The organism is Nostoc sp. 'Peltigera membranacea cyanobiont' 210A, from assembly GCF_002246015.1.
Classification (GTDB): domain Bacteria; phylum Cyanobacteriota; class Cyanobacteriia; order Cyanobacteriales; family Nostocaceae; genus Nostoc.
The window spans coordinates 966,327-1,023,997 of the sequence record NZ_NOLJ01000001.1 but is presented as its reverse complement, the minus strand read 5'-3'; the positions used below and the strand labels follow the sequence as shown (position 1 = coordinate 1,023,997).

The 57,671-nt window shown below is 42.6% G+C and carries 46 protein-coding genes and 1 pseudogene (1 of these 47 only partly in view); 20 read left to right on the top strand and 27 right to left on the bottom strand.

Annotated elements, in window-relative coordinates; all coding sequences use genetic code 11:
* Window positions 1–155, top strand: partial view of a putative PEP-binding protein gene (locus tag CDG76_RS04215; RefSeq protein ID WP_094347777.1) — the 3' portion only. Its footprint begins 2,194 nt before the window's first position; only the last 155 of its 2,349 coding nucleotides appear in the window; its start codon lies off the left edge, out of view; its stop codon occupies window positions 153–155.
* Here CDG76_RS04215 and CDG76_RS04210 read toward each other — a convergent pair whose 3' ends face one another.
* The 9 genes from CDG76_RS04210 to CDG76_RS04170 form a co-directional block, all read right to left on the bottom strand.
* Entirely contained in the window at window positions 156–842 is a 687-nt protein-coding gene (locus tag CDG76_RS04210) for a DUF4276 family protein (protein ID WP_094347776.1), read from the bottom strand.
* Window positions 842–1,027: a hypothetical protein gene (locus tag CDG76_RS04205; RefSeq protein WP_223265126.1), complete on the bottom strand. Its 186-nt coding sequence runs from the start codon at window positions 1,025–1,027 to the stop codon at window positions 842–844. Before CDG76_RS04205 ends, CDG76_RS04210 begins: the two co-directional genes overlap by 1 nt.
* A gap of 27 nt (window positions 1,028–1,054) precedes the next feature.
* Window positions 1,055–1,714: a DUF1361 domain-containing protein gene (locus CDG76_RS04200; protein WP_094347775.1), complete on the bottom strand. Its 660-nt coding sequence runs from the start codon at window positions 1,712–1,714 to the stop codon at window positions 1,055–1,057.
* A gap of 706 nt (window positions 1,715–2,420) precedes the next feature.
* Window positions 2,421–3,620 carry a hypothetical protein gene (locus CDG76_RS04195; protein ID WP_094347774.1) on the bottom strand — a complete coding sequence of 400 codons (1,200 nt, stop codon included), beginning with the start codon at window positions 3,618–3,620 and terminating at the stop codon, window positions 2,421–2,423.
* A 150-nt stretch (window positions 3,621–3,770) separates the two neighbouring features.
* Window positions 3,771–5,654 (bottom strand): iron uptake porin, encoded by a 1,884-nt coding sequence (locus CDG76_RS04190; protein ID WP_094347773.1) that lies wholly within the window; start codon window positions 5,652–5,654, stop codon window positions 3,771–3,773.
* A 327-nt stretch (window positions 5,655–5,981) separates the two neighbouring features.
* The gene (locus CDG76_RS04185) at window positions 5,982–6,458 is read right to left on the bottom strand and encodes a hypothetical protein (RefSeq protein WP_094347953.1); all 477 of its coding nucleotides are present in this window, start codon (window positions 6,456–6,458) and stop codon (window positions 5,982–5,984) included.
* Between the two features lie 278 nt (window positions 6,459–6,736).
* Complete coding sequence (locus tag CDG76_RS04180) at window positions 6,737–7,501, bottom strand: energy-coupling factor ABC transporter ATP-binding protein (protein ID WP_094347952.1); 765 nt, start codon at window positions 7,499–7,501, stop codon at window positions 6,737–6,739.
* Between the two features lie 65 nt (window positions 7,502–7,566).
* Window positions 7,567–8,220: an energy-coupling factor transporter transmembrane component T family protein gene (locus CDG76_RS04175; RefSeq protein WP_094347772.1), complete on the bottom strand. Its 654-nt coding sequence runs from the start codon at window positions 8,218–8,220 to the stop codon at window positions 7,567–7,569.
* Complete coding sequence (locus tag CDG76_RS04170; RefSeq protein ID WP_094347771.1) at window positions 8,213–9,136, bottom strand: energy-coupling factor ABC transporter permease; 924 nt, start codon at window positions 9,134–9,136, stop codon at window positions 8,213–8,215. The genes CDG76_RS04175 and CDG76_RS04170 overlap by 8 nt, the downstream gene beginning before the upstream one ends.
* 925 nt (window positions 9,137–10,061) lie before the next feature.
* Here CDG76_RS04170 and CDG76_RS04165 point away from each other — a divergent pair.
* The 3 genes from CDG76_RS04165 (at window position 10,062) to CDG76_RS04155 (ending at window position 16,074) form a co-directional block, all read left to right on the top strand.
* Complete coding sequence (locus CDG76_RS04165; RefSeq protein WP_094347770.1) at window positions 10,062–11,300, top strand: glycosyltransferase; 1,239 nt, start codon at window positions 10,062–10,064, stop codon at window positions 11,298–11,300.
* Window positions 11,301–11,402: 102 nt separating this feature from the next.
* On the top strand, window positions 11,403–13,262 hold the full coding sequence (locus tag CDG76_RS04160) for a glycosyltransferase family 39 protein (protein ID WP_094347769.1): 1,860 nt from the start codon (window positions 11,403–11,405) through the stop codon (window positions 13,260–13,262).
* A 283-nt stretch (window positions 13,263–13,545) separates the two neighbouring features.
* The gene (locus CDG76_RS04155) at window positions 13,546–16,074 is read left to right on the top strand and encodes a mannose-1-phosphate guanyltransferase (protein WP_094347768.1); all 2,529 of its coding nucleotides are present in this window, start codon (window positions 13,546–13,548) and stop codon (window positions 16,072–16,074) included.
* Between the two features lie 288 nt (window positions 16,075–16,362).
* Here CDG76_RS04155 and CDG76_RS04150 read toward each other — a convergent pair whose 3' ends face one another.
* Together CDG76_RS04150 and ileS are read right to left on the bottom strand one after the other, a co-directional pair.
* Window positions 16,363–16,662: a hypothetical protein gene (locus CDG76_RS04150; protein WP_094347767.1), complete on the bottom strand. Its 300-nt coding sequence runs from the start codon at window positions 16,660–16,662 to the stop codon at window positions 16,363–16,365.
* 460 nt (window positions 16,663–17,122) lie between these two features.
* Window positions 17,123–20,098 (bottom strand): isoleucine--tRNA ligase, encoded by a 2,976-nt coding sequence (ileS, locus tag CDG76_RS04145; protein WP_190240752.1) that lies wholly within the window; start codon window positions 20,096–20,098, stop codon window positions 17,123–17,125.
* Window positions 20,099–20,332: 234 nt separating this feature from the next.
* On the opposite strand from ileS, the gene CDG76_RS04140 reads away from it, so the two are divergent.
* From CDG76_RS04140 to CDG76_RS04130, 3 genes are all read left to right on the top strand, one after another.
* Window positions 20,333–22,042, top strand: a complete 1,710-nt coding sequence (locus tag CDG76_RS04140; RefSeq protein WP_190240751.1) for a multicopper oxidase family protein — start codon at window positions 20,333–20,335, stop codon at window positions 22,040–22,042.
* 213 nt (window positions 22,043–22,255) lie between these two features.
* Complete coding sequence (locus tag CDG76_RS04135) at window positions 22,256–22,624, top strand: Crp/Fnr family transcriptional regulator (protein WP_094347951.1); 369 nt, start codon at window positions 22,256–22,258, stop codon at window positions 22,622–22,624.
* Window positions 22,625–22,818: 194 nt separating this feature from the next.
* The gene (locus CDG76_RS04130) at window positions 22,819–23,184 is read left to right on the top strand and encodes a Lin0512 family protein (protein ID WP_094347764.1); all 366 of its coding nucleotides are present in this window, start codon (window positions 22,819–22,821) and stop codon (window positions 23,182–23,184) included.
* 168 nt (window positions 23,185–23,352) lie between these two features.
* Here CDG76_RS04130 and CDG76_RS04125 read toward each other — a convergent pair whose 3' ends face one another.
* A complete protein-coding gene (locus tag CDG76_RS04125; protein WP_094347763.1) occupies window positions 23,353–23,553 on the bottom strand; it encodes a hypothetical protein in 201 nt (66 codons plus the stop codon).
* A gap of 222 nt (window positions 23,554–23,775) precedes the next feature.
* On the opposite strand from CDG76_RS04125, the gene CDG76_RS04120 reads away from it, so the two are divergent.
* The 3 genes from CDG76_RS04120 (at window position 23,776) to CDG76_RS04110 (ending at window position 27,236) form a co-directional block, all read left to right on the top strand.
* On the top strand, window positions 23,776–25,134 hold the full coding sequence (locus tag CDG76_RS04120) for an aromatic ring-hydroxylating dioxygenase subunit alpha (protein ID WP_094347762.1): 1,359 nt from the start codon (window positions 23,776–23,778) through the stop codon (window positions 25,132–25,134).
* 389 nt (window positions 25,135–25,523) lie between these two features.
* Entirely contained in the window at window positions 25,524–25,862 is a 339-nt protein-coding gene (locus CDG76_RS04115) for a hypothetical protein (RefSeq protein ID WP_094347761.1), read from the top strand.
* Window positions 25,863–26,303: 441 nt separating this feature from the next.
* Window positions 26,304–27,236, top strand: coding sequence for a polysaccharide deacetylase family protein (locus CDG76_RS04110; RefSeq protein ID WP_094347760.1), 933 nt, complete (start codon window positions 26,304–26,306; stop codon window positions 27,234–27,236).
* Between the two features lie 197 nt (window positions 27,237–27,433).
* On the opposite strand, the gene CDG76_RS04105 is transcribed toward CDG76_RS04110, so the two are convergent.
* Both CDG76_RS04105 and CDG76_RS04100 read right to left on the bottom strand, forming a co-directional pair.
* On the bottom strand, window positions 27,434–32,833 hold the full coding sequence (locus CDG76_RS04105) for a translocation/assembly module TamB domain-containing protein (protein ID WP_094347759.1): 5,400 nt from the start codon (window positions 32,831–32,833) through the stop codon (window positions 27,434–27,436).
* An 816-nt stretch (window positions 32,834–33,649) separates the two neighbouring features.
* The gene (locus CDG76_RS04100) at window positions 33,650–33,847 is read right to left on the bottom strand and encodes a hypothetical protein (RefSeq protein ID WP_094347758.1); all 198 of its coding nucleotides are present in this window, start codon (window positions 33,845–33,847) and stop codon (window positions 33,650–33,652) included.
* Window positions 33,848–34,492: 645 nt separating this feature from the next.
* On the opposite strand from CDG76_RS04100, the gene CDG76_RS04095 reads away from it, so the two are divergent.
* Window positions 34,493–35,752: a DUF4912 domain-containing protein gene (locus CDG76_RS04095; protein ID WP_094347757.1), complete on the top strand. Its 1,260-nt coding sequence runs from the start codon at window positions 34,493–34,495 to the stop codon at window positions 35,750–35,752.
* Window positions 35,753–35,837: 85 nt separating this feature from the next.
* Window positions 35,838–36,764 carry a phosphodiester glycosidase family protein gene (locus CDG76_RS04090; RefSeq protein ID WP_094347756.1) on the top strand — a complete coding sequence of 309 codons (927 nt, stop codon included), beginning with the start codon at window positions 35,838–35,840 and terminating at the stop codon, window positions 36,762–36,764.
* A gap of 222 nt (window positions 36,765–36,986) precedes the next feature.
* Here the strand turns inward: CDG76_RS04090 and crtR are convergent, their stop codons facing one another.
* Window positions 36,987–38,048, bottom strand: coding sequence for a beta-carotene hydroxylase (gene crtR / locus CDG76_RS04085; RefSeq protein WP_094347950.1), 1,062 nt, complete (start codon window positions 38,046–38,048; stop codon window positions 36,987–36,989).
* A 743-nt stretch (window positions 38,049–38,791) separates the two neighbouring features.
* Between crtR and CDG76_RS04080 the strand changes: the two genes are divergently transcribed.
* Complete coding sequence (locus tag CDG76_RS04080; protein ID WP_094347755.1) at window positions 38,792–39,214, top strand: lysozyme inhibitor LprI family protein; 423 nt, start codon at window positions 38,792–38,794, stop codon at window positions 39,212–39,214.
* A gap of 220 nt (window positions 39,215–39,434) precedes the next feature.
* Here CDG76_RS04080 and CDG76_RS04075 read toward each other — a convergent pair whose 3' ends face one another.
* Genes CDG76_RS04075 through CDG76_RS04065 form a run of 3 tightly spaced genes read right to left on the bottom strand, consistent with a single transcriptional unit; the run spans window position 39,435 to window position 42,460 of the window.
* A complete protein-coding gene (locus CDG76_RS04075; protein ID WP_094347754.1) occupies window positions 39,435–40,142 on the bottom strand; it encodes an actin-binding WH2 domain-containing protein in 708 nt (235 codons plus the stop codon).
* A gap of 42 nt (window positions 40,143–40,184) precedes the next feature.
* Complete coding sequence (locus CDG76_RS04070; RefSeq protein ID WP_094347753.1) at window positions 40,185–40,889, bottom strand: actin-binding WH2 domain-containing protein; 705 nt, start codon at window positions 40,887–40,889, stop codon at window positions 40,185–40,187.
* 23 nt (window positions 40,890–40,912) lie between these two features.
* Window positions 40,913–42,460, bottom strand: coding sequence for an FAD-dependent oxidoreductase (locus CDG76_RS04065; RefSeq protein ID WP_094347752.1), 1,548 nt, complete (start codon window positions 42,458–42,460; stop codon window positions 40,913–40,915).
* Between the two features lie 161 nt (window positions 42,461–42,621).
* Here CDG76_RS04065 and CDG76_RS04060 point away from each other — a divergent pair, with 161 nt between their 5' ends.
* Entirely contained in the window at window positions 42,622–43,191 is a 570-nt protein-coding gene (locus tag CDG76_RS04060; RefSeq protein WP_094347751.1) for a Uma2 family endonuclease, read from the top strand.
* A 120-nt stretch (window positions 43,192–43,311) separates the two neighbouring features.
* On the opposite strand, the gene CDG76_RS04055 is transcribed toward CDG76_RS04060, so the two are convergent.
* On the bottom strand, window positions 43,312–45,204 hold the full coding sequence (locus CDG76_RS04055) for a pentapeptide repeat-containing protein (RefSeq protein ID WP_094347750.1): 1,893 nt from the start codon (window positions 45,202–45,204) through the stop codon (window positions 43,312–43,314).
* A gap of 113 nt (window positions 45,205–45,317) precedes the next feature.
* Between CDG76_RS04055 and CDG76_RS04050 the strand changes: the two genes are divergently transcribed.
* Window positions 45,318–45,548: a hypothetical protein gene (locus CDG76_RS04050; RefSeq protein WP_143854020.1), complete on the top strand. Its 231-nt coding sequence runs from the start codon at window positions 45,318–45,320 to the stop codon at window positions 45,546–45,548.
* Between the two features lie 355 nt (window positions 45,549–45,903).
* Here CDG76_RS04050 and CDG76_RS04045 read toward each other — a convergent pair whose 3' ends face one another.
* The 3 genes from CDG76_RS04045 to CDG76_RS04040 are packed head-to-tail and all read right to left on the bottom strand — an operon-like array spanning window position 45,904 to window position 46,503.
* On the bottom strand, window positions 45,904–46,104 hold the full coding sequence (locus tag CDG76_RS04045; protein ID WP_143854019.1) for a hypothetical protein: 201 nt from the start codon (window positions 46,102–46,104) through the stop codon (window positions 45,904–45,906).
* A gap of 4 nt (window positions 46,105–46,108) precedes the next feature.
* Window positions 46,109–46,267 carry a hypothetical protein gene (locus CDG76_RS37025; RefSeq protein ID WP_190240750.1) on the bottom strand — a complete coding sequence of 53 codons (159 nt, stop codon included), beginning with the start codon at window positions 46,265–46,267 and terminating at the stop codon, window positions 46,109–46,111.
* The gene (locus tag CDG76_RS04040) at window positions 46,264–46,503 is read right to left on the bottom strand and encodes a hypothetical protein (protein WP_094347747.1); all 240 of its coding nucleotides are present in this window, start codon (window positions 46,501–46,503) and stop codon (window positions 46,264–46,266) included. Before CDG76_RS04040 ends, CDG76_RS37025 begins: the two co-directional genes overlap by 4 nt.
* Before the next feature lie 385 nt (window positions 46,504–46,888).
* Here CDG76_RS04040 and CDG76_RS04035 point away from each other — a divergent pair, with 385 nt between their 5' ends.
* The 5 genes from CDG76_RS04035 to CDG76_RS04015 all read left to right on the top strand — a co-directional run bounded on the left by CDG76_RS04035 (window position 46,889) and on the right by CDG76_RS04015 (window position 53,215).
* Window positions 46,889–47,074 carry a hypothetical protein gene (locus CDG76_RS04035; protein WP_094347746.1) on the top strand — a complete coding sequence of 62 codons (186 nt, stop codon included), beginning with the start codon at window positions 46,889–46,891 and terminating at the stop codon, window positions 47,072–47,074.
* A gap of 368 nt (window positions 47,075–47,442) precedes the next feature.
* On the top strand, window positions 47,443–49,320 hold the full coding sequence (locus CDG76_RS04030; protein ID WP_094347745.1) for an NAD(P)H-quinone oxidoreductase subunit F: 1,878 nt from the start codon (window positions 47,443–47,445) through the stop codon (window positions 49,318–49,320).
* A 51-nt stretch (window positions 49,321–49,371) separates the two neighbouring features.
* Entirely contained in the window at window positions 49,372–50,085 is a 714-nt protein-coding gene (locus CDG76_RS04025) for a carbonic anhydrase (RefSeq protein WP_094347744.1), read from the top strand.
* Window positions 50,086–50,276: 191 nt separating this feature from the next.
* Entirely contained in the window at window positions 50,277–51,773 is a 1,497-nt protein-coding gene (locus CDG76_RS04020) for an NADH-quinone oxidoreductase subunit M (protein WP_094347743.1), read from the top strand.
* A 134-nt stretch (window positions 51,774–51,907) separates the two neighbouring features.
* Window positions 51,908–53,215 (top strand): CO2 hydration protein, encoded by a 1,308-nt coding sequence (locus tag CDG76_RS04015; protein ID WP_094347742.1) that lies wholly within the window; start codon window positions 51,908–51,910, stop codon window positions 53,213–53,215.
* Between the two features lie 383 nt (window positions 53,216–53,598).
* Here the strand turns inward: CDG76_RS04015 and CDG76_RS39330 are convergent.
* From CDG76_RS39330 to CDG76_RS03995, 5 genes and pseudogenes are all read right to left on the bottom strand, one after another.
* A pseudogene (locus CDG76_RS39330) lies at window positions 53,599–54,033 on the bottom strand (glutathione S-transferase family protein); the annotation flags it as partial.
* A gap of 59 nt (window positions 54,034–54,092) precedes the next feature.
* On the bottom strand, window positions 54,093–55,313 hold the full coding sequence (gene chrA / locus CDG76_RS04005) for a chromate efflux transporter (protein ID WP_094347741.1): 1,221 nt from the start codon (window positions 55,311–55,313) through the stop codon (window positions 54,093–54,095).
* The gene (locus tag CDG76_RS04000; protein ID WP_094347740.1) at window positions 55,310–55,750 is read right to left on the bottom strand and encodes a beta-lactamase hydrolase domain-containing protein; all 441 of its coding nucleotides are present in this window, start codon (window positions 55,748–55,750) and stop codon (window positions 55,310–55,312) included. The genes chrA and CDG76_RS04000 overlap by 4 nt, the downstream gene beginning before the upstream one ends.
* Before the next feature lie 146 nt (window positions 55,751–55,896).
* On the bottom strand, window positions 55,897–56,061 hold the full coding sequence (locus CDG76_RS37020; RefSeq protein ID WP_190240749.1) for a hypothetical protein: 165 nt from the start codon (window positions 56,059–56,061) through the stop codon (window positions 55,897–55,899).
* Between the two features lie 101 nt (window positions 56,062–56,162).
* Window positions 56,163–57,380 (bottom strand): RNA polymerase sigma factor, encoded by a 1,218-nt coding sequence (locus CDG76_RS03995; RefSeq protein WP_223265131.1) that lies wholly within the window; start codon window positions 57,378–57,380, stop codon window positions 56,163–56,165.
* Window positions 57,381–57,671 lie beyond the last annotated feature (291 nt).

The window sequence follows — 57,671 nt, the reverse complement described above, 5'->3', positions numbered from 1 at the left end:
CACCAGCCCTCTATCCAGAAATTATTGATAAATTAGTGGAATGGGGTATTACTTCCATTTCTGTTGAACCGGAAGCAGTCGAACGAACATATCAAGCGATCGCTCGTGCTGAACAACGCATAATTTTGGCAGCAGCACGACGAAAACTGCATTAGTTAGGAGTGATTCAATGATTCTAGGCGTGACAGCCATGTGTTGAAGTGGGGACATCTGCTCCGAATTACTTCTAGTCCAATTCGTTCAGCCAACTGCGATCCAAAAGCAGACTTTGCTCTTCCATAATCAGGAAACTGAGCGATGATGCGTTTACTGGGAGCTGTATCCTGTCCGTCGTTGATCAACTCAGGTGTTTCATATTGATTAGCGATCGCCTGGAGAGCCTCAATCTCCTTTGTACGACTAGCATCAAGGTATTCAAAGCACGTTGGATCAGCAAAAAGGTATGCCTCATATTCATGTAACTGAATGTACGGGATGAATCGGTAATCGTTAATATCTTCTGCAAAGCGTTGCTCTAGAAATTCGACCCGTTGTACAGGATTTTGGCGCAGACTCTCAGCTTCAGCCAATCCCGGAAAATCAGGAGCAATAGCATACAAATCAATCATAGTAGTAAAGAACACCTTAGAGCCTTTCTCCTGCTTGAGAAGGCGCAGAATGTCATCCTTCATAGGCTCGTACTTTTGACCGTCACCGCGATGCACATAACCTTTTTTTCTGGCATGGGCAATCAGCATAATCTTGTCCATAAAAACACTATATTGAGCAAGATATAGTTTTAGGATGTTATCGGCGAATGTCTGCTCGGTCTGTCCTTCAGCAAATAGGTAGAGGCGTATCATTAATGTGGTCCTCCACCGGCGATATTTTTCTCCCAGACTTCTCCCAGACTGTACTCGTCGAGCCAAGGTTCTAATTCTAAGGAATTTAGCCGCTTAAATTGCGATTCCTTACCCTCTCGGTTTACCGCAATCACATCTTCAGGATCAAAATTATCCAAAAAAGAACTAGATTGGGTGCTAACCAAATTTAAAAGCCCAAATCGCCACCTTGATCAAATGTTCGGCGTGTTAGAGTTTGTGCGTTCTGAGTTTATCCCTATTCTGCTATTTGGTTGCCTAACAAAACCCAAAGTTACTCGTTTCATAATCCAGTACAAACCTGCAAGTACCACAAAGGTGATAGCAATAATCACCAAGGGCTGTTTTCCCAGAATTTCTTCTACCCCTTTGGTTATTACGGCATCGGGTTGAGTAATAAAATCCCAACTGTTGAAACGCAAAAATCGCCCCCAATAAACACCAACAGCACAGAGAAAATGTGTAATCGTCTCAACGCGCCAAATCCATTGGCTCTTACCGATGCGATGTAAATAGTGACCCCAATTAATTAACGATATTACATAAGCTTCAAATCCACCGAGAATTACTAGCAAATACACAGGAATAAGTACTAAAGTAATCATCCACACCGATTGAATCGTGCGGATATCATCTATCAAGTGAATTACATCGGTTAACAAATATGGTGCATTTGGTAAGAAAGCATAGAAAACTAAGAATCCTAGCCACCAAAGCCAAGTGCCACCACGCTTAAAGCGAAATAGCCACACACTCAAAGCTAAAGGTATAAAAGCCAGAAATAAATTCCAAGTCATCCAACTCATATTAATTCGCAAGACTTGCACGACTCTGGCTATCAATTCTTCTTTCATAGGTGCTTACTCGGAAGATATTTGATTTATCTAGATTCACTCTGTAGTGTTAGTGTTAACCTTAGCGATTGATCGAGTTTTTGTAGCCTCCAAGAAAATTAATTTACTCCAACATCAGACAATATTTTTGTGTCAGTGAGAAGTAAATACATACTGATATATATCCTACTATGTCCAAAATTTAGAGTTTTTGTGTATTTTATGCTGGAGGATGAAATTTATCAATCAATCGGCTTAAGTCACTAGTATAGCCAGAAAATCATCAGGGTAAAAGATACTACCGAAAGGTAGTCTGAGCAAGAAAAACGCTACGAATAAGTGATGGTGGACTTTTTTAATTGCAATGTATGCCTCTGTGCTAACTATTATATTGATTTCATTTTGCCCTGCTAGAGTTCCAGAAGTACCTAAAGTTTTTGTCAAGTCAGCCTTTGCTTAAGGGCGGGCGAGACGCCATAGGCGTCAATTTAACGCGAAACCCGCTTGGTGACAACGTTTTGCCCTCACCCCCAGCCCCTCTCCCATCCGTGAGAGGGGAGCTAGACATTCAATACCCCTTCTCCCTTGGGAGAAGGGGTTAGGGGATGAGGGCGTGAGGGATTTGCAAAACGCCTGTCCGACATAGTTTTCGGCTTAAGTTTACACCAATGGCGAGACGCCCACCCGACAAGAAGTAGTTGGATATTTTTTATTGGAAAGTCCCTAACTAACGCAGTAGCACTCGACTACGAGGGCCGATCGCCTGTTTGGGTGAAGTTATTGTACAACTCTTGGCAGAATCCTGTGAACAAGCAGCTTGAGCAAGGGTTGCAGGGTTGACAACTACTTGATTTACCTCTAGGAAATTACCGTTACTCAATTCCATATTAGGTGTAGTAGAAATTGATGGAGAATTAGACCCAGATGTGTACGTTGTAGGTGTCGAGGAAGCGCCACTATCAACTATTGGTGTAACAGTGAATGTGTTACCGCCATCAACTATTGGCGTAACAGTGAATGTGTTTCCACCATCAACTATCGTTGCAAGAGTGGGTGTGCTATCACCACTAACTACGGGTGCAGGAGCGATCGCACTACCATCAATTACTGATGGAGGAATGGATGTACTACCACCACTAATTACTGGCGGGGGAGTAGGTGTACTACCACCGCTACTTACTGGTGGGGGAGTGGTTGTACTACCATTACCAGTAGTTGGTGTAGGAGTTATGAGAGTTGCAGTTGCAGGTACTTTGATTTGTATTTTTGCTAGGGGTGCGTTAGTCATTTCCAAAGATGTCACCTTTGGTGAACCTGGGAGATCGGATTTGAAATCAAAGACTGTGGGGGTGGCGCTACCATTGCGATCGCTATATCGGACTCCATATCCACTCACTTCAAAAGTGCCCTGATACTGGTTTCCAGTGTTTGGATCGGTGACAATACCAGTGTATAAGGCTTTTGTGAGATTAAATTCATCCTGAACTACTCCTTGAAATGTGGTTCCTGCCAATTGCCCCTGGTATTTATAGGGTGTCAACTCACCGCCAGAAAGAATCGGCGAAGTGAGAACGCCATTAAAGGAGACAATCGGAATGCCTTTAAAGTCAACAAAATAATGCAGACTACCATCAGAGCGTGTTTGTACCTGCACATAGTCTGACTTGTATATAGGAACGTAATTAGGATTATTATTAGTACCTAAGTTCCGCGAGTAAGTCCCCGTATCGTCTGTATCAACACGAGTAATCCTTTGATTGAAATTGGGATTATTTCTGGGAAGTTGGATAGTACCCGATAATGTACCAGTGCTTTGAATTGTGATTTGAGCAGAAGCACTCGTTCCACTTAAACCGATGAAGACTGCGGCTAAACTGCTGCTGCTAACAAGAACACAACCCAACTGAACTGATGAATTTAATTTCATGAAAAATTTGCTCCTTTAATCACATACAAAAAAAATACGCGTATGTTTACGCATGACTTTTCCTTGCTCCTAATGGATCGTGAAAGCATCTAATACTGAACTAGTCAGTATTAAAATAGCGTATTTTATTACCTTTACATCAGTACAAAATTAAAACCGGAAACTTGCTCTTAATGTCCCAACGATTAATGCATCGTTAGCCGCATTGTGATCGGGATTGAAAATAACGAATAAGCCTGGAGTCAAGGCGATATTGTCGCTCAGTTGGGCGCGGTAAAAAACTTCTACGTGAATTGATGTGTCACTACGTCCACCTGCTGTCCCCCCATCAGAAAAGTTGGGAAAATTGAAGCCGTCGGGTAAAGTACTGGAAGTAATTTTGGGCGGTTGTCCAACGAGAACGCCCCCTAAATTCCCAGAACGCAACAAATTAGGAAAAGCTGCGAACACCATCCAGTTAGTAGTTTCTACACTTCCCGAAAGGTTAGATGGCTTGGAGGAAGTAAAGCCACCCCAACCACCCAAATGCAAGTTAGGGTTAATTCGCCAAGCAACGGTAGCGCCAATGGCTTGGGTATCGAAAGCTGTAGGATCTGCAAAAGGTGAAATCAGTTGAGAATCGCCAATACCACCTCCCAGTAAGCCATCTGGGGAGTGGGAATAGAGATAATGTACGCCGATATCGATGTTATTTGTGGGTGCTAAACTTAACTGAGCGCCAGCAGTATATCTACCGCCAAATAGTCCGCCCTGCTTGGTGTCGCCAGGAAAATTGGGTATTTCTGCACTATAAACGCCTTGCAAGCTAATGCGATCGCTAATCTGCCAGTCAAAGCCTATACCACCACTGCCGTTACCAATACTTAAAATCGGGTTCCGCTGACCAAATAGAGAAATTGCGCCATCGCTAGAACCTTCTAAAGGGCTAATACCGCGAAAGGTGTTAATCGGATTGACTCCCGCCGTACCGACGACAATTCCCAAGTTATTCGAGGCCAGAAATCGATAAGATAAGTCACTAATAACTAGATTGTTGTCTGTATTTGACTCGAAACCCAACCGCCCCATATTGGTAGATAACAACGATGCATTAGAACCCAAATTACCCGCAGACAGCCCTGTTAACAGCAAATCTCCCCCTGTAAATGAAGTTGCTAAGGTTAGTTGGGCGCTACTTGTAAAAGTTAGATTGGTTTTTCCCTGGCGTTCAGGGACTCCATCTCTCGGAAACAAATCGACATCGGGGCTATTGGTTCCCTGCACGCTAAAAATGGCTTGACCAAATAATCTAGTAGTTGTGGAAAACCGATTTCCTTGTAATTCACTAGTCTGCTTTTCCACAGCTTCGACACGCTGCTGTAATTGCTGCAACTCTGCTTTGAATTCACCTTGCAACCTTTGCAGCGAGATTAAATCTTCATTATTAACAGTATTAATTTTATTGTTAGCGTAGGCGTAGCCCGCCGCAGGCATCGCATCGTTAATCTTCTCTAAGCAAGCATTTAAACCAGTCGCAAATTCATAACGGCTGATGCTACGATTCCCCAGATAAGTCCCATCAGGGTATCCCGCAATGCAGCCATAGCGTTCTACTAAAGACTGCAAAGCACCAAAAGCCCAGTCGGAGGGTTGCACGTCCTGGAGTTGCGATACTGAGGTGACTTGAGACATTGGGTTGTCTGAGTCTGGAGGATGAGGAGATTGGGAAAATTCTTCTGTACTTTCCTGGTTCTGTACAACTTCTGTTACAGGTTGAGTATTTTTTAATTTAGGTAAGTTAGGTGAACTGATAAATTGAATTTTGTCTCTACTTTTTCTCAGTATATTCTCGTACTTATTTTTTATAGCTGACGAGGTAGTTATATCTGGTTGCACGAATTCAGGTGGTGTAATTTCAGCAGGTGAGACAACTTGAGATAAATCATCCTGTGTTGACTGCTGCACCGGATTGTCTAGCAGAATTACGGACTTTTCTGGTAAATTGACCGCAGATATTGGCACTGTTGCCAGCACACTCGCCATCAGTAGACTCATATCACTCCTGGTATTTCATTTGACTTGCACCAATACTTCTTTTGACAGATAAAGTTGGTGTATATCAGGAAAATTTTTGAAAAAGAAGTGATAAAAGTTACTGTCTATCCGAGAGGCATCACCGTGTCAGTGAAGAAGGGAATAGGTTACAGGTTACAGGGTACAGATTATTCCCTATCACCTGTCACCTCTGACCCTCGGTAACAGAGCGTAGCCGTACCACTTGCCTACGGCACGCTGCGCGAACGTGGAAGCAAGCTACGCGCAGCGTCTGTCTGCGACACGCTGCGCGAACGTAGAGAAGTGCTGCCCAATGCCCCAGATCAATTATTCTGGCTCGCTACAATACTTATTCATCTGATTCACTAATGTATCTGACTGTTTGCCAAGAGTTGTAGCTGTTGTCAGTGCTGAATCAATTTCGGCTCTAGCCTTTTGGATTTTTGCTCTCCCAGATTCTGAGGCTTGTGCTGTCTTGGTTGCACCAAGCGCTTTACCTGCCTTAGCGATCGCTTGACTAAGATTTTGAAAAATCTTCACAAAACCGCTTTGAAATTCTTTCAGCTTCGGATCTTTTAACTTCAGTTCTCCAATGGATTTAGTCACAAAGTCTAAATCTTTAGATAACTGGATGCTAGTTATCACTTGCGTTCCTTTATTTTTATCAATTAGAGAAGTTCCAGCATTCACAACTCGAATCAGTCGCTGGCACTGGGAAACTTTATTGTCACTGCAACTAGCAACTAACAAAGCAATACTTAGGCTCACAGGAGCAAGAACAGTATATTTACGTAAAACAGACATTAACACCCCAACAGCAATCAAACCCACAATATAGTATCCAATATTACGGGGAAATGGGAGGATTGGGCAGAAGAGGCAGGGGGCAGGGAGGAAAAACTTACTGCAAGTTCCCGGATTTCTCACGCATAGTGTAGGCTTCAGGGGAAGAGGAGTGTGGGGAGTGTGGGGAGTGTGGGGGGTAAGACTTCTTCCCCATCCTCCCACACCTCCCACACCCCTTGGATTTCTCACAAGTGAGAAATCCAGGAAGTTCTCCCCTGCTCCCCCCTGATCTGAAATCACCAATCTATCGGCAAACCCAACTGGTCTAAAGTAGCACCATCTTGCAACAGTGGTTGAATATCGCTGTCTATTTGAATACGACCACCAGACAACACCAAAGCGCGTTGAGTAACTCTGCCTAACCAATGTAGATCGTGGGAGGCAATTAAGATCGCTTGCACGGGTAACTTTAATAATACTTGCGCCAAATGACGCCGCCATGCTGGATCGAGACCGTTAGTTGGCTCATCCAAAATTAGAATTGTTGGTTCTAGAGCTAAAATCGAGGCTAGGGCGGCTAGGCGTCTTTGTCCACCAGAAAGTTCGTGGGCGGAACGATTGGCGTAGGCTTCTAGACCAAAATCAGCTAATAACTGTCGGGCGCGATCGCTAGCCTCTGCTGGAGACATCCCATAGTTACGTGGCCCAAAGGTAATATCTTCCAAGATGGTGGGCATAAATAGTTGATCGTTGGCATCTTGGAAGCTAAAGCCAATTTGACGACGCACTTGGGGTAAAGTTTGCAGTTCTACGGGAATACTATTAATTGTAATTTTCCCAGATTGCGGTTGTTTTAAGCCGATCAGGTTCTCCAACAAGGTGCTTTTTCCAGAACCAGTTGCTCCCATCAATGCGACGCGATCGCCTTTGTTTAAGGTAAAAGATATTTCCTGTAATACTGGCTCCTGGCGGGAATATGCATACACCAGGTTCTCAACCTCGACTACAGCTGCATGGGGATTATCGGTTGATAATTGGGGATTAGAAGTTAATGATTTCAAAATTGACAAACTCAATATGTAAGGGAATTGAGACGCGATTAATCGCGTCTCTACTGGGGAGTGGGTTAAATTTTGTAAGAAGTTAGGGTTACGCTAGCAGCGATCGCCCAAGCTATTAATAGGGCAAAACGTTCTTTTGGTCTGAGGGTAGAATCTATGGGTAATTGTCCGTTGTAACCACGAGCTACCATTGCCGCATAGACTCGCTCTGCTCTATCTAAACTACGGAGATACAAAGCTCCAATCATCGAAGCACTAGCATAGCGCAACCATCCCGTAGTTCCATTCAGACCGCGTAGTTGGGCGCTGCGCCGCATCCGTGTTACTTCTGAGAGCAAAATTTCCATATATTGCCCAGCTAACAACAAGTTTTCCTTTAAAGGTGCTGGTACTGGTAATGTTTTCAGGGCAATCCCGAAACTGTGGGGCGGTAAAGTTAACAAAAAACTATTCATCGTCACCAGACAAACCAGCGAACGAACTAGCAAAAAACTGGCTCGTTCCCATCCCAAAGGCAATGCTAGCAATGACAAAAAAATCAATTCTGTGCCGAGTAATCCTCCCAATTGGCGAATTGGTACGCGCAAGAAGCAAGCCCAGAAAAGTGCGATCGCGCCATATACACTTAGTCCATACCAAGCATGATGCTTTAATAAAGCTGCTCCCACCACAATCACTAGAGACAGTTGCAAGCGTAGCGGTAAGGAAAGTTTAAGCATTCTTCGGTTTCACTACCTTGGCAATTCCAAAGGCAACAGCAAAGCAAACCGCAGCTCCCACCAGTCCAGCGATACTAGTACCAATTGGCCCCAAACCCTCAATTCCATAGTCAGCTAAGGGAGTTGGCACAATTATCCGTACTTTCTGGGCTAAGTCTAGGAAGCCTGTGTTTTCGGCAACTTTCTCCAGACCATCGGGCCATGCTGAGGCAAAGAGTGACAGCACTCCCGCAATCAGAAAAATGGTGACAATAGGCACTGACCAGCCGCGAAACTCGTGCTGTTCGCCTGGTAACAAATCTGGTCTGGCTTTGGCCAGATAAGTCAGCACACCCCCGGTAATCATTCCTTCGCCAATGCCAATCAAAATATGCACACCAGTCATGGCTGGTAAAACTATCGCTACCGGTGCAGTTCCAGAAAGAGCTAATTCAATGGCACAAGCGATCGCAGCTACCGCTACACTCACACCAGCTGCGATCCCAGCAGCCAAGGGTAAGCGCCCTTTAGACCCACCAAACAACCGTTGTAAGGTTTCGGTTAAAACCCAGCCAACCCAAACCCCAACTACTGCCATGTTAAAAATATTTGCTCCCAAGGCTGTAATGCCACCATCAGCAAATAGCACGGCTTGAATAATTAAAACTGTGGCGAGACACAATGTTCCTGCCCAAGGACTACCTAAAACGATCGCAGCTAAGGTTCCCCCTAACAAGTGACCACTAGTACCTCCTGCTACTGGAAAATTGATCATCTGGGCAGCAAAAATGAAGGCGGTGGTTAGTCCCAATATTGGGGCACGACGAATACCAAAAGCTTCTTGCGATCGCCCGAAGGCAACAAACAGCGCTGCCGCACTTGCTAAACCAGTAGCCCCTGCCACCGGAATAGAAACAAATCCATCAGGAATATGCATGATCTACCCTGTATTTTTAGAGGTTCATTTACTCAAAACAAGCAATAAAACTAAGTCATCTAATTTAATAACAAACAAAATTTTTCTCTTTTTGGCAATGCCCTATCGGGGGATTTTACAGTGTTACTTTTGACATATTTTCAATCCAGTGTCTACTAAATAGTATACTTATTTAGTAGCATATTAATTTTTGTTAAGCTTATTTTTGATATTGCTAAACGTTGACAAATCTTCCAAAACGAGACTGTACATATCTACTCTCATTTGGTTCATCAAATTACTCCTAAAAACTGGTAAGAACGAAACATTAATTGCCTCTTACCTTATGGAGTAGTTCGTTTTTTCAAAAATAAAATAGGAATTTATAACTGCTTTTATGGTTAAGAAATAGCTATAACTATTTATCAAAGAAATATTTTGATTTTTCTTTGTTTTGTAGGGTTTAATTAATTCAATACTTATCGCATCAACAAATAAGTTTTGACGGGTGTAACAAGCTTATGTAGTCAGCATTTGCACTTTCTTCTTACCTTGCTGTAAAAACAGTAATGTATAAGCATATTACCAAAATTTCCGATACTCCATATTAAAATAATATTCGCCGTGTATCATTAAAAAATTATAAAGATATGCTGAATAAACTGTATATTTGCTGACTTAGTTTACTTAAAAGTACAGGATATTTTGCTAAAAAATACGTAATTTTTCGTATAATATCATAAAAACAAGGGGTAAGATGTAAAATTTAGATGAATTTAGGAAAATAGTGGGAATCGAAGTACGGGAATTACTAAACTTTCAGGGCAACTAACTGTAACAAAAGGATTCCTCAACTTTTGAGTAACTAGGTTTAGTCAATAAAGTCAGCAGATGTTTGATTCTATTTTCCACGGACTTTACACACCCTCGTTTTGCAATTTGGAATATGAAAACCAACTCATCCAACTCACTGTTAACAGTATCAACTGGCCCACTAAAGATTTCAGAGTTGCCCCCCAACTCCGTGGGTACAGATGATAATTATATTCATCTTTCTCTAGTGATTCCTACTTATAAAGAGCGTGACAACATCAAAAATGTAGTCAGCATATTGAGTCAATTACTGGATGAATCTATTGCAGGAAACTATGAACTAATAGTAGTAGATGATGATAGTCCAGACCGAACCTGGGAGATAGCGCAATCTTTGACGACAGAATACCCGCAGTTGCGAGTGATGCGACGCCAACAAGAACGGGGGCTATCCTCAGCGGTGATTCGTGGGTGGCAAGCAGCTACCGGGAGTGTGCTGGGGGTGATTGATGGAGATTTGCAGCATCCACCAGAAGTACTAATACAACTATTGCATAATATTGAGCAGGGAGCAGATTTGGCAGTAGCTAGCCGTCATGTAGAAGGAGGCGGTGTTAGTAGCTGGAGTGTTGTTAGGCGTTTCTTGTCTCGTGGCGCTCAGTTGTTAGGCTTGGTGATCTTACCGGGGGTATTGGGCAGAGTTTCTGACCCGATGAGTGGTTATTTTATGGTGCGCCGGAGTGCGATCGCAGGTGCAACACTCAATCCAGTTGGATATAAAATTCTCCTAGAAGTAATTGGCCGGGGAAAAGTAGACCAAGTTGCCGAGGTTGGGTATGTATTTTGCGAACGCAAAGAGGGCGAGAGTAAGGTGACATGGAAGCAATATATAGATTACATCCACCACTTAGTGCGATTGCGGCTCTCCACAGGGAAAGTAGGACGATTGAGTAGAAAAGTCAATTTCCCCGTCGGTCGATTTGTCCGTTTTGGGTTTGTTGGCTTTAGTGGTGTGTTTGTGGATTTAACGGTGTTTCACTTGCTGCGTACTGTAATTCATTTAGGTTTAACTCGCAGTACGATTCTTTCGGCTGGAGTGGCAATCGTAAATAATTTTCTATGGAATGATGTATGGACTTTTAGTGATATTTCTCAAGGTCAACGTGCTTTGCATCAACGTTTCAAGCGATTCTTGAAGTTCAGTGCAGTCTGTTTGGCAGGAGTTATATTACAAGCTCTAATAATTAACTTTCTCTATAATGTCTTGGAAATAAATCAGTATTTAGCTAAGTTGATCGCGATCGCAGTTGCTACCATCTGGAATTTCTGGGTTAATTTGAAACTTAGCTGGCGCGTCACAGACGTGAAATAATCACAACGAGGGATTTGAGCTTTAGATTTTTGTTTTTAGATTTTAGAACGAACTTAAATCTCAAACGTCAAATCTACAAATCCATGAATGTGAGGCCCAGCAATGAGAGTTTTTTTTCAAGGTGCATTTTATTTTTACAAACAAATTATCTCGTTGCTACCTGCATCTGCTAACCATTTTTTGCCTCTGGCAGATAAAAACTCTGGCTCACAACGCAAGCATTGGCATAATTGGCATCGCCTTCCTCCTTCCTGGGTTAATCTCTTGCTGATCTTAATCTGGTTGATCGTTGGCATCAGCTTGCGCCTAGTCAACTTGACTGCAAAGCCTCCTTGGACTGATGAGTTTGCCACCTTGGTGTTTAGCTTGGGGAATACTTTTTTATCAGTTCCCCTCGATCGAGCGATCGCACCTGATATCCTATTACAACCACTGCAACCAAACCCAGTGGCTAGTATTGGTGATGTTATTCATAACTTAGCTACACAAGATAGTCATCCACCACTGTATTTTGTGCTGGCTTATCTGTGGATGAAATTATTTCCCAGTGATGGAGGATTGGTATCGCTGTTTGCGGCGCGATTGCTACCAGCGATAATTGGCGCTGCCTCCATCCCATGTGTTTATGTATTAGGTAGAGTAGCGTTTCGTTCGTCATTAGTGGGACACTTGACTGCTGCCATGATGGCAGTATCACCTTATGGCGTATTTTTAGCACAAGAAGCGCGTCATTACACTTTGGCAATCTTATGGGTAATTGGTTCTCTCACCTGCTTAGTAATTGCCACACGTCATATTCAAAACCGCACACCTTTACCTATATGGATAGCACTTTTCTGGATAGGAATTAATGCTTTAGGTATTGCTACTCATTATTTTTTCACCCTTACCCTTTGCACAGAAGTCGTAGTTTTGATTTTTCTGGCTTGGCATCAATTGCAAACTAGCAGCAAATTTTCTCTCCTCTTTTCTCCTCCCTGGCGGCGCATCTATGCCGTTGCTATAGGTACTGGTGTAGCGGGTTTAATTTGGATACCAACCTTGTTAGAGAATGAAAATCGTGGTGCTTTGACCGAATGGATTCGGGGTTCGCGCGTTGGACTAGATTGGTTAAGCCCAATTTTTCAAGCTTTAGGAACATTGATTGCAATGATTTCCCTATTACCAGTTGAATCTTCACAGCTATTGGTTGTGATTCCTTCTGGAGTGGTGATGCTGACTTTCTTTATTTGGGCAGTACCAATTTTGCTGCGTGGGATTAAAATTCAACTACAGCACCCAGAAAACCGGATGATGATTCAGGTACTTGCTGGAGTAGTTATCAGTGCGATCGCTTTATTCTTTATTTTTACGTACTTTTTGGGTATTGATCTTACCAGGGGTGCTAGATATAACTTTGTTTACTTTCCCGCGATCGTGGTTTTACTAGGCGCAAGTCTCGCAGTTTGTTGGCATCCTCCCCAGATGGAAACAGAGCAAGGCAAAAATGGGATAACAAGCATAGGTAAATGGGGAATAAGCGGGAAAAAAGCCGTAATGTTAATTTGGTTAATGGGATTTTTCAGTGCAGTTACAGTAATCTGCAATCTCGGCTATCAAAAATATTATCGCCCTGACCTATTTGTGCAACTAATTCAACAAACATCCCCAACACCAGTATTGATTGCCACCACCCACAAAACTTATGTACACACTGGGGAAATGATGGGAGTTGCGAGGGAGATTAAACGTGCAAATTCACTCCAAAATCCCCTGTTTCTCCTGGCTCATCAAGATCGAGATCCGAATGCTTCCACTATTGCTTTGGAAAATACTTTAAAAAAATTACCACGACCTTTTGACTTGTGGCTGGTAAACTTTCACGCACCGGTAGCAGAAACCGTTAAAACATGCGCTATATCTGATACTCAATCTTTGCCAACCGTAGACGGCTACGAATATGAACTTTATCATTGCCAATAAGCTGGGAACTGGGGACTGGGGATTGGGGACTGGGGACTGGAGTGGGAGTTAGAACTTGTATTCACCTCAAAAAAAAACTCGTTCATCCATCTCAAAGACTCGTTAATCTCTTTCAAAACCTCAAACCTGCCAATCCCCAGTCCCTAGTACCCAATCCCCAATCTATATGCATCTTGTGGAAGTTCCTCAAATATGAATATCCATAGGAGACTAGAGAAAGAATAACAAAATCTATCTGATAGGTTTTCAAGCAGCAAAGGCTGTAACTAGTTAAGGAGGATTTATGCGTGCAGTACTGATGGCAGGGGGTTCGGGAACGCGGCTTCGCCCGTTAACTTGCGATCTGCCGAAACCGATGGTGCCGATTCTAAATCGACCAATTGCCGAACATATTATCAATCTCCTCAAACGACATCAAATTACAGAAGTTATTGCAACATTGCATTATTTACCCGATGTCTTGCGAGACTATTTTCAAGATGGCAGCGATTTTGGCGTTCAGATGACTTATGCCGTCGAAGAAGATCAGCCTTTGGGTACAGCTGGCTGTGTAAAAAACATTGCCGAACTTCTTGATGAAACTTTTTTAGTCATTAGCGGTGATAGCATAACAGATTTTGACCTGACGGCTGCGATCGCATTTCACAAACAAAATAAGTCAAAAGCTACTTTGATTTTAACCAGGGTTCCCAACCCGATTGAATTTGGAGTGGTGATTACTGATGAGGAAGCCCGGATTCGGCGATTTTTAGAAAAACCCTCTAGTAGTGAAATTTTTTCTGATACCGTTAACACTGGTACTTACATTCTCGAACCAGAAGTTTTGGAATATCTGCCAGCAAACGTTGAATGTGACTTTTCCAAAGACTTATTCCCTTTACTACTAGCAAAAGATGAGCCAATGTATGGTTACATTGCTCAAGGTTACTGGTGTGATGTCGGTCACTTAGATGCTTATCGTGAGGCTCAATATGATGCCTTAGACCGGAAAGTGCAATTAGATTTTGCCTACAAAGAAGTTTCCCATGAGTTATGGGTAGGGCAAAATACTTACATTGACCAGACGGCTGTGATTGAAACCCCAGCAGTGATTGGTGACAATTGCCGGATTGGGGCAAGAGTCCAAATTGAGGCAGGAACCGTAATTGGGGATAATGTAACTATTGGTGCTGATGCTAATCTCAAACGTCCCATCGTGTGGAATGGGGCATTTATTGGCGAGGAAGCACATCTTTCTGCCTGTGTGATTTCCCGTGGCACTCGTGTAGACCGCCGCGCCCATGTATTAGAAGCTGCTGTTGTGGGTTCGCTTTCCACGGTGGGAGAAGAAGCCCAAATTAGCCCTGGTGTACGTGTTTGGCCCAGTAAAAAGATTGAGTCAGGGGCAGTTTTAAACATTAACTTGATTTGGGGAAACACCGCCCAACGGAATTTATTTGGGCAACGTGGTGTCCAAGGATTAGCGAATATCGACATCACTCCAGAATTCGCTGTGAAATTGGGATCTGCTTACGGTTCTACTTTGAAACCTGGTTCTAAAGTAACGGTTTCCCGCGACCAGCGTAATGTTTCTCGGATGGTGACGCGATCGCTGATTGCTGGTTTAATGTCTGTAGGTATTGATATTCAAAATCTCGATGCCACAGCTATCCCCATTGCCCGCACAGTTATACCCACAATGTCGGTAGTTGGTGGTATCCACGTTCGGGTACATCCCGACCGCCCTGACTACATTTTGATTGAATTCATGGATGCAAAGGGCATTAATATCTCCAAAGCCCTGGAAAAGAAAATTGAAGGGGCTTACTTTAAGGAGGATATGCGGCGGGCGCTAATTCATGAAATTGGCGATGTGTCTTATCCCAGCCAAGTTATGGAGCGCTACTGTACTGCTTTTGAGAAACTGTTGCATGTGCATACACTCCGCAACAGTCGCGCCAAAGTGGTGATTGATTATGTTTATGCAGTATCGGGGGCAGTTTTACCCCAAATGTTAGATAAATTTGGCGCTGATGCAGTGGTATTGAATGCCAGTGTCAATAAAACGGCGATGTCAATCACCGATCGCGAAGGATTGCTGACTCAGTTAGGTCATGTAGTGGAGGCATTAAAAGCTAACTTTGGGGTGCAAGTATCCGCTAATGGAGAACAGCTAATTTTAGTTGATGAATCAGGCTACCCAATTCGTGGCGAAACTTTAACAGCACTGATGGTAGACATGATATTAACTGCTAACCCCAGAGGAACAGTAGTTGTACCAGTTCATGCTTCCAGTGCTATTGAACAAGTCGCCCGTCGCCATGATGGTAGAGTGATTCGCACTAAAGCTAACCCTACAGCTTTAATGGAAGCTTGTCAGAAAAACCCGAATGTGGTCTTAGGAGGTAGTGGAGAGACTGGTTTTATTTTCCCGCAACTGCATCCGGGATTTGATTCCATGTTCTGCATTGCGAAGATAATTGAAATGTTGACTATACAAGAGCGATCGCTTGCTGCTGCGCGGTCAGAATTGCCCCGTGTAATTCACAAAAGTTATACAGTCCGTTGCCCGTGGACAGCTAAGGGTGCTTTGATGCGTTACTTGGTAGAAACTCACCCAGCCCAAAATCTAGAATTAATTGATGGAGTAAAAATTTGTCAACCCTACGATGACAGTTGGCTGTTAGTTTTACCAGATGCCAGCGAACCACTGGTGCATTTGTATGCAAATAGCAACGATCGCGAATGGGTAGATGAGACTGTGAGAAACTACCGCACTCGTGTTCAGTCGTTTGTAGAAAGACAACAAGAATATCAACCAGCCGAAGTGTAATTCGTAATACTTCTCTACGAGAGGCTGCGCCAACGCCTACGCTCAGTACAAGTTCGTAATTCGTAATTCGTAATTGAATTTTTTAATTACGAACTACGAATTAACAATTACGAATTATGTTGAGGGGGTTTGATATCATGTCCGCGTAATTAGTTATGCTAACCACAGTCATTACACCCCACCCCTTAATCCCCTCCCCGCAAGCGGGGAGGGGAGACAAAGCGTAGCTTTGGCGGGGTGGGGTTCTTCGGGTTTAATAAGCAATCAAGCGGACATGATATGAAATTCTCATTGAGAACATTCTGGTAAATTTTTCTCATCGTAATTGCAATCAAAATAAATTAAAGCTTCCCTAGTAGAAGCAAATCCTTGAGTTGTTGTATATGGGTCACTTTCTGGATTTGCTTCATATCGCCAAATTTTCAAATAGTAATGATTATCATCTGTAGACCATAATTCGTAACGGTAATTACCTCCTGAACCCTGACTATTTAAATAGTCAGCTAGTGCTGTATTTGATGTAGACACAAAGCTAAATACAGTCAAAACCGGAATTACGGCTAGTTTTAGTATTTGGATTAATTTCATAAATGCACAAAAAACTTACTCCCTCTAGCCTCCTTTACCGAAGTGATTTTTGAAACCAGTAATTATGGGGATGTTTTGTGAGGATATCGTAAGATGCGATAAATCGCGTCTCTACAAACGGTCTATTTGTCGCATTCTTTTTTCAAATTGGTATCATTGGTGTCAACTTAAGCCGAAAACTATATCGGACAGGCGTTTTGCAAATCCCTCACGCCCTCATCCCCTAACCCCTTCTCCCTTGGGAGAAGGGGAATTGAATCTCTAGCTCCCCTCTCCCTTAGGGAGAGGGGCTGGGGGTGAGGGCAAAACGTTGTCACCAAGCGGGTTTCACGTTAAATTGACACCTATGGCAAGATGCCCGCCCCACAAGATTGGATAATTTATTTATTGGAAGTCCCTAAGTGCATTTAGCCATTAGGTTAGTGATTTCTAGTCTGCTAGCGCCGTGGGATTTTTGCTTTTAGAACTCTCCAGCTAAGGCTGCAACACACCGTTCGCAAATTAGGGGATGTTCTGCTGATTCTCCCACATGAGTAGAGTAGTTCCAACAGCGATCGCACTTTTGCCCTTCAGCATTCAGAACATCAATAGTTGTTATTTTCTCAGTACCCAACAATTTAGCTACTTTTATCTCTTCTTCTGCTTCTTTAGCAGGGGATTCTGCCAGTTCAACTTCAGATACTAGAAATAGATAACGTAACTCATCTACACCGTTACTTTGTTCAATTGAATTAGGGTTAAGTGCTTGTAACTGTTTACGCAGTTCCAAATCAGAGATATATAATAACACCTTAGCTTCTAGAGAAGACCCAATTTCCTTGGCTACTCTCCTTCCTTCTAAAACCTTGTTGACCTCAGTACGGATTTGCCGGACTTGTTGCCAAAATTCCGCTAACTCTGGATTACGCCATTTTTCCTCAACCTGCACCCAACCGGCTTCAAAGACTGATTTGTAAGGTGTTTTGTAAGGGAGATATTGCCAGATATCTTCAGCAGTGTGAGATAATACTGGAGCGATCGCTCGTGCTAAATTATCTAAAGCTATTTTCAGCACCGTTTGACAACTGCGACGGCGGAAAGCATCTTTTGCACTGATGTACAGCCTATCTTTGGCCACATCTAAATAAAAGTTGGATAAATCCACCACGCAGAAATTCTGCACTGTTTGGAAAAAGCGGAAGAATTGGAAACTTTCAAAGGCTGCGGTGACTTCTTCAAATACTTCGGTGATGCGGTGCAGCATATAACGGTCAAGTTCTGGCAATTCCTCGAAGGGAACTGCATCTTTTTCTGGGTCAAAATCATCCAAGCTACCCAACAAAAACCGCGCCGTATTGCGAATCTTACCCCTAACATCATTCATTTGCTTAATGATGTTTTTGCCAATACGAACATCGCCGGAGTAGTCAACCGATGATACCCACAATCTCAACACATCTGCACCGTAAGGCGGTTCTACTTTTTGATTTTTTCCGCCTTCAATGATTGTATTTGGATCGACCACATTTCCTTCTGACTTACTCATCTTTCGCCCTTGTTCGTCCAAAGCGAAGCCGTGAGTTAGCACAGTTTTGTAAGGTGCAATGTCATTTACTGCTACGCTGGTGAGCAAACTTGATTGAAACCAACCGCGATGTTGGTCAGAACCTTCCAAATATATGTCAGCAGGGTAGCGTAACTCTGGACGCTGTTGAACGACAGCTGCCCAAGATGAGCCAGAATCAAACCATACATCCATTGTGTCTGTACCCCGGCGGTAAGACTTGCCATTATTACGATAAGATTCTGGTAATAATTCTTCAATTGATAATTCCCACCAAGCATCAGAACCTTTTTCTGCGATGATTCCTTGGACGTGGTTGATAATTTCTTCGTTCAACAGTGGTTCCCCTGTGGCTTCATCGTAGAAAACGGGAATGGGTACACCCCAAGCGCGTTGACGAGAAATACACCAATCGGAACGTTCCGCTACCATTGGCGTGATGCGATTTTCACCTTGGGCTGGAATCCATTTTACAGTTGCGATCGCCTTCAATGCTTCTTCCCTAAATCCTTCCACGGAAGCAAACCATTGTTCCGTGGCGCGGAAAATTGTTGGCTTCTTCGTCCGCCAATCATAAGGATACTTGTGGGGGTATGGTTCTTCCTTCAACAAAGAACCAGCCGCAGCCAGTGCATCAATTACCGCTTGATTCCCATCACCCAGCACATTCAACCCCGCAAATTGTCCCGCTTCTTCGGTAAAATTGCCATTGTCATCCACTGGTGCAAGGATGGGTAAACCGTAGCGTTGACCAACAATGTAGTCTTCTTGACCATGACCGGGAGCAGTATGTACCAACCCAGTACCTGATTCAGTAGTAATGTAATCACCGCCGACGACAATCGGACTTTCGCGCTCATATAGAGGATGACGATAAGTAGTATGTTCTAAATCATTCCCTTTGAATGTGGCTTTTACGGTTAACTCAACTCCCAAGGTTGAAGATAAACGTTCCACTAAATCAGCAGCAACAATGAGATAGCGGAACCTCACCCCCTCAGTCCCCCTCTCCGTTAACGGAGAGGGAGAAGAAACTTCCTCACTCCCCCTCCCTGCTTGCGGGGAGGGGGTTGGGGGGTGGGGTTCCACTTCCACCACTGCATAATTCAAATCTGCATTTACCGCCACAGCCAAATTCCCCGGAATTGTCCAAGGTGTAGTCGTCCAGATAGCCACACCCAAATCTGACAGATATTCCGCCAACAGTGGTTTTACAGTTTCAGCCAAACTTGTAACTGCAAAAGCTGCATAGATACTGCGGGAAACGTGACCTTCAGGATATTCCAACTCAGCTTCAGCCAAAGCGGTTTTAGAACTGGGACTCCAGTGAACCGGCTTTAAACCGCGATAGATGTAGCCTTTTAAGAACATCTGACCAAACACGCCAATTTGAACCGCTTCATATTCCGGCTTTAGAGTTAGATAAGGATTTTCCCAATCACCCCAAATACCGTAGCGTTTAAAATTATTGCGCTGGTCGTTTACCGTCGCTAGTCCAAATTCTTTCGCTTTCTGCCGCAGTTGTAAAGACGTTAAATTTTGCCGTTCTGCTGGCTTCATGTTCTGCAAAACTTTTAACTCAATTGGCAATCCGTGACAATCCCAACCAGGAACGTAGCGAACTTTACGCCCTTGTAACATTTGGTAGCGGTTAATAATATCTTTGAGAATTTTATTTAAGGCATGACCAATATGGAGTGAGCCATTAGCGTAGGGAGGCCCATCGTGCAGTATAAATAATTCGCCGGGGTTATTTTCAAAGAGGCGATCGTAAATTTTATTTTCTTCCCAAAATTTTTGGATTTCAGGCTCACGCTTGATGGCGTTTGCCCGCATATCAAAATTAGTCTTGGGTAGGTTTACTGTATCTTTGTAACTTCCTGATTCGGTCACAGTCTCATGCCTAGAATTAGGTGTGCAGGTTTTATTAATTATAGAAGATGGCATCAAAACCAAATTTTTCTATTTTACCATTAGCTTACTATCAATAAGAATTTTTGAAGAGATACATTAATTATGACTAAGTTCTTGCTAAGTAAGTGGAGACGATACTTCAAACTGTATCTCCCCTTTGTATTTATTGTGGCAGTACTGGCTGGAATAATCTTTTCCAGATTGAGTGTAACTATGGCTGCTGATTCCTTGCTAGATCCGAGAACCCAACCGAAGTTCATCAATTCATTGCCGTCTCTAGCAAGGATAGATGCGAGAAACGGTGGTCACTTCAATGTAGAGATAGGAGAAACCAAGCAATGGCTTGGATTATATAGTCCTGGTGCAGATGGCATATATGGTACAGACGATGATTCACGCTTGAATACAACAGTTTGGGGGTATGGCTTACAAGGGCAAAAGAGTGTTACTTACCCAGGTTCCACATTCGTGGCGCAAAAAAACGTACCGATTAAAGTGCTGTGGAACAACAAACTACCAAAATCTGGATATAAGTTTTTGCCAGTAGACAAGAGCATTATTCCAAAATCGATTGAAAACGCTCTCCAAAAAGGGCTTGTACCTACAGTGACGCATCTGCATGGCGGTCATACTGAGTGGACTAGCGACGGATTTTCTGAAGCTTGGTTTACACAAGATTTTTCACAAACCGGAACCAGTTGGGTTAAAAAGAACTATAGTTATGCAAATGACAGCCGGGCAGCAACACTCTGGTATCACGACCACATCCTCGGTAATAGTCGTTTAAGTTTATACGCTGGTCTTGCAGGCTTCTATTTGCTGAGGGATAATAACGAAATTAATCTAATCAATCACAACATTTTGCCTAGTGGCGACCACGAGAAAGAAATCATCATCCAGGATCGGGATTTCACTGCGGATGGTCAGCTTTACTACCCACCAAGTTCAAATTATCCTAATGCTCCATATCCAAGTGTAAAGCCGAATTTCTACGGTGATTTCATCCTAGTAAATGGTATGGCCTGGCCAAAGCTGGCGGTCGAACCTAGAAAGTACCGTTTACGCTTGGCAAACGGTTCAAATTCACGCTTCTACAACCTGAATTTCAACGACTCAAAGGAAAAGTTTTACGAAATCGGCACTGAGCAAGGCTTATTAGAAAAACCAGTCGCGCTTGAAAATTTAGTTCTTGCTCCAGGTGAACGCGCTGATGTGATTGTTGACTTCACTGGCGATTCGGGAAAAGAGTTGATCATCAGGAACTTCGATGATAAAGCTGATCCCAATCTTACAGGTCAGATCATGAAAATTACGGTCGATAAACCACTTTCAAATGTTCCCAATGCGACAGTCGATACCAATGAAAGTGATGGACTGACAACACAGCTGCGACCTGACAAGATTATACCTCCTGCTCAAACCGGACTGACTCGGAAACTGGTTCTTTTTGAAAATTCGGATGAATACGGTCGGAAGTTGCTAGAGCTAGGTACATTGGCAGACGGCTCATTGCGCTATGACGATCCAATTACTGAGAAACCAAAACTCGGCACAACTGAAGTTTGGGAATTATACAACGCTACACAGGAGCCACACCCAATTCACTTGCACTTGGTTTCCTTTTTGATTCTAAATCGACAGAATTTTGCTAGCAGTCCAGTCCCAGCGATGCCTACGGCGGTAAACTACGCAGCTTCTGGTAAGTCTAAGCTATTTCTACAAAATGTTGGACTAATCGGCAATCCTGAGCCTCCACGACTTTCTGAGAAAGGTTGGAAAGACACCGTAGTTGTTAACCCAGGTGAAGTTGTTCGTATTATTGCCACCTTCGACAAACCAGGGTATTACATCTGGCACTGTCACATCCTGGAACACGAAGACTTTGATATGATGCGACCCTTTGAAGTTGTTACAACTCCCTAGAACACCAATTCAGTAATCCTTAAAGAACCTCTCACGAATATCCCTCCCCTAAATTTTCCGCTTTGCCTCATCGGATTGGCTGTCAACCAGGGGAGTAATCAGAAATTTTGCGGAGGTTGAGAGTTAATCGACATAAAGTAGTATACTCTTTTGGGTTCGCCTAAATCTATCAACAAGTTTCGTCTAAAAACCAAAAATTTTGGGGTTGCTCTAATGCTAAGTCCTGTAGTCACAGTCAGTATCTTTCAAAAACAACCCGATCCTAAAGTATTCTCAGCAGGTGAAGTCATCTTTGAAGAAGGACAGTCTGGTGATAATATGTACGGCATTCTTGAAGGAGAGGTAGATATAGTAGTCAATGGCAGCGTTGTAGAAACCATTGAAACAGGCGAAGTTTTTGGTGCTGGGATACTTGTAGGGGTAAAAAATAGAAATTACACAGCTATTGCCAAGGTGGATACTAAACTAGGTTTCCTTGATGAAGAGGGGTTTCTCTTTGCTGTTCAGGAAACACCTATGTTTGCGATACAGGTGATGAAAAGCTACTCAGAGCGTTTGAGTCGCTTGCAGCGTATGGTCTAAATCACCTCAGTCGGCATAAGTTCCAAAACTAATCAGAATATGCCACTAATTTTGCCTCCTTTTTTAGAAGGCCATAGATATATATATTCTCTCGCTTCGGGAGTTAGAAGTCAGTATTCAGAGAATTCTAGATGCTGGCTTTTTACTCCTGATTTATATAAAGTGAAAGCTGCAAAATTTACCGGAGTTAGCTAATGGCGCGTAAACGATTGATTATTGAGATGGGAATGGGAATCGATCAGCATGGACAAGAACCAACTGTAGCAGCATCTAGGGCAGTACGAAATGCGATCGCTCACAATGCCTTACCTGGTGTTTGGGAGGTTGCAGGTTTGAATCACCCCAATGAAATGATTATAGAAGTTCAGGTGGCAGTGCCATATCCAGAACAAGTTAGGGAAGAAGAAGTACTCGCTGTATTACCATTTGGGCGAAAAACCCTCACCGTAGAAGCTGGGGGGATGGTCGTTCAAGGGCGGGCGATTCCCGAACTCAATGATAAAAATGACGAAATGTTGATTGCGATCGCTGCTGTTACAGTTCTCATCGAAGATGAGTAGCTGAGGTAATTAATCCTTTATTCTTGCTTCAGGTTCAGAAATTTTACTGAAAAGCTATTAAGTTATATTTGAACGCCGACTTCATTTGTCCCGGCGCGATTTTAAATCGTCAAGTATATTTGCTGTTTACTTTTTCAAAAAGCCTCATTGCTTTATAAAAATACCTGTTTACTTTCTCAAAATACTTAAATGCTTTCTCAAAATGGCATTTGACTTACTCAAAAGCTGTGTTTGCTTTCTCATTTTGGTGTTTTCCGCAAGCAAAATGACCTTTGACTTACTCAAAAGCTGTGTTTGCTTTCTCATTTCGGTGTTTTCCGCAAGTAAAATGACCTTTGACTTACTCAAAAGCTGTGTTTGCTTTCTCATTTTGGTGTTTTCCGCAAGCAAAATGACCTTTGACTTACTCAAACCCCAGTTTGCTTACTAATTTTGGTGTTTTCCGCAAGCAAAACGATCTTTGACTTACTCAAGATGCTTGAACGCTTTCTCATTGTTAACTTTTGAAGTTTCACTCTATAAATGTTCTATCTATAGGACTAAAGATTTGCTAATCCAAAAGTATAAAATAATATAAACCTGGAGATAAATATGTCATTAGAAACAGAAACACTACAGGCGACACCACCAACTTCTACTTTTGAGAAACTAGAGGAAAAGCAAGAATTTAACTGGAGGCAATGCTGGTATCCCGTCACCTTTGTACAAGACTTACCTGCCAACCGCCCTCATAGCTTTTCCTTGTACGATGAACCTTTGGTTTTGTTCAAAAACAAAGATGGACAATTTATCTGTTTAGCAGATCGTTGTCCTCACCGTACAGCGAAACTTTCTGAAGGACAAATTATTGACGGCAAAATAGAGTGCTTATATCACGGTTGGCAGTTTGGCAGTGATGGCCAATGTCTGCACATTCCCCAATTAGCAACAGATGCAAAAATTCCAGTTAATGCTTGCGTGCCATCTTTTAAAGTTGTGGAACGCCAAGGTATGATTTGGGTATGGGCTGGCGAAAAAGAAACTGCTGTTGATGAAATTATTCCAATTTTGCCAGATTTAGATAAGTCAGGATTTGTGTGTGCAGACTTTACATTGGATCTGCCTTACGACCAAACATATCTAGTCGAAAATGTTATCGATCCTGCTCATGTTGCTATTAGCCATCATGGCACTAGAGGGGGTAGTAATCGGAAAAATGCCCAACCGCTAGAAATGGAAGTGCTAAAGAATTCGGTTCAGGGGGTTAAAGGCAGATGGCGGGGAACTAACAAATCAAATGAAGCCTGGAAATATGTTGATTTTGTTGCTCCCAGTCTTGTGCTAAACACTGCTTATATTGAAAAAAAAGATTGGACATTTGGACTAGCTTTGTATTCAATTCCTTTAGGTAAAGGGCGATGCCGTCTTTTAGCTAGAGGTTATCGTAATTTCATGACTTGGGGAGTCAAGCTGAGGCCGCGCTGGCTCGATCACTTGAATACAAACAAAATATTGGAGCAGGATTTGCCTCTGATTGCGGGACAACAAGCAGAAATTGAGCGCTTGGGAAGAAGTCTCAAAGAATTATATTTGCCGCTGAAAACATCTGACACATTAGTGATTGAGTACCGCAAGTGGCTAGATAAATTTGGGTCATCTTTGCCTTTTTATCACGGCTATTCTACATTTAAAAATGTTGAGAATGGCGAGTTGGATTCAAAGCCGATTTTGCTAGACAGATTTTCACGACACACACTTATTTGTAGTTCTTGCAATCGAGCTTATCAAGTTACAAATCGGGTTAAACAAAGTTGTATCGGAGTAGCGATCGCTCTAGCTGCTGTAGCAATACTTGCAGATGATTCTACAATCAAAATAGCAGCAATATCGGTTTCCATAGCAGCAATTATCATCTCTGTTATGGCTCATACACTCAAAACTCGCTTTGAGCATTCCTACACTCGTCACTAAAATAGTTACTGGGAACAGTTCGTAGTAAGCACTTTAGTCTTTATTTTCTCAGCACTAAAGTGCTTACTACAAACTTTTCATTACTAGCTTAGACATTAGACCTCTTGCAAAAGTCTTTAACACCCCACCCCCAGCCCCTCCCCGCCTGCGGGGAGGGGAGAATTTGACGTAAGTCAAAGGCGGGGTGGGGTTCTTTTTTTGATTTATGCAAGAAGTCTATTGTACTGATAGATGTGTGGTAAATTTGCTCACCTTAAACGATTTGCTCAAACCCCAAGTATTGTTAAGTCACGATCGAGTTAGTGGGTCTGCGCTAAAGTAAAAATATTGGGATAAAAATCTCTGGCAGTAAGTTCAATAGACCATTAATCTTTACCACTGCGGCGATCATGTCTCAAGAGCATAACGAATCACTCCAAATTCAGGAGATCACCAAACTCAAACCGAAACACTTTGCTGATTTAGTCAGATCGGCACAACTGGTTTTCGACCCTACAGCCGGAGTTTCGGGAAGACATATAACAGTTGACTGGGAACAATTTGGAATTCCCCGTGATGTGGCGGACAATCTCAAATCACTTGGTCAGCACTACCAGTATGCATCTCCTCACATCCCTGTTGAAGACATTTGGAGTAAATTAACTCCAGAAACTCGTATTTGGTTCGTTGAAAATAAAGATCGGTTGTGGCAGCTTGAAGAAGCTTTCCCAGCCCTTGACGAAGATTGAAGAGGATATAAGGTAGGAGGTTGTCACCTTCTGCCTCTCTACAAGGATAAGCAAAAACTGCGATGGCGTAACCGCCCGCTGGAAGCGATCGCAAGCAAATAACGAATATTGACATCGACTCTATTGGTCAACGACTACCTAGCATTTCTCCAGGTTACGGTTATACTGCTATCATTGCTGGCTCTACTGGTCAGCTAAATTTACTGAGTATTATTTTATTCGGTTTAATAATGGTAGCAAATTAGTACAGAATAAATTGAGACATCCTTTAGCTGGAATGTTTCAAGGTATTTTATTGTTTTCTTTTTTCTTTCAGTAGTAAATATATTAATTACAACAGGCTACGAGTAATATCAAGTCCGGGTAAAGGTATGGGAACATCAAAGAAAAACCAATCCACAATAACTAATAACTAATAACTAATATTTGAGGAGATTTAATGTGTCTAGTCGTAAATTATCTTGGTTACTGAAACTAACAATTATTACATTAGTTACTGGTGCTAGTAGTTTAGGTATCAGCTTGCTTTTAACCACAAGCGGATTTGAGCATTTGTTGGGAATTATCAAGCCAAAAAGCGAGAGTGCTAAAGCGAGTCATAACAAGCTCATGAGTGCAGATGCACAGAATATAAGTCCAGTCACAGACCAGATGAATGAAGTGCCAAAGGCATTTCAGGGAACAATCGTTTATCAAGGGAAAGTAAAAGCGAATGAAAAAGTTATCGCCCTAACTTTTGATGATGGCCCTGCCCCCAAAAATACGGCACAGATTTTAGAAATTTTGAAGAAAAATGATGTCAAGGCCACATTCTTCATGGTCGGGCAAATGGTGAAATATTTTCCCCAAGTTGCCAAGCAAGTGGCTGCTGATGGTCACGTAATTGGTAATCACACATGGCATCATTGGTATCGTCACATGGACGTAGCTACTGCTGCTAGTGAAATTGATCGCACAGCAGAAATCATCTACGAGACTACTGGAGTAAAAACTACTCTATTTCGTCCTCCTGGAGGCTTTCTGAATAATGGACTAGCTGAATATGCCAAAAACGAGAAATACGCTGTCATGATGTGGTCAGAACAATCGGGAGATGCTGAACGTCGTTCGCCTCAAGTTCCAGGGCTGGTCAAAAATGTGCTGAAATATGCAAAACCCGGTGCAATTGTACTGCTGCACGATGGGGGCGGCAATCGTTCCAAGTCTGTCAAGGCTTTACCAGAAATGATCGCAGGTTTAAAAGCTGAAGGCTATAGATTTGTGACGATTCCCCAACTACTGGAAATACAAGCCCAAGAAGAAAGTGTGGAGACAGCAGTATCACCTGTAGTAAAAAATCAAGAACATCCAAACCAACAGCTTAATCATCAATGATATCCCAATACGGTTCAGTTAAGGTTTTTTGATGAAAATTATTGCTCGTCAAAGACGCGATAAATCGCCGTCTCTTGCCTGCGATTCATCGCGTCTCTTGCCTTAACCAAACAGTATTGAGTGATATCCCGTTCAGGTAATTAGTTAGTTTATTGCAGCAATGCAATTGTGTCGATTAACAATGCTAATACAGCAATCTAAAATCGGGTTTCATACTCAACTTGGAGTAGATTTTCATCCCCCAAATCAGTTGAGCCTCGCATCAGAATTTCGTCATTGACTCGATAGAGGACATTGTAACGGAAAGAGTCATCGCTAGAAAGAGCGCGTGATAAAGAGGCAGAGAAATTTCTATTGATGTCAAATACACCTTCTGCTGATAAATTCAGAATTGAAGCTCTTGATACTTCATTGTTAGTCGCAGGGGTAGGAAATATCCGAAATTCACTGAAACCAACAGCCTGTCCGATCGCAGTGATAGTTCCTTGTAAACTACCTAAAATGGTAGAACTAGCGAAATTAGTTAGCCCTTGCCCTGCATCTGCTTGACCGAAAGAACCCAGAATTGAGCCACCCAGCAAAGCTACTATTTCTCCCTTGCTACGGCTAGGTTCGCTCGTCAGTTCTAGATTGTCGCCCAATTTACTAGCTGGCCCGCTCACTCTAGCTTGAACGTTAACGCTACGTAAAGTCCCAAAGTTATTGATAGAAACATCGCTGACTTCAGAAGACAAAGGTGATTCCAAAGTTTGAGTGTTCCTTGCTGATGCTTCCGGTACAATTGCGGTCAGTCGGACATCCAAAGTCGGGTCAAGTCCTTGACTTGGAGTAAACCGCGCAGTTTGTTCATAGCCCCGCGCCAAGGTAAACTCAGTGGAAAATAAGCTCAGTCGTCCTCCTGTCAAACGAATGACTCCTTCAGGAAGCGGTTTGGCTAATGTACCATTGATAGTCAAGTCGCCTTTAGCGTCAAAGCTCAATAGGGGCTGACTTAATGCTGCTCCTCCTGGTACAAAGCTTAGTAGGGACTGAGTTGTAACCCGAATATCTTTATCTAAAATCAACTTTAAATCTGCAAACTCTACAGGTAAATTGGGTGGAGTTGCGGCGCTAGTGCTTGCGTCTGCTGTCGCTACTGGCTTAGTACTTCCATCTACTGTAGCCACTGGGTTAGTGCTATTCTCTGCTGTCGGCGTAACGTTAGGGTTAACCTCTTCTCTATCTAGATTTATGACCTTAGTATTAGCCTCTGCTGTAGCTGCTGATTTTTTAGCAGTAGTAGTCGAGTTGCCAATAATTACCTGACCATCACTCAGTTTAATCTCTCCACCAATTACAGGTTTTAACGCTGTGCCGCGAATCACTACATCACCACCGACACCGCCTTCATACAGTCCTGCAAGCTTAAAATTGAGTTTGTCTGCTATTGATACTGTCAGGGGATTCGCTGCGGCTTGTTGAGCATCAAAAATTGGCAAGATACCTGATGCAGTTACTTGCCCTTGATTGTAATTACCTTGGATATTTTCAACGCTTACCGTACTACCATTGAATAGCGCTGTTCCTGTGACATTCGTTAGAGGTTCAGATAAGGCTTCAGCGCGAAAGGTTGCATTATTAAGTGTGGCGTTGCCGTTGATAATTGGTTCGTTTAAAGTACCTTGAACATTTAAATCTACTTTTCCTTGACCGTCTACCCAAGCGACTTGATTGTTGGTCAACAGATTTAACAGTGCCAATCCTTCATTTTGCACATTGGCGTTGATGTTGATTTGATTGCTATCTGGTTGCACTTTGGCAAAAGGTAACGGTGCAGGTACGCTACCTGTAATGGCAACTGGCTGCGTTCCTGTCACGAGTAAGGTACTATCAAAATTTAAGCGAGCTTTGTTGTAGTCAAAGTTCACCTCTCCTGTTTGCACGGGTTGTTTGTTAAGAGTTGCATTCGCCAGTGTCACTTTGCCTTTCGCACTAGGGTCTTGCAAACTACCTGCTAAGGTGGCATCAGCATTCACTTTCCCAGTGATATCTACGGGATATTTTTCGATAAAAGGCTCTAAAAGTGATAGAGGTAGACTGGCTACATTCAATTTTCCAGATAGTTGCTCAGTTCCTAACTGTCCTGAAAACGCCACTAGTCCTTGATTTATGCCAACACTCAAGGGCGAAAGTGTGACGATTCCATCGGCAAAATTGCCTTGAGCAACGACTTGATTGATGGAGTAATTACCCCATTGCCAGTTCGCACCTTGGAAATTAAAGCCAACATTCAACCCAGATTTTAACGAGCCATTAGCTGTAATTGCTCCGCTTAAAGCACCTGATAATTCTGCAAGGGTGGGTAAAGATGGGATTTTTTTTGTTTCTGCTTGCTGTTCTTTGGCGATCGCTGTTGTAATATTCGAGAAATATGCTAACTGTGTTTTCAAGTCTGCATTGGGCAAACTGATAGATTCAGTTGGAAGTGCTTCTGCACCAGCTAACGTTGGAGGCTGCAACCCGGTACTAAGGTCTTGAAAGTCGAAGATATTAAATGCTTGTAAAAGTCTCTGGATTTTGGCTTCGGCAAAATTAGCTTGGAATTGAAATTGCGGATCATTCCCTGCTTGCACATTACCACTGAGAGCGATGTTGGTATCGCCAATCCGCAATTGACCATTAGCCAAGCTAGCCGTACCATCAGCATAATTGATGCTGCCGCGAAATTCATCTGCTGCAACTCTGGCAACGCGAGGACCTGCGATCGCCACATCTCCCGCAATGGCATAATTATTCAGATTGACAACTAAATTACCCGATAATTGCCCTCCCAAAGGTTTCAATTGATTGTTAGGTAAAAAGCCGCCAACAAGAGCGATGGGAAACTGTTGGGCGTTGATTATCAAGTTATCTCCCTCAGTTCTACCTGTAGTAATTGCCTCATCGCGTTTAACTAAAAATGAAGTGGGACGATAATCTGCACCTAAATTAAGGGCAATCCGATCTTGTTTACCAGCTAATCGCAGAGTTGCCCCTTGTCCCCCTTGAAAATTCACATTTCCGGTTAAAAGTGGGTCAAATGCCAAGTTACTTACATTGAAATTCCGCAGTCGGATATTGCCATTAGCTTGGGGTACATCTGGAGTTCCTGTAACTTTCCCATTAAAATCAAGTCGTCCTGCTATTGCTACGTCCCCAGGAACTTTAAAACCAGTATTTTGTAAGTTGAAATTTCGCGCCAGTACATTTAAATCAAATCCGGCAATTTGGGGTGCGCCAGTTGGGGGAGACTGAATAGCGATCGCACCATTAGCACTAAATCCTGCGGTACTTGCGTTTTCAACGATAATCTGCTGTCCATTCCATTGAAATCTTGCAGTCAGCGGTTTTGCCAGCTGCGCTACTCCTTGGGGAAGGCTGATTTGTCCCGCAGCGCGAATATCCGCAAGCTGGAAAGATTGGGTTGTGCCAGCTAACTGAATATTGCTATTCAGCCGTCCTCGCAGTTGTGGTGAGAAACGGCTGAGTTGAATTTGAGAAGTTTTGACAGATCCTTGCCAGCGTTGTTGTGCAAGTTGACCTTGAGCGGTGATTGTCCCCCCTGCGACGTTCACAACCGCATCGGGAAAGACGATATTCTCTCCTTGTTTGGTAACAACAACTCGCCCGGTAGTGGGATAGGTGGCACTAGGCGCTTGCACCCGCGCTACTGTTTGCAGATTGCTCAGAGTCCCGGAAATATCGGCATTTGCTGAGACATTCCCAATGGTGATGGAGGGTGAAGAATTGTAGGCTTTGGCGATCGCATCTCCTGGTATATTTTTTGCTTGGACATTCAACGCCACCCTACCTTGGGGTGCAAGCTGAACTCGTCCGCTAGCTGTGACTTGCCCTCCCACATCTGGATTTGCTTGAACGCGAGAAATATTGACGTTTAACGGTGTACCCAGAGAGCCAGAAATTTTAGCGTTCGCAGATATACCACCAACATTAATGGGAGTTGAAATACCATAACCTTGAGCGATCGCATTTCCTGGGATACCTTCAGCTTGAATATCTACGCCTACCTCACCTTGGGGAGCGAGTTGAATTTGACCATTCGCTGTGATTTGTCCCCCGGCTGGCGGCGTTACCCGAACATTAGAAACATCAAGTTTTAAAGGCTGTTTGCGAAGTGAGCCAGAAATTTGAGCTTTTGCTGAAACATTCCCCACTGCGATCGGTAGAGTAATGCCATAGCTGCGTGCTAGTATATCTCCTGATATCCCATCAGCTTGAGCATTAAATATTACCCCATCTTTGGTTCCCAGATTAGCTTGACCACCGCCTATAATTTGACCGCCAGCTGCGGGGACTATTTTTAGATTAGAGACAGTAAGTTGAGATGCAGTTTGAGATGCATTCAAGCGGAAATCAGTGTTGATGGTTTTAAATTGAACGCGATCGACTTGAATCGGTTTTGTATTACTTACTGTACCGCTGACGACTGGTTGTTGAAGTGCGCCTAGTATTTTAATATTTGCTTGAATTTCGCCACTAGCTGGGACTGACGAATTTACTTTCAGGGTATCTAAGATATTTTTCGCAGTAACAGGTTTTATCTGAGCAGAGACATTAAAACCTGTTTGAGTATTAATTGTTCCATTCGCCAGAATGGGAACTTTGCCAAAGTTCGTACTCAGATTATCTAAAGTAACTGTCTGACCTTGAAATAGAAATTTCCCATTAAAATTAGAAATCGGCTGAGGAATATTTTGAATTTTAGCGGTGACTTGATTAGCTGTAGCTGTTCCCGTAATTGCGATGTCTGATAGTTTGGCTGGAATCTGAACTCCTAAGTCAGCATTTAAATATCCTGCTTGCAGAGCGATCGGTAACTGAATTAATCTAGCGATCTCAGATACTTGTAAATTTTGTGTTGAAAGCTGGAGGTTAGTTTGTTGAGCTTTTAGTTGGGTTTCGCCAACAATTTTAACAGCGCCTCCCCTAGTGAGTTGAGTATTGAAGTCATAACCGACCCTTTGATTTTGATCGGAAAATCGGGCAATACCACCAACTCGATCTAATATTACTGAGCCTTTGGGTTTAGTCGGTGCAGCGAATGGCATCAACTCTATATTGCCATCTTGAATTTGAAGTGACTGCAACTCAGTTTGAATAAAGCCTTGTCCTTCCCCAGTCTTAACTTGGGCTGTCACCCAACGCCCATCTTTATCCTGTTGAACGTAGACGTTGGGTTGAACTAAGGTGACATTTAATGCCAGTTTTCGGCTAAGAAAGAGTTGCAACGGCGAGAACTGCACCTCCAAAGCTTTTGCTACCACCCGATCTGCATCGCTGGAAGTTGCTGGTATCGATAGAGAGTTAAATCTCAGACTAGAAAGCGAAAAACGTTCAACGTTCCCAACTTTGACTGGACGCCCCAGTAATTGCTCAAGATTTTGCTGCACTAACGGAGCTAAATCTTTGTATACATAGTTTCTAGCCCACCAAGCACCAACTATAATTCCAACTAGTAAAACCCCACCCAGAGCCAAACTGGTACGTCCTAAAAGCAGGAGCCACAGACGACGATTAGATGGTTCCTGATTGTTTTCTGAATTTGGCGATCGCTTCATGATTGTTACCAGTACCAGTACTTTTTTCTGGAGTGAGGCGAGAGACAGGTTAGTTGTAGTTGTATCCGCAAGTTACAAAATATGGTTTCACAATATCAGGAATTACGCAAGAACTTTGCAGCAAGTTGCTTCTATTCATTAGACGAGACTGCACCAATAAGACGCATTTGCGGTGCGTCTATGTTATTTCATAATTTCGCCTAATTCCTGAATTTATTTCGATTAATAATTTCTCACCAGACATTAGTTTTATTATTTTTTAAATTTGGAAACTTTGCTGGTATTAGGAAGATTATTTAGAATTTTCTGTGCGTCTTACAAAAGAAGTGGTATGGCGTTTCCTAATCACATTAGGTACATCATAGTCCCCTCTTCGCTTGCGGGGAGGGGGTTGGGGGTGGGGTTCTTACACCTCACTTAACCGAGAACCGCTATATAGATATTATCTTTCAGAAATTAGCTAATATTTTATGATTAAATTACTTTGCGATCGCACCTGTATATACGACTCTGGTTATAAAATTTAATCTTTGTAAAATCTAACTTAGTATAGATGACGATGGTAAGTAATCTTAGATTTGCAAGTAATGTAGAGTGGAAAGTCACTTCTTGAAGCTGGATTTAGATCCCCCCTGACCCCCCTAAAAAAGGGGGGAACTGGAATCAAAGTCCCCCTTTTTAAAGGGGATTTAGGGGGATCTAAAACGTTTTGCTACTAAGAAAAGGACTTTTCAAACATCCTCTAAATACCAAAATTCCCGACTTCTCTAAAAAATCGGGAATCTGAGCTTTTCGATTCCTATTTTGCAAACCCAATTAATCATCAGTTGGATCGTCAATCATTTCTGGTACTAAAGCTGGGTTACTTTTACGTTCTGCTGGTGATTGCTCTCGAATAACATCGTCTATTCTCGCAGGGTGTTTGATTTTGTCGAGTACCTCTGGACTTAATTGTGATGGATCACCTTCTGGAGTAGACTTTTCAGCCTGACTAGGAACTGTTTCCTTATTCATAATTATTTCCCTAAACCCTAAACTTATAGGCCAAGCTTAAGTTCTTCGATGGTCGGGTACACACTATCTTGGGACTTAATTTCACATAACGGTGGGAAGAAAGGCGATCGCTAAAGTAACGATTAACTAAGTTTGCCCCACGTTTTGGTTTGCGATCGGTATTGTCCAACTAGGAATTTAGCGGTGGGTTCAATGCCCAATCCCTTTGAATCCTACTCCTTTCTTTGTGGATTGTGATTTTTGGCTAACCAAAAGTGCAATGTCATGAAAGCTTGATATTATTGCTATTGCTTAACGTGTAAACCACTATTAATGTTATGAAATCATGACAATAAGATCCCAGAAGGGCTGATAAATTCGTGAAACAGTTAAAAAACGTACCTCTGACCCCTTGATCCCTAGATATGCTTAGTGGTTAATATAGACTTAAGAAATAGAAATCCTCCGATCCCAAAGAAATGCTGATTTTGGCATTATAAGGAATTGAAAGGGTGTTGGCTCAATTTAAAAACAGATTAAAAAACTTAAAAACTGGGCAAAACCAGGAGTCAGGATAAGAAATTCATCTGGAATGGATGAGATTTTACATAGCATTCTTTAACCAGGGGAAATCATTTACCGCTTAAACTACTGGAGGCCAAATTAATGGCAAAAGAACGCCCGCCACTAGAGGAGATGACCTTACGCCAACTACGCAAAGTTGCTAGCGAATATAGCATCTCTCGCTATAGCCGAATGCGTAAATCACAACTACTGGCATCAATACAAGAAGTCCAGCGTAGCAAAAACTTACTCAGCCCATCTCGTTCATTGGAGGCACAAGAAACCGTGGAAGCTGCAAAGTTTGAATTAGGTCAGGAAGATCGTACTGGTGGATCTTTGGCTGATGTTGATGAAGGACTGGCAGATTTGCCCTCTGGCTATGGTGAAAGCCGGATTGTACTCTTACCGCGCGATCCTCAATGGGCTTACACTTACTGGGATATTCCCAATGAACACAAACAGGAACTGCGTCGGCAAGGCGGACAACAACTAGCACTACGGATTTATGATGTCACCGACATCAATATCGAATACCAAAGCCCACATAGCATTCAAGAATATCCTGCTGATGAACTAGCTAGAGAATGGTATCTACCAGTTCCAGTTAGCGATCGCGATTATACGATCGATATCGGCTATCGTGCTGCTGATGGCCGTTGGTTAGTACTAGCTCGTTCTAGTAGAGTACACATTCCTCCCGTCTATCCTTCTGACTGGATTGAGGATGTCTTCATCACTGTAAATTTTGAAGAAGATTTACGTAGCAAAACTCAGTACGAACTAGTTCCTCCTGCCAAGAAGGTTGCAGCTACCGCCAATGGTAATACTGTTAATGCTGTAAATGGCAACAGCAACCCCATCTACGACGAAATATTTGGTTTAGCAGAATCTGCCGAATCACTGCGAGTTGCTGGTTCTATCTTCGGCTCCCAACAAGGTGCAGCGCGTCCTGAACAAGCTATTAGCTCCTACATTTTCCCATCGGGTGTGGGTCTGTGGGCAACTCCTACCGTATCTGGCTTAACCGCTTCCGGTGCAGGAATGTCAGGTGTTGGCTTCTCGGCTTCCGCCGTACCAGTGCGTCCGCGCCAGTTCTGGTTAATTGCCGATGCTGAGTTGATAGTCTACGGTGCAACCGAACCCGATGCTACTGTAACTATTGGTGGCCGTCCAATTAAGCTAAATCCAGATGGAACATTCCGCTTCCAGATGTCCTTCCAGGATGGTTTAATTGACTACCCAATTTTGGCTGTAGCTGCTGATGGTGAGCAAACCCGCTCAATTCAGATGAAATTTAATCGTGAGACACCATCTCGGAATACTAACACCAAAGAAGAAGCTGTTGTAGAATGGTTCTCTTAAGTTTTGGCTCTGAGATTGACTCCAGACTGAAATTTTAAATTATTCCCCGCTATAGTAATTCTGTAGCGGTTTTTTTTGTATTATTATGTCTACAAAAAAATTATTTTTGTTATTTATCTTGATAATCAGTGCAAGCTTATTATCAGGTTGTCAAAAGATTGAAGCAAATTTAGTTCCAAAAGCGTCTAAAAGTTGCCCTGGCAAAGATGCCAAGTTCAGTATTGATTTTTTTAAAACCAATAATCAAGGTAAAAAAAATCCTAAAGGTATTAACAATGTAATTATTTTTAATCCCAAATCAGCCGAATTAGATTTCAAAGTTAATGTTGGTCTATCTCATAAACTCTACGCCAAAGATAGTAGAGGTAAACTGCGTAAAGAATATGTAGCAAAACAGTTTCGTGAACTCATCGCCGATGAAAATGCTAAGTTAAACGGACAGCTACCCATTGCTGCAATTAATGCGGACTATATAGATACTGAGGATAAACCCCAAGGCTTAAATATTTCTCGTGGCGTAGAGTATTCAGGAGCATTTAAAAATAAACGTTCTTCCTTTGGGATATCAGGAGGTACACCCCAGCAGCGACAGGCTACTATCCAAGCTGGCAGAAGAACAAACGATATTCTCAATTACAATTTGGTGGGCGGTAATGGCAGATTCTATCGTCAGGGTAAGTTTAAAGATATTTGTCAAGATTTGGGAGAATTTGCTTGTAAAAATGCAACTAATCGCTCTCTAGCAGCTATTACTAATCAAGGCTATGTAATCTTATTAGTTAATGACTTGAAAGCTAATTCCGAGATTGAATTATCTCAACTTAATCAAGAGTTACTGCCAGATATGTTTGATAATGTCTTAGAGGGTATTGCTAGCAATAACTGTTTAGGTAAGATTCAAGAAGGGATTTTATTTGATGGAGGTATGTCTCCAGGATTGTATTACAACCAGAAAACTTATGTAGAAAACCTTGGGCCCATTGGTTCAGTTTTTTTGATTTACAAAAAATAAAATAGTTATAATTCCTAAAATTATTGTGCCCCTCCCCGATGCTTTGGTCTACGGTGTACACACAAGTCCTAAAAACCTAGCTTGATAAGACTTTCCTTATTTTTCCTCGTTTCCAGTCTCCGACTGGGAATGCATTCATTGAGTCTCTGACTCAATTCCAGACTGGAGGCAGAGCCTCAACGAGGGCATTCCCATGCTCTGCATGGGAACGAGATAGAATGCTTATTTACGAATTTGTGATTCATCTTGATTTTTAGTTTTTTGATGAGAAAAGCGAATCCCTACAAAGATATCGTAAATAAACTCTAAAAAGTCTTTCTTTTGCAGTAACCCTGAAGTTTGATAACAGCCTTTTTCATCTAACAAAGGCTTCATTAGATAGTATGTGGACTGATATTTGTACCAGGGAATACAAGTCCATAAATGATGAATTAAATGGTAGTTCTGACCTAAAATTAGGATGTTAAGAATTGGGCTAGGGTATACACGAGCATTTTTCCAGCGATCGCGTTCAACAAAGGGACGATGGGGCAAATAATCAAAAAACAAGCCCAGTATTAATCCCACGATACCAGAAGGTACAACCCAAAAATTGAGAACGTACATTAAAAAATGATACTGAACTGAGATATAAACAATTGCAACAACAATTGAGCGGCTAATTAACCATTCCCATAGTTCATATTTGCGCCACAGTCGTCGTCGAAAGAAAAACACCTCGTGGGACAAGAATCGAAATGCAATCATCCACAGCGGGCCACCTGTAGAAACAAAATGATCTGGGTCGTCTTTGGGATGGTTGACATGAGCGTGATGCTGCAAATGTACTCGTGTAAACACTGGGAAAACGAACCCTAGCATCAGGGCGCTACCATGCCCTAATATGGCATTAATGACTCGATTGCGGTGGGCAGATTGGTGACAAGCATCATGAATTACTGTTCCAGAACAATGCAAAGCAATAATATTAAAACTAAAACACAGCCAGTCTGGCCATTGCCAAAGCCAGTAACCACAATGAGATGACACCAGTACTGTCACCGATGCAAAAAACAGTAGTAGTGTAGGATTGAAATCACCAGGAGGTGCTAATAATTCCTTTGGTGGAGCTTTCAGCAGTTTTTGTGCTTCTGAAGTTACCGTTCTTACTTCTGTATCTACTACGTCTTTAAAGATGACTTCCAAGTTGTTGCCATTTAGCTTTTTATAGTCATCAACGGCTGGGTCGATGATGATTAGGCTTTTGTCCGGGATGTCAAAAAAATTAGGATCTAAAGAGGTCATAATTTTCCTGGTCTTGATTCGTTGATAAAATGGTTTTGAAATCCCAAACTCAGCCAGCACAGAATAGATTTCTTGCCCTGATTAAAGAGATGAAAAGATTGAAAATTTAGCCAATACTCTTCTCTATTCAAATTAGGTATGGACTGTAAGAGATAGGGGATAGGAAAAATTTTGAATTCCTTGCTACACTACACACATAAACAAAATATTTGATTTTTCATTTCGGGAGTTGCTCCTGTTACTCATAATGCCAGCGACAACGGCATACATAGATTTTGGTTTGATATCGATATTTATCGATTTGCCCAGTCAATGTTTTTTGCGATGTGCTGAAATTGTACTTTGTTATTGATTTTGTAAAAAACAATTTTCAACAATATAAAGAATACAGTTATTTGAACGATCAATGCAAGAGTTTTGTCATAATTTGGCTGTATAATAAAAATATTTTAGACACAGATATCATACTTCAAACAAAAAAATATATTTTATTTGCTTAAATAAAAATTTCATCCCTTTTTCGGGATGATGCAATAAGTATATATACTAGCGATCGCTTATCCCATTTCGATTTCATGCAGTTGCTGTCTTCTTCTTTTAACCAAAACTCCATCGCTGGGGTGTACTGGTAGCCAAAACGAACCATGACACTTCTTTGTGGAGCATACCACTTCCTACTCTGATTCTGAGTTCGAGGCTACCAAAAATATCAAATTTCTATACTTAACAACAAAGATTTTGCTATGCGTCAATTATTACTAGTTTTGTCCAGTATACTAACCCTCAGCAGTTTAAATCCCTCCGCCATAACAATAGCAGGCACAACGCCAGATTTATCTGAGATGCGCTTAGTTCAAAAGTTAAACTGCAATAATCCTCAAACTCAAGCAGCAATTAATGAATGTACGAAGTTATCTTATCAGAATGCAGATAGAAAACTGAATCAAGTTTATCAACAATTGATATCTACACTAGAAAGGCCTAGAAAACAGAAATTGATTGCTGCACAACTTGCATGGATCAAGTTTCGAGATAGCAATTGTGAGTTTGAAAGAAGCAGATATGAGGGCGGAAGTATTGCTTCTACCATTTATTTTGGTTGTTTGGAAGATACCACAAAACTGCGTACCCAACAATTACAAGAATATCTGAAAACTGACCCTTAAGCTGAAGCTGAAAGTCAGTCTAGAAGAAGCTTTTAGAGATTAGACTTGTTGCATGAATCTAAAGCCCTCACCCTAAATCCCTCTCCCAAGGGAGAGGGACTTTGAAATTTGCATTTGTGTAAAAGGTATATTGAGTCTCTGGCTCAATGAATGCATTCCCAGTCGGCAGCCTGGGAAGGAGGAAAGTTTTGGGAACTAGAGTAATTATCTTTTTCTGAGATTAACGCAAACCTAAAATTTCGGAAATCGCCGTTACAATATCCAAATAAAAGTTGCCTTTCACTGCCCGAAATAACTCAAATTTAGAGTCAGGGGCACCAAAAAATGGTCTGAGAAACCATCCTAACTGCATACCAACAAAGGCATAAAGCAATAACCAGGATCTTAAAATAGTGGTGCGGGTTTTTTTACCAACTTCATCTTGTTGAGAAAGTAATTGCATTCCTTCATACAGGAACTTGACGCCAAATACGCCTGTAATGCCAAAAATAAATACATTCAGCAGTTTAAAAAATTGATAAGAATCGGGTGTAGTGATTAGAAAAAATAGCGTAACTGGTGCCAAGCTAAATAAAAGTACGCTAATCACTGATACAGATGTGAGTAATACAACGAAATGCTGTAGAATACTGCTCCGAGAACCAAACAAAACATTAAAAAAGAACAAAGTTGGGAAACAAATAATCAGTGTGATTAAATAGAATACCGGAAGTTTAATAGCACCAGATAATGCCTGTCCCCAACTGTGGGATGCACCGATAATTGCTCCGTAAAGGGCAAAGAAAATAGAACTAGTTACGAACAGAGAACTGATTTTATTTTGTAATCGCACTCCCTGACGAATTTCTTCTAAGAATGACTGGCGATCGCGCAGTAAATTAACCAAAACACCAAATTGTTGAATTCCGCGATTTTGCTTTTTCAGCATAAGTTTATAGTTTGTATATTTTGGGGAATTGCTAATGACTAATTAACGGAATCCAAAGAGATAGCTAAGAGATTTAATGACGCTTAAATAGAAATTACCTTCTCTTTCGCGAAATAGTTCAAAGACAGAACCAGGTGTACCAAAAAACGGTCTGAGAGTCCATCCTAACTGACTGCCTACGAAAGCGTAAAGAAATAGCCAAAATTGTAAAATTTTCTGGCGGGTTTTACTACCTTCATCATCTTGTTCTAAAACTAAACTCGTGGCTTGATATAAAGACGAAATACCAATAAATCCAGTGATGGCAAAGATAAAGACATTTAACAAAATTAAAAATTGGTAATTATTGGTGGTAATTAAGAAAAACAGTGTGATTGGGGCAAAGCTAAATAAAAGTACGCTCGTGACTGAAACCGCAGTTAAGACTAATGCTAAATGCTGGGCAAAAGTCCGTTTTGAACCAAAAATAATATTTGCAAAGAACAACGTCGGGATGCAAATCAAAAGTGTGATTAAATAGAGGGCTGGGAGTTTAATGGCGGAAGATATAGCTTGCATCCAGCTATGGTATGCACCAATGATTCCGCCATAAGCAGCGATAAATAAAGAACTGCAAACCAGCAGCGAAATGATTTTATTTGGTAATCTCGTACCTTGGCGAATTTCCTCTAGAAATCCTTGGCGATCGCGCAGGAATCCAATCAGCACTGCAAAGTATTTGATTCCTGATGATTTCCGTTCCATCATGTTATCCTCACACCAATAAAATTCTAAGTTTCATCTGAATAATCACCGCCAGAACCATACTTCCAAGCATCAATCAAACGATGCCAATAATATTGTTGTTCTTTTGGTTGATTCTTTATCCATGTTTCTAGCATTGGACTTAACCAAAACAAGGCAGTGTATACACCTAAATTACTGTAATGTAACATCCAATCTAACAAACTTGCCAAACCTACTTGCGGAATTATCTTGGCAACTAATACCGGATGATATAAACCAGTTTTTAACAGTGTTTGCGTTAATGCCGAAAACTGCACTATATCTTGTAAAAATGGTTTTAGCACTGGTGTACCCAACTGTTGCATTTCTTGAAATACCGCTGAGAGTAATTGGTTAATTTGATCTGGGGCAATTTTCTGATTTACACCAACACTCATCGCCCTTTGAAACAACCAAGTAACAGTCAAACTCGGCTGATAGGGTTGCAGCAGTGCTAAGGCTTTTGCAGATAATTGTTCTGTTTCCAGCGCTTCGTAAATGCCATAAGTTAAACGCTTTAGGTGACGCACCATTGCTCCAAAACCACCAAAACTCAAGGGAGATTGGCTACCACTGCTATCTCCGGCTGGTAGAATGCGACTCCAAGGAGTTTTTAGCGGACTTTGGCGATAGGTGGGAAAGAAACCAAATAGTGCCCGTTGAAATTTCAGTTTGCTCAATTCCACTCCCTGATATTCTGGTAAAAGACGCAGATATTCCTCAAATAGAGCTTCTAAACTCAAGCGTTGGGGATGTGCATCCATGTAGGTAAACAAGTAAGTGGTTCTGCCATCCCTGGCTGGAAAGGCTTCCCAGAAATATTGGCATTGATTCTGCAAAGATGTGAAGGATAATAACAAGTCGCCTGAGTTATTTTCTGGAAAACCTTGGGCGCAACTTCCTACAACTAAGCACAAAGCGTCTGGTTTTTTGCCTTGGCGTGCTTGTTGGGTGATGGGTGAAAAATGCCCCATCGCGTCGATTAATAACCGAGTTTTGAATTGGTTATTTACCATCACCCCATCGGGATGAACCACTGCTTCGGTAAAGGGTGTGTTTTCTAACAACTTTCCCCCAGTGGCGAGAAATCGGGTTTTCAAGGTAGCTAGTAGATAAACTGGATCTACGCCGATATTCAAGACATCCTCTACCCAAACTTCTGTACCGCCAGCAAAACTAACTCGCGCTGGGTTATATTGAGTGGCGATCGCACTCTCTAATTCTTCCTCAGTCAGCAAGTTCAATTCCACAAATACATCTAATTCTTTGCGAGAAATATTCCACTCTTGTTCCCTCCCCCGCAAAATACCCCGTTCCAGCAATGCTACCCGCAATCCCTTTATTGCCAAGGCGCAACCAATTAAAATCCCTAACGTGCCACCGCAGATAAGCACATCGAAGTCTACAGCGCCTAAAGGCTGTTGATTTTCTTTAACTAAAGTTGGTACTGGTGCGGAGTTTTCGCGCAGAGATGTGAGGATGCGATCGCCTTGGCGCAATCCTCCTAAAACATCGCCGGGTAATTGGGAAAGAATTTCTTCTGTTAAAGACATTTTGGCAAAACTCAACTCTACATTCCAAAACTACCTGAGAATGAAGAAAGTAGATATAATCATGGCCAGATAAATCGTAATTAGAACTCTTAATTACGAATTACGTTAGCGTAGCGTTAGCGAGTCCACGAGCGTCATTACGAATTACGAATTACAAAAGTATGTCCACTACAAAACCTGTAGAACGTCTGTATACTTTTAAGGAATATCTCACCTACGACGATGGCACTGACAAGCGCTATGAACTTGAGGATGGGGTACTGTTAGAAATGCCTCCAGCCTCAGATTTGCATGAAGCTATCATCACTTTCTTGTTGATCCGCTTCTATCTGGAAATCCAACGACTAGGGTTAGACTGGCAGGTTCGCCCTAGTGGGACTGGCGTTCGTACCTCCGTCAAAAAATCCCGTCTCTCTGACTTAATTGTGATGACTGAAGAACAGAGACAATCTATTCAGGGTAAATCGGCGGTGCTTGAGTTACCTCCACTGTTGACAATAGAAGTGGTTAGCGCTGAGTCTGTGAAGCGAGATTATCAAAGGAAACCACTTGAGTATGCAGCCTTTTCTATCCCTGAATACTGGATTGTTGATCCTCTTGAGGCAAAGGTGACAGTCTGTTTGTTGGATGAAGGACATTATAACCAAACAGTATTTACAGAGAACCAGCAAATTTGTTCTCCGACTTTTCCTGAGTTAAAACTGACAGCGCAGGAAGTATTAACGGCTTAGAGATTTTTTATAAGACCTCTCCCTGGTTTTACTACGTAAAACCGTCCCTCTCCGAGTCGGAGAGGGAAAGAATTAAGCTTTAGATGGAGGCTGGGAGAGGTTTGTTGAACTCACGTTAAATTATCCCAAACCGAATAGTTTTGCGATCGCAGGCAATAATTTATTAGTCGCTTCCACCAGAGAAGCAACAGCAGGTAAGCCTGTAAATATCCCTTTCAACATGGTGATTGCAGTTTTCGCCGTCTTTTGCTTAGTGGATTCTTGGGGAGTTTTACCCGCTTCTGCCAAAGTGTTCACCTGTTCTAGCGCTTCGGTTTTGTCTTCTTCTGACAAATATGTGGATTGGATGATTGCATCTTGCAACTGCGACAATAATTCTTTAATTCCTGGTTTTTCGGCATCGGTTGCATCAGGTAACTGATTGAGGGCAATACTCACGTTACCGCTAATGGTTCCTAGATTAGCAATAGAATTATTGCCAGCGATACCGCTAACATTACTGCTACCTTGAATATTGATGCCGCTGATATCTGACATATTTGTATCTCCTTGAGTATAAAATTTCGGCTGCTTGAGAGCAGTATCTACCATATTTTCTAAACTAATAATGCGCTTATCTTTTTCTACCAGCAATAATTGCTGACTCTGCGATAAAGCTTTGAGTTGATTATAGTCATCAAAATATTCTGCACTCAGTTGAGATTTATCGCTACCTGCGGCGGTTTTGGCTCTGAGTAAGATTTTATCATCGCCGCGTTTCTCCATTGCCACGATTTCTAACTGAGCTTCGGGATGGTTTTCGGCAAGGTTTTTGAAGGCTATGGCAATGGCGCGAGGGTCAATGCCTTGATTGTGGTAAAGGTCGAGGGTGTCAAAAATTGGTTTGATAAAGTCGGCAAAATCCCCGTCTGCGAATACCTCTTGTTTATTATCAGGTTTGCGGAGGGGATCGGGGTCGTCTTTGGTGGGTAAACGCATAAAGACATATTCACACTTCACCCCATGCAATTTAGTTGTATTTGTAATGCCCCAATCTTCGATGTACGCGCCGGTGAGGGTTGCACCTGTTAAATCTGTGCCGTCTAGTTGGGTTTGCTTGAGCTTTGCTCTTGACAAATCGGCATCTTGCAAGTTGGCTTCACTCAGATCAGCACTAATAAAGCTAGCATCTGCTAAGTTAGCTTTTTGTAAGTTCACACCTCGCAGGTTTTGACGGTCAAAGTTTTTGTTCTGTCCTTGTCTTGTAATTACTAGCTTGCGTACTTGTGGTTTTTCAAGATAAGTTGCACTAACACGAGCACGATCAAGCCTTTTAGCTTGAAACCAGCAAGTATTAGTTACATTAGCATATGCAAAATTAGTGTTTTTCAGCGTCGCCGCAGTAAAATTAGCATTTGTTAGATCAGCTTTGCCAAAACTTGTACCACCCGTGTTAGTAATAGCAGTCTTTAAACACTCGTCAGCTATTGCTATGGAAAAAGGCACAATACCAGCTTCAACGCTAGCTCTAGCTGTAGATATAATTGCGCCTCTAGAGCCAACTACAGCTAAGTATATAAACCCTAAAAACGCTAAAACAACTGGCACACTACCAGCGAAAACAACATCAAATATAGATATAGAGCCAGTTACAATTGCTGAGATAATCAAAGCCAAAACGAAAGCTATAGAACCAGCTATAGTTAAAACCAGATTTGCAGTCAGAGCAACAGCCCAGTTATATCTAGAAGCAACCATAGCTATGCTGATAACTACCAGTGAAGCTATTAGTAAAGCTACAATTACAGATTTTGATAGTGCGGATAAAACCAATAAGCCTGTTACTAGTACTGCACCAATTGCCCAACGTCGTTGCAGTCCAGCTTGTGCATAACTGAAGTTTACAGCTGTTAAATTAGCGTTGGTGAAGTTTGCCCCTCGGATGTCGGCATAGCTAAAGTTTGCACCTGCAAGGTCTTGTCTACCTTTGAAGTTGCGTCCTCGGAGATTTTGACCGGAGAAGTCTAAAGCCATGTTGCACTTTACGGAGGTGAGCAAATTTTACTACACGCTCACTCCTGTAAATTCAGGAATGGTTAGATATATTTGTTGGTTGAGGATAAAAGGCGCAATTTCGAGGATAAAAGGTGCAACTTCGAGCCTCAGAAGGTCAACTTCGAGCCTCAGAAGGTCAACGTCGAGCCTCAGAAGGTCAACTTCGAGCCTCAGAAAGTCAACTTCGAGCTTCAGAAGGTCATCGTCGAGCCTCAGAAGGTCAACGCCTCAGAAGGTCAACGTCGAGCCTCAGAAGGTCAACTTCGAGCCTCAGAAGGTCAACTTCGAGCATCGAAGGCTCATTTTTTGCCTTTTTATATTAAGATGCAATGTGCAACTTAATATTCTGACATCTCTCTTAAAAGGCTACGGTGTACACACAAGCCAAATTACCCCCCTTAATCCCCCCTTATAAAGCGGGGAAATAAAAAATCTGGTTCCCTCCCCTTTCCAAGCAGGGCTGATTCATTCCATTTCAAACAGGATTTGTCAAGATGGTTAGCAAGAAAATTGTAAGTAAGCGTGACGAAGAGATGAACNTTTAAGCACTGAAATATCAGTAAAATAGTTGGTTTCATCGGCACGCTAGTAACAAAATAACTAATTTTTAATCGCTAGAACCCTTGATTTTTCAAGCTCTTTGGGGAATGAATCAGCCCTGCCTTTCCAAGGGGAGGGTTAGGGTGGGGTAAAACTGACGTTTCTGCTCCAAACAACAGTTTTGCAACAACAGGTAATGGCAGGACGATATTTGGCAAGGCTATCACTCTTGCAACTGCGTAGCTTGCCGCCGTAGGCAATCGCATCACCGTTGAGATAGCGAATAGCAACAGACGCATCTAGAGCCGTCTCACCAGCCATTAGAGTCAATTTGCTCAAATTTTTAATGAATCACAGACTGCAATTGTGCAGCTTCTTCGTCGTTGATAATGCCTGCAAACTGTAACAGTGGATGGGTTGGAGTCTCTTGGTACTCAATGTATTCACAAAGAAATTTAGCTCTTTGTCTGACTAATTTTTTGGTGGAATCATTAACTGTCATGATTGAGAAATGATTTTGGCATTCAGCAAGGTAAAAATTCTATCAAGTTCCAATATGCCTGCCAATTCAGCATCTTCCTCGCTTGTTAGCAATCCAGCTTTCTTTTTCTCAGACAATTCTTCGAGTCGAGACTGTAATTCTTCAGTAAATTTAAACAAATATATGTCCCTAACTTTACTGAGTTTGATTCCAGAATCTACCCAGAATGAAGGTTGAACCATCATTTGAGTAATCATAAGCTCTATGTCTCGTTTAATTTAGCGGACTGGTGGTATTTTAACAGCGAGAAAGTAATCGTTTCGTCAAGAACATAATCTGTTGTATAAATTTGCCCATTTTCAGCGATATCTGACGACAAGCTGCAACTCTTGGAGACGCTGCGCGAATGCGTCTACGCATATTGGTAAGCTTAAGCTTCTGTGGCTTCTTGGTAATAGCGTTCGCTTTGTTCAATAGCGTCAAAGATAGCTTGTTTCGTTGTCATGGCGATCGCTCAATGTCACTTTCAGCTTGTTTATATTTTATCTGCTAAACTGCGGTTTGCTCACGCCCATAAACTATAGCCAAGTCTATTATGTGGATATAGGCACTGCATAATAACTTGCATTACAGGAAATACTGATGGAACGCTCGAAAATAATTGCTATTCTTACAGGTGCGATTTCGATCATTTTAGCGATCGCCTACCTCATCGTAGTCCAACTCCTGGACTACCGAGATATGAAACCCGCCCCCATCAGCCAAGTGGACTCACCACCTGCCATTACTATCTCTCACTGGCAGGTTGACAAAATAACCCAAATATAAATTATCTTTAGTCGATTTGTAGAGACGCAATCAATCGCGTCTCTTGTCATTTATATAAATTGATAAAACTAATGATAACTATTGATTCATCCCTCACTTGATGTATAGATAAGAATAAATACCTATTATTCCTTACTGAAATAGTTGATTATATAAGAAATAATTAGAGTTATTATCTTAAATTTATTTAATTAACTAATTCCATTTTGACAGATATAACGGTAAGCTGTTTCTAACAAAATTAAATAAACATAAATTTGTATGTTCTGCGTAGGCGTCGTCCCTCGTAGATCATCGCTGGGTTAACAGGGATCAACGCCAGTTGACTCAAAACCCATAATTTTTGATGACAATATAGAGGTAAGTTAATGGCTCAGTTTCTACTAGAGACTGTTTGGCTAGTTCCGTGCTATGCCTTAATCGGTGGCTTGTTAGCCGTCCCTTGGTCGCCAGGGATCATTCGGAAAACGGGGCCAAGACCGGCGGGTTATCTAAACTTGGTGATGACATTTTTGGCGTTTGTACATAGTGCGATCGCCTTACAAGCAACTTGGAATTATCCAGCCCAAGAAGTATTTATTCCGTGGTTGTCTACGGCTGGTTTAGACTTAACCATTGCTTTGGATATATCCTCAGTCAGTGTCGGCGCTTTGGTTGTGATTACTGGCTTGAACTCGCTGGCGCAGATTTATGCGATCGGCTACATGGAAATGGATTGGGGTTGGGGACGCTTCTATTCTTTATTGGGATTATTTGAAGCGGGATTATGTGCCCTTGCTTTGTGTAATGATTTGTTCTTCAGCTATGTAATTTTGGAAGTCCTAACGCTGGGAACCTATCTACTAGTCGGCTTATGGTTTAGCCAACCCTTGGTAGTTTCAGGTGCGAGAGATGCGTTTTTAACTAAGCGGGTGGGAGACTTATTCTTGCTGATGGGCGTGTTGGCATTATGGCCTTTAGCTGGAACTTGGAATTATCCAGAATTAGCTGAATGGGCGGCTACTGCTAACGTCAACCCGACAACTATGGCACTGGTAAGTTTAGCTTTAATTGCTGGGCCGATGGGTAAATGTGCCCAATTTCCCTTGCATTTATGGCTAGATGAAGCGATGGAAGGCCCGGTTCCCAGTACGATTTTGCGGAACTCGGTAGTAGTAGCTAGTGGTGCATGGGTGCTGATTAAATTACAACCTGTGTTAAGCATCTCGCCCATAGCTTCCTCAGCGATGGTTGCGATTGGTGCGGTGACAGCCATAGGTGCTTCTTTAATTGCGATCGCTCAAATCGATCTTAAACGCTGCCAATCCTATTCTGTCAGTGCATACATGGGTTTAGTATTCATCGCTGTGGGAGTGCAACAATACGAAGCGGCGCTATTGTTAGTACTTACTCACGCCATATCCGCAGCCTTGTTGGTAATGAGTACTGGGGGAATTATCTGGAATAGCATCACCCAAGATGTTACCCAATTAGGCGGATTGTGGACGCGCCGCCCGATTTCGGCGATCGCTTTTATCGTCGGAACTTTGGGATTAATTGGTTTTCCACCCTTGGGTAGCTTTTGGGCGCTGGTGAAATTAACAGATGGGTTGTGGGAAACGCAACCTTGGTTAGTGGGAGTAGTAATCGCGGTAAATGCTTTAACAGCCGTGAGTTTAACCAGAGAATTCGCTTTAGTTTTTGGCGGTAAACCAACACAAATGAGTCAGCGATCGCCTGAAGCTCACTGGCCGATGATTGTGCCAACAATGATTTTACTTGGTGTCAGTCTACATCTTCCTTTAGTGTTGCAAAGCTTATCACTTTTACCCGATTGGGCAAGCCTAAATAAAGATGTCGCACTGCTGTTAATTTGGTCGAGTATTTTCGGTTGCAGTATCACTGGCGTGATTTATTTAAGCAACATTCCTAAACCGATTCGCCTCCCTTGGCAAGGTTTGCAGGACTTGTTCGCATACGACTTTTACACCCCCAAACTCTATAAAATGACCATAATTTTTGGAGTTGCCAAAATTTCCCAACTTGCCGATATGATTGACCGCTTTGTAGTCGATGGCATCGTTAATTTCGTTGGTTTATTTTCGCTATTAGGTGGCGAAGGTCTTAAATACAGCAACTCTGGGCAAACCCAGTTTTATGCACTCACTGTTCTTTTAGGAGTGAGTTTTTTAGGAATGTGGGTAACTTGGCCATTTTGGGGAATGCAATTTTTAAATATGGTTTTTCAAATCTCGACAATTGGATAGCAGTAACTATCCTACTAAAAGCTAACAGTTTAATATTGTGAGGAGAATTTCATGAGCATACAACATCCCCAAATCAATCTTTCCAGAAGAGGTTTATTGAAGTTTGGTGCAGGTGCGATCGGTACAGGTGTATTGACAGCCGGACTTAGTTCAAACTTACTTGCAGCCGAAACAAAATCAGTACCAGATGATATTACACCCGATAAGGCACTGCAAGAGTTATTAGATGGAAATGATCGGTTTGTTAAAGCAAAACGTCGCAATCCTAACCAAACTCAATCACGTTTAGTCGAAGTTGCCAAAGGTCAAAAGCCCTTTGCTTCTATTCTAGGTTGTGCAGATTCACGGGTTCCTTCAGAGATTGTCTTTGACCAAGGACTTGGAGATTTATTTGTCTGCCGGATAGCTGGTAATATTGCCACAACACAGCAAATTGGTAGCTTAGAATTTGGCAGCTTAGTATTAGGTACTAAAGTGATCATGGTAATGGGACATGAAAGATGTGGTGCGGTACAAGCGGCGATGAAAGGCGATCCGGTACCTGGACAAATTGGAAGTTTACTTGAAGCAATTAAACCAAGTGTAGAAAGCTCAAAAGATAAATCAGGAGATAAGTTAGAAAATGCTTGTAAAGCAAATATTTTGGCGCAAATCAAAAAATTGAAATCATCGTCAGTTTTATCTGAGTTAATCAAGGCAGAAAAACTGAAAATAGTCGGTGGTTATTACGATTTAGATACTGGAGAAATTAGTATAGTAAGTTAGTTTTTTTGTCCTTTGCCATTAGTCACTTGTACTGAGTTTCAACTGCGCGCAAATCGAGCGAAGTCGAGATTCAACTACCGCGTAGTCGTTGGCACAGCCTCTCCAAGAGTTGTATTGGTCATTAGCTAAGAATAAGTCATCAAGCACAAAAGACAAAGGACAAATAACAAAGAATAAAGGACAAAATTACCATGTTAAGTGTCTTGATTTGGCTCCCGATTTTCGCTGCTATTATCATAGCAATATTACCTGTAAGCATACCTAAGCATCGCATTCGTTTAATAGCATTAATCTTTTCAGGGCTAGTTCTCTTTTGGAACCTGTTTATCCTACTAAAATTTGATATCAGCAATCCAGGAATGCAATTTAAAGAGTATTTACCCTGGAATGAAACCCTTGGCTTGAGCTATCAAATAGGTGTTGATGGGCTTTCTATCTTGATGTTGGTGTTAAATAGCCTGCTTACCTGGATTTCTATTTACAGCAGTAGTCAAGAAACTGAACGTCCTCGGCTGTTCTACTCCATGATTTTATTAGTTAGTGGAGGAGTCGCAGGTGCTTTTCTGGCGGAGAATTTGCTGCTATTCTTCCTATTTTACGAACTAGAATTAATCCCCTTCTATTTGCTAATTTCCATTTGGGGAGGGGCGAAACGGGCTTATGCTGGGATGAAATTCCTGATTTATACTGCTGTTTCGGGAGCCTTAATTCTGGCGACATTCTTGGGTATGGTGTGGCTGAGTGGTTCTACCAATTTTGCTTTTGATGCCGTCTCTACCGAAAATCTTTCAACAGCAAAACAAATCCTTTTACTAGCAGGAATAGTTTTAGGTTTTGGCATTAAAATACCCTTAATTCCCTTCCATACTTGGCTACCCGATGCTTACGTTGAGGCTTCAGCACCAATTGCCATTCTTCTCGGTGGCGTGTTGGCAAAGCTGGGAACCTATGGACTGCTACGATTTGGGTTGGGTATGTTTCCCCATGCTTGGAGTATTATTGCACCGACTCTGGCAATTTGGGGAGCAATCAGCGCCATCTATGGAGCAGTAGTTGCGATCGCTCAAAAAGATATCAAGCGCATGGTAGCATACAGTTCCGTCGGTCACATGGGCTATATCTTGCTAGCTGGTGCCGCCAGTACTCCCTTAGCACTTGTTGGTGCAGTCGCCCAAATGTTCAGCCACGGTATCATCCTAGCGATTCTCTTCCACTTGGTGGGAGTTGTAGAAGCCAAAGTTGGTACACGCGAATTAGATAAACTCAATGGTTTAATGAGTCCCATACGTGGTTTACCTCTAATTAGCGCCTTACTAGTTTTAAGTGGAATGGCTAGCGCAGGTATTCCCGGTTTAACAGGATTCATCGCCGAATTTATCGTCTTTCAAGGTAGTTTCTCTATCTTTCCCATCCCGACAATTTTGTGTGTAGTCGCTAGTGGATTAACCGCAGTTTATTTTGTCATCCTCCTCAACCGTACCTGTTTTGGCAAACTCGATAACTTCGCCTACTATCCCAAAGTTCTTTGGTCTGAGAAAATCCCAGCTTTAATTTTGGCAGCTTTCATCATCTTTTTAGGAGTACAACCCACTTGGTTAGTGCGTTGGAGTGAATCCACAACTACAACAATGGTGGCTGCAATTACCCCCTTAGAAAAAACCGTAATCTCTGAAGTAGCGCTGAAATAAAAAATACATCAAAACACTTGTAGAGACGGCGAGTTATCGCGTCTCAAAATCTATCCCCCCAAACGCGATAAATTGCGTTTCAAAACCTATCCCCCAGACGCGATAAATCGCGTCTCTACCAATTTACGATTACCATGACAGCAATTAAAACAGCGATTAAATTACCTCCTTCAAAACACGAATTTGCCGAAGTAATTCACCGCTTAGAAGCAGGCGGTGCAATGTTACCCGATACTCCAGAAAATTTGATGCAAATCATCGGTTTATATAAAGCTTATGCTGTGCCGATGGATTTTTACTGGCGTGACCTACTTTATATTGCCGAACGCGAATTTTTAAACCCGCTTCCATTCTTTAAATACTTCTTGCCCAAAGAGTATTTAGAACTGCATAATCATTACGCTGGCGATGATGCCGATTTACGAATTTGGCGCGGCGAAGCTACTGCACATCCAGAACTTTTGGCATTTATCGAGAAGGGTGAAACTTTCAAAATGCCGAAGTTATTGCATCACTTGTTGCACGATCGCATTAACATGGAATTTGCGGAAGCTTGTATGCGGGCGATGTTGTGGCACAGAGGCATGGGTGGACAATTTGACCCTTACCTAGATTCAGACGAATACAAAGCCAACGCCGACAGGGCAATTAAAGCTTACTTCCAAGGGAACCCCGTAATGCTGGGACTTTACAAGCTGTTCCCCGATATGTTTTTAGAACAGTGCCGCCAGATGTCATACTACGCTAACCTGGGCTTATTCTGGGAAGTCATGGCTCCGGTATTCTTTGAAATGTCAGACCGCTATGATGAAGGTACCATTAGCAGCGTCCCAGAGGCAATGAGCTTCTTAGTTAATGGTATATTTGCGATCGCAGGTCGTCCCATTTACCATCACGTTTATATTCGTGGCGAATGCTACGAAATTGTGCCCAAATCCAAGGGTTTCATGTGGCTATATGAAGCCGCATTACCTTATGTGGAAGCAGTTTTCTATCGCACTGCACCCTTCCGAGGGACAAAATCTTATAATGCTCAAGCGCGTCAAGTACCAGAAGACCAAAAAGACTTTCACTATGGCATTCTTTACGCTGATGTATTTCCAGTGGGTACTGCTGGCATTCCCCCGACATTATTAATGCAAGATATGTTGCATTTTTTACCACCATATCTTGTTGATTATTACAGCCAACATTGCCGGGGTGAAGAAGATATGTTGATTCAGTTGGGAGTGAGTTTTCAACGGTCAATGTATTGTGTCACTTCTGCGGTAATTCAAGCTTTGCGAACTGCACTTTTATATCCTTTAGATGACCAAAATCCCAAGCATTTACAAGCTAATCGAGACTTTTTTGAAATGCAGCTAAATCGCTTTACTCGTGCTGACTACAATATTCGTGATGCTGCTCGTTTAGGGAGCATTCAAAGTCAAGATTATCGATAATATATCTCCATCTAAAACCTTTGTAGAGACGTATCACTGCTACGTCTCTACATTCTCAATACGGTTCGGTTAAGGCAAGAGACGCGATAAATCGCCGTCTCTACAAAGGACTGATTATTGTAAAGACGGCGATTTATCGCGTCTTTACGATTAGCGGCGTGTAACCAAAAAACCTTATCCGAACCGTATTGTCTACATTCTTTTAACGTGAGTTCGATGAACCTCTCCCGGACAACCTCCCTCTCCGAAACGGAAAGGGAGGAGCAACGAAAAATTCAGCTTTTTGCTCCCCTCTCCGTGTCGGAGAGGGGCTGGGGGAGAGGTCAAATAAGAATTGTCGAACTCACGTTCTTTTATACCAGATTTACCTGGAAATGCGATCGCTAATAAAGAGATGCCAACACTTTATCAGCTGCTGCCCGGAATGCAGTTGCAGCACCAGCACTCATGTCCCGTGGCGCACAGATGCGATTTCTCACATAGGCGAGTGTGATAGCGCCAACCGCAGCCGCAGTCGGATCGGCATTGTCTTTACCACCCACGCGTCCCCACGGTAATGCTGCACCATTACAATTGATGAGATAGTCAGCCAGCAATCTGAGGTGAAAATCAACCGCTTCTTTAACGGTTGTTGTGTCGCCATTGACTGCTAATGCTTGCACCCCGGAGTTTTTCAGGATATCTCCTAAAGCAACTTCTCGGTTATCAGTCAACCTTTCAGCCGCTTCTGCCCGAAATTGGATTTCTTGGCTAATAGCTGGGTCAGGTGGCAAAGGATTGCCGATTGGTGTTACGCCCCACCGACGACGCAAAAGTAAAACGAACAAGTGTATAAAGTCAAGCTAATATCTGCTAGTGATCTAAAATACTTGCAATTTCATCGAGTGTAGCCCAAGAGTGAAGCACCCCAGCCAATGAAGGCGCTACCAAAGACTAGCCATGCAGCATTGATGCGAAAGCGAATAGCTAAAATAGCTGAGACGATCGCGATCGCCAAGCCGAGAAAATCTACAAATGGGGCTTGTGGTAATGTTAAAGTCGCTGCCCCCAGTTGCAGAGTAGTCACAACCATTAGCGCTACAGCACTAACATTCACAGCATCCAAAAATGCTCTAGTCCAAGAAGAGGCTCGTAAGCGTGGGATTAGGGGATTTAGGGCAGCAACAAAAACAAAAGAAGGTAGAAAAATTCCAATAGTGGCAACAATTGCGCCAGGTATGCCAGCAATGACATAACCGATAAACGTAGCAGTGGAAAGTACTGGGCCAGGGGTAAATTGACCAATTGCGATCGCATCTAATAACTGCTGTTGTGTCAGCCAGCCGTATTCTTGAACTAATCCCCCTTGCAGAAAAGCTACTAAAAGGTAGCCACCACCAAACAAGACACTACCGACTTTGAGAAAAAACCAACCCAATTGCCATAAAGAAACGTTGGTTACAGTAGATGCAGTAGCTATCGATGTAGCAAGTACAGCTGATGCTTTCAAGGTTGCACCTGTGCTGAGACTAGCAATCAGAAAGTTGGCTTTATCTCCTGGTTTGTCGTGTTTATCGCCAGAATGTAACCAAACCATACCCAGCAATCCCCCAACTAATAGGGCAATTACTTCATTTAATTTCAATAACAATGTTAGCAATGCCACAGCGAAAGCGATCGCTAGTAATTGGCGAGTTTTCACAGCCTTTTTGGCCAACCCCCACAGGGCATTGATGATGATTGCTAAAACAGCCGGTTTAATCCCATAAAGTAAAGGAGCAATTTGGGGTAGAGTACCGTAGGCAACATAAACCCAAGCAAACCCACCAGTAATTAGAACCGCAGGTAAGATAAAACAGACGCCTGACACAATCAGCCCCAGCCATCCTGCATAGATGTATCCTATATGGATAGCCATTTCTGTGGAATTTGGCCCAGGAATTAGGTTAGTTGCGCCCAGCAAATCTAGAAAATGCTCCCTTGTCAACCATTGACGACGTTTAACCACTTCATCTTCAATCATGGCAATATGGGCAACCGGGCCCCCAAAGCCGATGACGCCCAGTTTAAAAAACAGGTTGGCGAGTTCACCCAAACGACTTGGTGCTGAGTTAGTCATTTTTGCTTGGCAATATACTTTTCAAGTAGGAATTGCTTGAGGTGCGGTTGTTCTAAGTTTAAACCAAGCTCTTGCGCTTTCTGACTAATTTCCTCATAAGTCAGACCTTCACTAATAGCATTGGCAATCAAGGCGATACCACCAGCCCTTGCTCCAGCGGCACAGTGAATTAAAATTGGTTTGGGTAAGTTCTCAATTTCCTGAATTGCTAACTCTGTTTGCTCTTGATTTGGTTCTGAAGGCTTTAATGGGATATTGGCATATTGCAGTCCAGCCGCTTGAGCTTGCTGCTGTTCGTCACTGAGGAAACCTGCTTCATCGGGAGAACGCAGGTTCAGTACCGACTTAAATCCCTCTTGGGCTGCCTGTTTTAACTCTTCAGAAGTTAGTTGTCCAGCAGCGCTCAAGTCGTCACTAACTTTTTTAGTGTTGCTCATAATCTTTAAAGACACTATTCCGATAGCTTTATCGTAGTTTATTCTGTAGACTATTTATAGAGCAATACGGTTCAGTTAAGGGCTACTGGCAAAAATTTTGGGTTTTTGAGACGCGATAAATCGCCGTCTCTACAAGTGTTTTGGGCTTATCTGAACTGTATTGATTTATAGAGCAATTTTCGTCGGGTGCTTGAGCCTAAAATGCAAATGCCTTGACTGAAGAAAGAATACTGACGAAAAGCGGCTTCTATTTCTTGAGTGACATGAAAATCACGGTTTTCTCGCAGCATCAATTTCCCCAGTTTTGCCATCAGTCTTTCAGCACTAGCACTACTGTATAAATAATTGATCGCTTCAACGAAATAATAAGACTCAAAAGGCTGCGATTGATGAGCTTAGATTTAAAAAGCCCTTAAAGCTGAACTTCGCGCAGCCGACGCTCCAGAAAGCGGCGTTCGCTGCCATTTGTAACCAGCATGAGTGCGATCGCGTAGCTCTCTGCGGCTGATGCTGAGGCTCCGATGCGGCGCAGCATCTCGGCACGGGTGGCGTGAAATAGATGGTAGTCATTAAGTTGGGAAGCAAGCCCATCAATGAGTTCGAGGACCGTTTGAGGAGTCTCTATCATTGAGATCGCCACCGCCCGATTCAGCGACACAATCGGCGAGGGCTGCAAGCGTTCGAGCAAATCATAAAGGCGGACAATTTGTAACCAGTCCGTTTCTTCTGCTTGTGCTGCCTGACAATGTAGTGCGGCGATCGCAGCTTGTACTGCAAACGAACCAATCTCGCCCCGCAATGCCTCTTCAACAAGCGGTAGCGCCTCAGCAATCTGCTGTTGATTCCAGCGACGACGATCCTGATCTTCGAGCAACACCAGATCGCCTGCTTCATCCAAACGGGCATCGCGTCGAGAGTCGTGCAGCAACATCAGCGCCAAGAGTGCAGTTACTTCTGAGGGCGGTTGGGGTGCCATCAACGTCCTTACGAGACGACCCAGCCGAATCGCTTCTGTGCAAAGGTCAGCCCTCACCATCGTCTCGCCCCTAGTCGTCGCGTAGCCCTCATTAAAAATCAAATAGATCGCCGTCAGCACTGCGTCTACCCGTACAGACAGATCGGTTGTGTCCGGCACTTTATAGGGAATACCTGCATCCCGAATCTTGCGCTTGGCGCGCACCAGCCGTTGCGCCATCGTTGCCGTGGGCACGAGAAACGCGCGCGCAATTTCATCCGTCTCCAGTCCGCCCAACATCCGCAGCGTTAAAGCAACCTGCGCCTCGATCGCCAGTGCTGGGTGGCAGCAAGTAAAGATCAGCCGCAGCCGATCGTCTGGAATTTCGTCTGTGTCGTAAGTTGGCTCCTCGCGGGTTGGGATTAACCCGGAGGCGGCGTACCATTCCAATTTTTCCGTCAGGCGTGTCCGCCGTCGGAGGCGATCGATGGCTTTGTATCGGGCTGTTTTGACGATCCACGCACGGGGGAGATCGGGCACGCCGCTGGACTGCCATTGATTCACGGCGGCTATAAAGGCTTCCTGTACCGCTTCTTCAGCCACATCGAAATCCCCCACCAACCGGATGAGGATGGCGACGATCCGCCCCCATTCAGCCCGGTAAAGGGAGGCGATCGCTTGCTTTACGTCTGTTTTTGCGTTTGGCTCAGGGCATTTTCCTCCAGGTAAATCAGCAGCAAATATTTCATGGGGTTGCCTCCTTTATTTCCCTTTGTGAGTAAGTCGAACGGTGCTGCCTCAAATCGACACTCCGCCAAAAATTTTGATCGTTTAGTACGATCGAGGTATACCTCCCTTGTTTCCCTTTGTGAGTAAGTCGAACGGTGCTAACTCAAATCGACACCTCGCCAAAAATTTTTATCGAGGAAAAGAGAAAAACTGCCTCCTGCCTTCTGCCCCCTGCGC

Bases quoted from the DNA above. Each gene is read 5' to 3' on its own strand.
- CDG76_RS04090 (WP_094347756.1), top strand. From the start codon at position 35,838: ATGTCTACAAAAAAATTATTTTTGTTATTTATCTTGATAATCAGTGCA.
- CDG76_RS04075 (WP_094347754.1), bottom strand. From the start codon at position 40,142: ATGCTGAAAAAGCAAAATCGCGGAATTCAACAATTTGGTGTTTTGGTT.
- CDG76_RS04155 (WP_094347768.1), top strand. From the start codon at position 13,546: ATGCGTGCAGTACTGATGGCAGGGGGTTCGGGAACGCGGCTTCGCCCG.
- crtR (WP_094347950.1), bottom strand. From the start codon at position 38,048: ATGACCTCTTTAGATCCTAATTTTTTTGACATCCCGGACAAAAGCCTA.
- CDG76_RS37025 (WP_190240750.1), bottom strand. From the start codon at position 46,267: ATGACAGTTAATGATTCCACCAAAAAATTAGTCAGACAAAGAGCTAAA.
- CDG76_RS04190 (WP_094347773.1), bottom strand. From the start codon at position 5,654: ATGAGTCTACTGATGGCGAGTGTGCTGGCAACAGTGCCAATATCTGCG.
- CDG76_RS04080 (WP_094347755.1), top strand. From the start codon at position 38,792: ATGCGTCAATTATTACTAGTTTTGTCCAGTATACTAACCCTCAGCAGT.
- CDG76_RS04175 (WP_094347772.1), bottom strand. From the start codon at position 8,220: ATGCTTAAACTTTCCTTACCGCTACGCTTGCAACTGTCTCTAGTGATT.
- CDG76_RS04120 (WP_094347762.1), top strand. From the start codon at position 23,776: ATGTCATTAGAAACAGAAACACTACAGGCGACACCACCAACTTCTACT.
- chrA (WP_094347741.1), bottom strand. From the start codon at position 55,313: ATGACTAACTCAGCACCAAGTCGTTTGGGTGAACTCGCCAACCTGTTT.
- CDG76_RS04035 (WP_094347746.1), top strand. From the start codon at position 46,889: ATGGAACGCTCGAAAATAATTGCTATTCTTACAGGTGCGATTTCGATC.
- CDG76_RS04130 (WP_094347764.1), top strand. From the start codon at position 22,819: ATGGCGCGTAAACGATTGATTATTGAGATGGGAATGGGAATCGATCAG.
- CDG76_RS04125 (WP_094347763.1), bottom strand. From the start codon at position 23,553: ATGAGAAAGCAAACACAGCTTTTGAGTAAGTCAAAGGTCATTTTACTT.
- CDG76_RS04115 (WP_094347761.1), top strand. From the start codon at position 25,524: ATGTCTCAAGAGCATAACGAATCACTCCAAATTCAGGAGATCACCAAA.
- CDG76_RS04105 (WP_094347759.1), bottom strand. From the start codon at position 32,833: ATGAAGCGATCGCCAAATTCAGAAAACAATCAGGAACCATCTAATCGT.
- CDG76_RS04060 (WP_094347751.1), top strand. From the start codon at position 42,622: ATGTCCACTACAAAACCTGTAGAACGTCTGTATACTTTTAAGGAATAT.
- CDG76_RS04020 (WP_094347743.1), top strand. From the start codon at position 50,277: ATGTTAAGTGTCTTGATTTGGCTCCCGATTTTCGCTGCTATTATCATA.
- CDG76_RS04185 (WP_094347953.1), bottom strand. From the start codon at position 6,458: ATGTCTGTTTTACGTAAATATACTGTTCTTGCTCCTGTGAGCCTAAGT.
- CDG76_RS04165 (WP_094347770.1), top strand. From the start codon at position 10,062: ATGAAAACCAACTCATCCAACTCACTGTTAACAGTATCAACTGGCCCA.
- CDG76_RS04140 (WP_190240751.1), top strand. From the start codon at position 20,333: ATGGCTGCTGATTCCTTGCTAGATCCGAGAACCCAACCGAAGTTCATC.
- CDG76_RS04160 (WP_094347769.1), top strand. From the start codon at position 11,403: ATGAGAGTTTTTTTTCAAGGTGCATTTTATTTTTACAAACAAATTATC.
- CDG76_RS04025 (WP_094347744.1), top strand. From the start codon at position 49,372: ATGAGCATACAACATCCCCAAATCAATCTTTCCAGAAGAGGTTTATTG.
- CDG76_RS04200 (WP_094347775.1), bottom strand. From the start codon at position 1,714: ATGAAAGAAGAATTGATAGCCAGAGTCGTGCAAGTCTTGCGAATTAAT.
- CDG76_RS04100 (WP_094347758.1), bottom strand. From the start codon at position 33,847: ATGAATAAGGAAACAGTTCCTAGTCAGGCTGAAAAGTCTACTCCAGAA.
- CDG76_RS37020 (WP_190240749.1), bottom strand. From the start codon at position 56,061: ATGGCAAAACTGGGGAAATTGATGCTGCGAGAAAACCGTGATTTTCAT.
- CDG76_RS04150 (WP_094347767.1), bottom strand. From the start codon at position 16,662: ATGAAATTAATCCAAATACTAAAACTAGCCGTAATTCCGGTTTTGACT.
- CDG76_RS04055 (WP_094347750.1), bottom strand. From the start codon at position 45,204: ATGGCTTTAGACTTCTCCGGTCAAAATCTCCGAGGACGCAACTTCAAA.
- CDG76_RS04135 (WP_094347951.1), top strand. From the start codon at position 22,256: ATGCTAAGTCCTGTAGTCACAGTCAGTATCTTTCAAAAACAACCCGAT.
- CDG76_RS04070 (WP_094347753.1), bottom strand. From the start codon at position 40,889: ATGATGGAACGGAAATCATCAGGAATCAAATACTTTGCAGTGCTGATT.
- CDG76_RS04170 (WP_094347771.1), bottom strand. From the start codon at position 9,136: ATGCATATTCCTGATGGATTTGTTTCTATTCCGGTGGCAGGGGCTACT.
- CDG76_RS04030 (WP_094347745.1), top strand. From the start codon at position 47,443: ATGGCTCAGTTTCTACTAGAGACTGTTTGGCTAGTTCCGTGCTATGCC.
- CDG76_RS04015 (WP_094347742.1), top strand. From the start codon at position 51,908: ATGACAGCAATTAAAACAGCGATTAAATTACCTCCTTCAAAACACGAA.
- CDG76_RS04040 (WP_094347747.1), bottom strand. From the start codon at position 46,503: ATGATTACTCAAATGATGGTTCAACCTTCATTCTGGGTAGATTCTGGA.
- CDG76_RS04000 (WP_094347740.1), bottom strand. From the start codon at position 55,750: ATGAGCAACACTAAAAAAGTTAGTGACGACTTGAGCGCTGCTGGACAA.
- CDG76_RS04210 (WP_094347776.1), bottom strand. From the start codon at position 842: ATGATACGCCTCTACCTATTTGCTGAAGGACAGACCGAGCAGACATTC.
- CDG76_RS04065 (WP_094347752.1), bottom strand. From the start codon at position 42,460: ATGTCTTTAACAGAAGAAATTCTTTCCCAATTACCCGGCGATGTTTTA.
- CDG76_RS04195 (WP_094347774.1), bottom strand. From the start codon at position 3,620: ATGAAATTAAATTCATCAGTTCAGTTGGGTTGTGTTCTTGTTAGCAGC.
- CDG76_RS04095 (WP_094347757.1), top strand. From the start codon at position 34,493: ATGGCAAAAGAACGCCCGCCACTAGAGGAGATGACCTTACGCCAACTA.